Source organism: Azovibrio restrictus DSM 23866 (genome assembly GCF_000429665.1).
Lineage (GTDB): Bacteria > Pseudomonadota > Gammaproteobacteria > Burkholderiales > Rhodocyclaceae > Azovibrio > Azovibrio restrictus.
Genome location: NZ_AUCH01000003.1, coordinates 54186 through 108377, shown reverse-complemented (window position 1 = coordinate 108377; position 54192 = coordinate 54186). Strand labels below are relative to the sequence as shown.

Sequence of the window (54192 nt, the reverse complement as noted above, 5' to 3'; positions counted from 1 at the left end):
CAGATCCAGGCGCCAGCACGCAGGTAGCCCTTGATCAGCGGCGGCAGCTCGGCGGGCACATCCTGGCGCAGGGCTTCCAGGGGCAGGGGGCAGCGGGGAAAGACCCGGTACTCCAGGGGGCTGAGGCAGGACTTCTCGCCCCGGGCCAGGCGGTGGTAGAGGCTGGCGGCGCCGTGGCCCCCGTCGGCCATGCTGATGGACGCGCAGCCCATCAGGTAGTCGTAGCCGTTGTCGCGCATGTACTGGGACAGACCCTGCCAGAGCAGCGCAATGGTGGCGCCGGTGCGGTAGTCGGGATGAACGCAGGAGCGGCCGATTTCCACCAGACGGGGACGCAGGTGCTGCAGGCGGGTCAGGTCGAATTCCCCTTCCGAGTAGTAGCCCACCCGGCGGGCATTGACCGGGGAAAGGATGCGGTAGGTGCCCACCACCTCGCCGCTGTTGTCGTCCCGGACCAGCAGGTGGTCGCACCAGCGGTCGAAGATATCCTCATCCACGCCGGGAATGCGGCTGGGCAGCTTGGCACCCATCTCGCCGGCAAAAACCCGGTAGCGCAGGCGCTGGGCTTCGAGTATCGCTTCCTTGTCCTGGGCTAGGCCCACGGAGAGCTTGGGGCGGGCCGGCTTGATGGGGTGTTGCAGCAGTTTGTTCAGGGCATCCATGGTCATTCCTCGTCTCGCGGAGTGTGGAATGAACTGTAGGGAGCCGCCGTTACCGCCGTGTTGCAGCTTGATGATGGGGAAATGAAAAACCGCCCCGAGGGGCGGTTCGCAAGGGGTGCGGCAGATGGGTCAGTGGCTGACCCGGGTTTCTCCCTGGCCGCTCAGGATGCGCACCCGCTCGCCCCGCTGAAAGCGTTCATTGCCGGCCTGGACGATGCTGATCAGGTGGCCGCCATCCAGGCGCACGGTGATTTCCTGGGCGGCTTCCCGGGTGGCCGACTCCTCGATGGCGTGGCCGGCGATGCCGCCCGCCACGGCGCCGATGATGGCCCCGGCGATGGCGCCGCGGCCATGGCCGATGTTGCTGCCGGCCAGTCCTCCGAGGGCGCCGCCGGTGAAGGTGCCGACCCCGGACTTGCGGCCTTCCAGCAGCACGTCGCGGACTTGCTCCACGACCCCGAACTGGACGCTCATCTGCCGCATGGCCTGGTCCTGGGTATAGACATTGCCGGAGGGGCTGGAGCAGCCCCCCAGGATCAGGATCAACAGGGCGAACAGGGCGGTGAGGGATCGGGCCGGCATGGGAGCCTCCTGGGTGTGTTTACCAAAGTGCTTCGTTGAACTCCCTCTGATAGCGGGCCGCGATTTCTGCCCGGCTGGGAGCGTGGTTCTGGGGGCCCCGGCTGGCAATCTTGTAGGCGCCCATCAGGGCGGCCAGGCGGCCGGTGCGTTCCATGTTCCAGCCGGCGATTATGCCATATAGGAGGCCGGCGCGATAAGCGTCGCCGCAACCGGTGGGGTCCACGACGGCCTCGGCCTGGACACAGGGGATTTCCAGACGCTGTCCGCCGCAGTAGATGTCCGAGCCCTGGCCCCCCTTGGTGACGATCAGGGCCTGCACCAGCTCCGCCAGCTGTTCGAGGCTGCGCCCGGTACGTTCGCAGGCCAGTTTGGCCTCGTAGTCGTTGAAGCAGGCGTAATCGGCCAGGCCCAGGAAGTCCAGCAGCTCGTCACCGGTGAACATGGGCAGGCCCTGGCCCGGGTCAAAGATGAAGGGGATGCCGGCGGCGGCGAAATCCCGGGCGTGCTGGAGCATGCCTTCCCGGCCGTCCGGGGCCACGATGCCCAGGCTGACGCCGCTGGCCTGTTCCACCTTGTTCAGATGGGAAAAGCTCATGGCGCCCGGGTGGAAGGCGGTGATCTGGTTGTCGTCCAGGTCGGTGGTGATGAAGGCCTGGGCGGTAAAACTGCCGGGCACCTGGCGTACGTGGGTGCGGGGCAGTTGCAGCTGGTCCAGGCGTTCCAGGTAAGGGGCGGCGTCGTCCCCCACGGTGGCCATGATCAGCGGGCTGCCGCCCAGCAGCTGCAGGTTGTAGGCGATGTTGCCGGCGCAGCCGCCGAACTCCCGACGCATCTCGGGCACCAGGAAGGCCACGTTGAGGATGTGGATCTGCTCGGGCAGGATGTGGTGCTTGAAGCGGTCCGGGAAGACCATGATGTTGTCGTAGGCCATGGAGCCGCAGATGAGGGCGTGCATAGTTGCTTCCGGAAAGATGGAGGAAAAATCAGGGATAGAACAGGTATAGCCGGTAGCCGGAGGGGCGCAGCTCGCCGCCTTCCAGGTTCAGGTGCACCGGGGTGTCACCCGGGGTGAAGGCAGCGGGCGCATCGCCAGGCAGGTATTCCTTGGGCGTGAAGACCTTGCGCACCAGCACCGCATCATAGGTGTCGGTGAGGGTCAGCTCCAGCTGCGGCCAGGCCTGGGGGTAGGGGGCCCGGTTCTGCAGGGTGGCCGCCAGCTGCAGCCGGCCCGGGGTGGTCTCCGAGTGCAGGTCGGAAGCCTCGATGCTGATCCACTCGGTTTCCCGGGCCAGGGGAATCTCCAGGCCCAGCTTCTCGAACAGGGGCTGGGTGGCGGGAAGCTTGCGGCTCAGCTCGCCCCGGTAGTGCAGGGCCGCCTGAGCGGCCAGGGTCAGCAGCAGGATCAGGCTGGCCAGGACGAACGGCCACAGGGCCCGGGGCGCAGGAGGGGCTGCCATGGCTTCCAGGGGGGCGGCGGCCCAGCGGGAGAAGCCGGGAATCTCGGTCAGGTCCCGGGGGGCCAGCAGTCCGGCTTCCAGGCCCTGCTGCTTGACCGAACCTGCCTGGGCCTCGCTGGCTTCCACGGCGGCATCGATGGGGTCCCGGGGCTTGGGGGCCGGCTCCAGGTCTGCCGGGGTGATCAGCGGGCGGGGGGCTTCCGGCTTGGCCTGGTGCTGACCCAGGGCCGGCCAGATTGTCAGGGCGCCGAGCTCATCGGGATGGAACTGGGGCTCCTGGGGCGCCGGCCGGGTGCGCGGTTTCTGGGCCGGAGCAGCGGAGGTTGCCACGGGGGCAGGGGCCGGCTGGGGTTCAGGTTCCGGCGCGGGGGGGAGCGTTGCCGCCTCCTGGGGCGTTTCCGGAGCGGCGACGGGAATTTCGATTTCCAGCTCGGGCTCGGGAACGCTGGTGGCCGGGGGCGGAGCAGCAGGGGGCTCCGCAGTGACAGGGCTTGCTGGCGCAGCAGGAGCAGCAGGAGCAGCAGGAGCAGCAGGAGCAGCAGGAGCAGCAGGAGCAGCAGGAGCAGCAGGAGCAGCAGGAGCCGGGCGGAGTTCTTCCGGTGCCGTTTCCTCCAGCAGATGTTCCATGGCGTTGAACACGTGCCGGCAGGCACCGCAACGGACTTTCCCGTCCCGGACCAGCAACTGCTCCCGGGTCATGCGGAAGGTGGTGTTGCAGGCCGGGCAGCGGGTCAGGAACAGCATGGCCGGATGCCGGAGAGGCAGACCCAGCCCTCACGGGTGTCTGCCACGGTGAGGGGGAGCCAGGGGGCGTAGACGCCGATGATTTCCTCTGCCTGCTCCGCCAGGATGCCGGACAGGGCCAGCCGGCCGCCGGGGCGGACGTGGGCGCAGATGGCCGGAGCCAGGACGCGCAGGGGGTTGGAGAGGATGTTGGCCACCACGAGATCATACTCGCCGGCCAGGGGGGCTGCCGAGTCCTCGAAGCGGGCGCTCACCCCGTTGCGTTCCGCGTTGGCCCGGGCGGCAGTGACTGCCTGGGGATCGATATCCACCCCGGCGACGCTGGCGGCACCCAGTTTTGCCGCGGCAATGGCCAGGATGCCCGAGCCGCAGCCGTAGTCCAGCAGGTCCTGGCCGGGCTGCACGGAGCGTTCCAGCCATTCCAGGCAGAGGCGGGTGGTGGGGTGGGAGCCGGTGCCGAAGGCCATGCCCGGATCCAGGATCAGGTTGATGGCGGCCGGGTCCGGACTCTCGTGCCAGGAAGGCACGATCCACAGGCGCGGGGAGACCTGGATGGGGTCGAACTGGGACTGGGTCAGCTGCACCCAGTTTTCCTCTTCCACCCGGGCCAGGGCAAAGTCGGGCACCCGGGCCATGCCCAGGGAGCCGGCGGCCGCAGCCATCATCTGCCCCACCGGGGCGTCTTCATCGAACAGGGCGACGATGCGGGAATGGTCCCAGGCCGTGGCCGGGGTTTCCATGCCCGGTTCGCCGAACTGGGGCTTTTCTTCCGGGGTCCCGGCGTCGGCATCCTCGATGCTGGCCGACAGGGCTCCCGCTTCCAGCAGGGCGTCGCAGAGGGGCTCGGCCTGGGCCGCATCCGTCAGGAAAGAGGCGCTGATCCAGGCCATGCTTATTTCTTGACCTCGCCCTTGTCCGCCAGCTTCTGCTCCAGGTAGTGGATGCTGGTGCCGCCTTCCACGAAGCGGGCGTCCTGCATCAGTTCCTGGTGCAGGGGGATGTTGGTCTTGATGCCTTCCACGCCCATTTCCGACAGGGCGATGCGCATGCGGCGGATGGCCTGCTCCCGGGTATCCCCGTAGGCGATGACCTTGGCCACCATGGAGTCGTAGTGGGGCGGCACCGTGTAGCCCTGGTAGATGTGGGAATCCACCCGGATGCCGGGCCCGCCGGGCGGGTGGTAAAAGCTGATCTTGCCGGGAAATGGCACGAAGGTGTAGGGATCTTCGGCGTTGATGCGGCATTCGATGGCGTGGCCGCGGAAGCTGATGTCGCGCTGCTTGAAGCGCAGCTTTTCACCTGCGGCGACGCGGATCTGCTCCTGCACGATGTCGATGCCGGTGATGGCCTCGGTGACCGGGTGTTCCACCTGGACCCGGGTGTTCATCTCGATGAAGTAGAACTCCCCGTTCTCGTAGAGGAACTCGAAGGTGCCGGCACCCCGGTAACCGATCTTGCGGCAGGCTTCAGCGCAGCGGTCGCCGATGCGGGCAATCAGGCGCGGCGGGATCAGCGGTGCCGGGGCTTCCTCGATGACTTTCTGGTGGCGGCGCTGCATGGAGCAGTCCCGCTCCCCCAGATACACGGCATTGCCGTGCTGGTCGGCGAGCACCTGGATTTCCACGTGGCGGGGATTTTCCAGGTACTTTTCCATGTACACGGTGGGATTGCCGAAGGCCACCTGGGCCTCCGACTTGGTCATGGTCACGGCGTTGAGCAGGGCGGCTTCCGTGTGCACCACCCGCATGCCGCGCCCGCCGCCGCCGCCGGACGCCTTGATGATCACCGGATAGCCCACCGTGCGGGCAATCTTGGTGATTTCCTTGGGATCGTCGGGAAGTGCCCCGTCCGAGCCCGGGACGCAGGGTACGCCGGCCGCCTTCATGGCGTCCTTGGCGGAAACCTTGTCCCCCATCAGGCGGATGGTGTCGGCCCGGGGGCCGATGAAGACGAAACCGGAGGACTCCACCCGTTCGGCGAAGTCGGCATTTTCGGAGAGGAAGCCGTAGCCCGGGTGGATGGCCTGGGCGTCGGTGACTTCCGCGGCGGAAATGATGGCCGGCACGTTCAGGTAGCTCTGGGCCGAGGGGGCCGGGCCGATGCAGACGGATTCATCCGCCAGCTTCACGTACTTGGCTTCCCGGTCGGCTTCGGAGTGCACGACCACGGTCTTGATGCCCAGCTCCCGGCAGGCGCGCTGCACCCGGAGGGCGATTTCGCCGCGGTTGGCGATCAGGATTTTTTCGAACATGATCGCAGCCGGTTAGCCGATGATGAACAGGGGTTCGCCGAATTCCACCGGCTGACCATTGTCCAGCAGGATGGCCTTGATGACCCCGGAAGCGTCGGCTTCGATCTCGTTCAGCAGTTTCATGGCCTCGATGATGCACAGGGTGTCGCCTTCCTTGACGCTCTGGCCCACTTCCACGAAAGCATTGGCGCCGGGGGAGGGGGAGCGGTAGAAGGTGCCCACCATGGGAGACTTGACCACATGGCCGTCGGGCAGGTCGTCATCGTCGTCGTCCAGGTTCACCGACGAGGTGCCGGCCGGAGCGGGAGCGCCCACCGGGGCGGCCATGGGCACCTGATAGTGCTGCATCGGGGCAGCGCCAGCGGGGGCGAACTTGGCGATACGCACCTTTTCTTCCCCTTCGGTCACTTCCAGTTCGGAAATGCCGGATTCTTGCACCAGATCAATCAGTTTCTTCAGTTTACGCAGGTCCATGAGGATCTCCCGGAGTCCGTGAACAGGAAAGGCTGGGCGGGGCCCGGCTCAGTCCGTATTGAGTTTGTTGAGAAGGTATTCGAGGGCGAGCAGGTAGCCCTGCTGGCCGAGGCCGCAGATCACGCCTATGGCCAGATCGGAAAAATAGGAATGCTGCCGGAAGGGTTCCCGGGCATGCACGTTGGAGAGATGCACTTCCACGAAGGGGATGGCCACGGCGGCCAGGGCGTCCCGGATGGCGACGCTGGTATGGGTCCAGGCGGCGGGGTTGATGATGATGTAACGCACATCCTGCTGCCGGGCGGCATGGATGCGTTCGATCAGGGCACCTTCGTGGTTGCTCTGGAAGGTTTCCAGGTCCACGTCCGCCGCTTCGGCCCGGCGGGCCAGGGTCAGGTTGATGTCGTCCAGGGTGACCGAGCCGTAGTGCTGGGGCTCGCGGGTCCCCAAAAGATTGAGATTGGGGCCGTTGAGGACCAGCAGACGGGGCCGGGGCACGGTCTTGGAAGCGGATTTTTGCTTCGTCATGGCGGCAAGTTTGCCGTAATTGGCGACAAATTGTCCAGTATTTCTACCGTTCGGCCTGGCCGCCCGCAGCGGCGGCCGTTCCCGGGGTCTGGCGCAGCAGGTCCTCCAGCTCGGCCTCGCCGATTCCCCCCAGTTTGCGCGCATGAATACGGCCCTGGGCGTCGATGATCAGGGTGAAGGGCAGTCCCATTTTCAGGTTGCCCAGGTCTCTGGCTCGGCTGAGGATCTCGTTGCCGCCCACGAGCAGGGGGTAGGAAACCGGGGTTTTAGCCGCAAAATCCTGTACGTTTTCCGGCGTATCCACGGCAATCCCCAGAAACTGCACGTTGCGGTTGCGGTATTGCTCCTGCAGCCGGGAAAAGGCCGGCATCTCCTTTCTGCAGGGGGGGCACCAGGTGGCCCAGAAGTTGATCACCAGGGTTCGTCCCCGCCACTGCTCCAGGGCATTCATGTGGCCGGAGGCGTCCGGCAGGCTGAGGCTGAGCAGCCCGTTGAGGGCGGCGGCTTCACCTTCCACGGCCGGTATTCCGGGGGGGGCGGAAGGATGCTGCTGGCGGGAAAACAGCATGCCGGCGGCCAGGGAGACCAGGGCCACGGTGACGATGGCCAGCAGTTTGGCGAGGGAGGTCTTCATGGGTGTTCCAGCATCTGCTGCAGGGCATCCAGGCGCATGCGCTCCTTGGGGCGGCCGTCCCGGTGCTTGAAGCTTTGCCGCTCCAGCTGGGGGGGGAAGATGATCAGCTTGATGTCGGCGGCCGGGGTGGACAGCTGCAACACGGCTTCGGCCTTGTCGTTGCGGGGTTCCAGGTGCTCGAAGTCCATGCCCCGGTCGAGCAGGAAGATTTCCACTTCCTTGGCGCTGTCCGCGAACAGCATCAGGTCTATGCTGGAAAAGCTGCTGGCCGTGCCTTCGAGCACCGATCCGGTGAGATAGGGGCGGAAATCCGCAAGAAATTCCATGATCCGGGCGGCTTCTGCGCGCAACTGCCGCAGCAGGGCGGGCTGGGTGTCGCTCTGATAGAGAGCCTGGTAGAGACGCAGCTCCGTTTCCACCTCGGCATTGTCCGGCAGGGGAGTATTGTCCGGCAGGCCCAGCTGCCGGGCCGCCTTCTTCTTGGCCTGGGCCATGTCGGTGATGCCGTCCTGGGCCATGAGCCGGGCGGCGGTGCTGGCGATCTGGGTACGGGAAACGCTGGGGCGGGGCGCTCGGGCGCGTTCGTGGCGGGCCATGGAAGCCTCGATAGTCATGGGATCAAGTAAAATTGCGCCCCGATTCTAACCTTTCTTCTTCCTCGGAAAAGCTTTCATGCACATTCACATCCTCGGTATTTGCGGCACCTTCATGGGGGGCGTGGCCCAGCTGGCCCGGGCTGCTGGCCATCGGGTCACCGGTTGCGACGCCAGTGTCTACCCGCCCATGAGCGATCAGCTGCGGGCCGCGGATATCGAGCTGACGGAGGGTTATGATCCGACCCAGCTGGCCCTGGCGCCGGACCTGTTCGTGGTCGGCAATGCCATTTCCCGGGGCAATCCCCTGCTGGAAGCCATTCTCGACCGGGGCTTGCCCTATGTGTCTGGCCCCCAGTGGCTGGCCGAGCATGTGCTCCAGGGGCGTTGGGTGCTGGGCGTGGCCGGGACCCACGGCAAGACCTCCACAGCCTCCATGCTGGCCTGGATCCTGGAGGATGCGGGCATGGCCCCGGGCTTCCTGATCGGGGGCGTGCCGCTGAATTTCTCCGTGTCCGCCCGTCTGGGGGATACCCCATTTTTCGTGATCGAGGCGGACGAATACGACACCGCCTTTTGTGACAAGCGTTCCAAGTTCGTCCATTACCGGCCCCGGACTCTGGTGATGAACAACCTGGAGTTCGATCATGCGGACATCTTTGCCGATCTTGCCGCGATCGAGACCCAGTTTCACCATCTGGTGCGTACCTTGCCGGCTTCCGGGCTGATCGTCAGCAATGCCCGGGAGGAAAGTCTGAACCGGGTTCTGGCCCGGGGATGCTGGACGGAAGTGCAGCGCTTCAATAGCCCGGAAGGTTACCGGGTGAGCGGGGATGACAGGGACGGCTCCCTGGTGCTGCACGGCCCCGGCGGAGAGCTGGCCCGCACTACCTGGTCCCTGGCCGGCGAGCACAACCGGGCCAATGCCTGCGCGGCCCTGCTGGCGGCCCGGCACGTGGGCGTGACCCTGGAGCAGGGGCTGGATTCCCTGTCCCGCTTCCAGAACGTCAAGCGCCGCCTGGAGGTGAGGGGGCAGGCGGCCGGTGTCACGGTTTACGACGACTTTGCCCATCACCCCACCGCCATTGCCACGACCCTGGCGGGTTTGCGGCGCAAGGTGGGGGACGCCCGGATTCTGGCGGTGCTGGAACCCCGCTCCAACACCATGAAGCTGGGGACCATGAAGGACAGGCTGGCCGCCAGCCTGGAGCTGGCCGACCGGGTTTATTGCTATGGTGCTCAGCTGGGCTGGGATGCGGCCGGAGCCCTGGCGGCCCTGGGGGACAGGGCCCGGGTGGAAGACGACCTGGAGCGGCTGGTGGCAGGGGTGGTGGCCGAAGCCCGGGCCGGGGATCAGATCCTGGTCATGAGCAACGGGGGGTTTGGCGGCATCCATGCCCGGCTGCTGGAAAAACTGGCGGCTGCCTGAACCCGGACGGGTCCGTATTTTCCCGTAGTAATTTGATTTTTATTTGATTTTTCTCTGGTTTTGTGGAGAATGTCGCCCTTCGAGTCGCCGGGCAAGCCCTCGGTGCGTGGGTTTATTTCTCCGAAGAGAATTTATCCGGGGCTTAAGTAACCGGTTTTTTGCGGCCGTGGCCTGTTGCCATTTTGGGTGCCGCTGTGTGAGGACCGCCGCAAGGGCGGTCATTGGGAGTGTGTGATGTCTGAAGAAGTTGAATCCTTTGCCCAGTTGGGCCTGTCCGAATCCGTATTGAAGGCGCTGGTGGATGTGGGTTACGAAACCCCCTCCCCGATCCAGGCCCAATGCATCCCTGTGCTGCTGGAAGGCAAGGACCTGCTGGGCATGGCCCAGACCGGTACCGGCAAGACCGCCGCCTTTGCCATCCCCATCCTGAACCAGCTGGACCTGGCTAACGCCACGCCCCAGGCCCTGGTGCTGACCCCCACCCGGGAACTGGCCATCCAGGTGGCCGAAGCCTTCGTGCGTTACGCCAAGCACATGCCCGGTTTCCACGTGCTGCCCATCTACGGCGGCCAGAGCTATGGCATCCAGCTGAAGCAGCTGGCCCGGGGCGCCCATGTGATCGTCGGCACGCCCGGTCGCATCATGGACCACCTGGAACGTAACAGCCTGTCCCTTGCCGGCCTCAAGACCATGGTGCTGGACGAAGCCGACGAAATGCTGCGCATGGGCTTCATCGACGACGTGGAGTGGATCCTCAAGCACACCCCCGCCGAGCGCCAGACCGCCCTGTTCTCCGCCACCATGCCGGAAGCCATCCGCCGGGTGGCCCAGAACTACCTGCTCGACCCCCAGGAAGTGAAGATCAAGTCTGCCACCCAGACCGTGGCCGCCATCCGCCAGTGCTACTGGCAGGTTTCCGGCATGCACAAGCTGGATGCCCTGACCCGCATCCTGGAAGTGGAAGACGACCTGGACGCCGCCATCATCTTCGTGCGCACCAAGCTGGCCACCGAAGAGCTGGCCCAGAAGCTGGAAGCCCGGGGCTATTCCGCCGCCGCCCTGAATGGCGACATGAACCAGCAGGCCCGGGAGCGCGCCATCGAGCAGTTGAAGGCAGGCACCCTGGACATCATCATCGCCACCGATGTGGCCGCCCGGGGCATCGACGTGCCCCGCATCAGCCACGTGATCAACTACGACATTCCCTACGATGCGGAAGCCTATGTGCACCGCATCGGCCGTACCGGCCGGGCCGGCCGCACCGGCACCGCCATCCTGTTCGTGGCGCCCCGGGAAATGCGCATGCTGCGGACCATCGAACGGGTCACCCGCCAGCCCATCGAACATCTGGCCCTGCCCACCCACCAGGCGGTCACCGACAAGCGGGTGGCCAATTTCAAGGAGCGGGTGGCCAAGGCCCTGACCTCCGAGGACCTGGACTTCTTCGAGAGCCTGGTGGCCGACCTGGCCAGCGAGCAGGAGTCCTCCCCCGAGCGGGTCGCCGCCGCCCTGGCCTTCATGGCCCAGAAGGATCGCCCCCTGAAGCTGGAAGAAAAGCCCCAGCGTCAGGTTCGGGAATTCACCGAGCGTCCTCCCCGGGCCGACCGTCCCGAGCGTGGTGAGCGCCCCGAGCGGCCCCGTCGGGAACGGGAAGATCGTTTCGGCAACGAAGAGCGTCCGCCCCGTCGCGAGCGTCCCGCCTTCGCCACCGAGGTGAATGAGGATGATCGCGGCAACGCCGTGGTGATGGTGCGTTACCGCATCGAAGTGGGGCGCAACCAGGGGGCATCTCCCAAGGATATCGTCGGCGCCATCGCCAACGAGGCCAACCTGCCCAGCCGCCTGATCGGCCGCATCGACCTGTTCGATGACTACAGCACCGTGGATCTGCCCGACGACCTGGATCGGGAAACCCTGCAGATCCTGCGCAGCGCCTGGGTGCGTCGGCGTCAGCTCAATATCGCCCGGGAAGACGGGAGTGCGCCGGCTGCCGATAGCCGTCCGCCCCGCAAGGGCCCGGGCAAGCCCCACAGCAAGCCCTACGGCGGCGAGCGTTTCTCCGACCGTCCTGCGGGTGACCGTCCCCACGGCGGCAAGCCGGCCTGGAAGGGGGATCGTCCCGCCGGCGGCGGCAAGCCCTTCAAGAAGCGCGAGCCCAGGGGCGAATGAGCCCTGGTCGGTGAGGTAAAACAACAAAGGGGCCCGCGGGCCCCTTTGTTCATGGGTAGTCTTCCGGAGGTTGTTTTCCTGTTCCTGGGGCGCTCGCCATGCTGGCGCCGAGTAGGGGGTGCGCCTTCAGCGTGACAACAGGAGTAGCAGGGCGATAGTGGCGGCCAGCCACTGCGCCGCACAGGCCAGACCCTGGCGGCGCAACAGCCGGCGGGTAGCGGCGACGCGCTGGGCCAGCGGCCGCCCGGCGTCGGCGACCGGCCAGCCGAGGCCGGTCAGCGCGGCGTCGAAGGCGGCGAGCGCGCTTGTCGCATCTTGGTCGGCCGCCTCGGCCCAGTGGGCGAAGAGCGGTCGGTCGAAAGCTAGGCGCAGCGCCCAATAGCCCTGCAGCAGGCCGAGCAGGACGCTGGCGGCGAGTGCCGCGGCACTCGCCGCCGTGACCTGGGGCAGCAGCAGGCCGGCCAGCGCGAGCAGCGCCAGTGGCCGGCTCCAGGCGTCGATGCGGCTGGCGGGGGCGCAGATGGCGCAGCCGATCGCGGCGAGCTGGCGGTCTGCCGGGCTCATGCGGGTTCGCTCCCGGCGGCATCGACTTGCGCCAGGCTTGCCCGCCAGCCGTCGTCGAGCACGATCTGCGGGCGCTGCTCGCGGATCAGGCGGATCGCCGCTTCGGTGTCGGCAGCCAGGCCGCTCAGTTGCAGCCAGGCGGCGACCGCCGCCGCGCTGCGCGAATAGCCGAGGGCGCAGGCGACCAGCACCGGGCCGTCGGCCACCCGCTGGGCAATCTCGCGGGCCGCCGCGCCCAGGACTTCCGGCGCCGCCGGCACCAGGTCGAGGCAGGGATGGACGTGATGCGGCGTGGCGAGGCGCGGTGCCGGCAACTCCGCGCTGAGATCGATCAGGGCGCCGAAGCCGCCGCTGGCATAGGCGGTCGCGTCGGGCATGCGGCCGAGCCAGACGGCGCCGGCGATATGCACCGGGGCGGGGTGGCGCCGCGTCCACCAGCGCGAATTGAGCCAGGCGGCGAACTGGTAGGGCGCGAACAGCCAGCGCGCGGCGAGGCTGTGGCCGCCGGCCTGCTTCTGGAAACCGGCGCTGCCCGCCCAGGCGTAGTTCCAGCCGACCAGCAGCAGCGACAGCGCCGGCCAGGCGAGGACCAGCGCCAGCCCGCCGAGGCTGATGGCGCTCGCCAGCAGGGCTGCCGCAGCGCCGGCATAGAGCGCTGCCAGCCGGAAGTGGCCGGCATCGGCGGCGCGCCGCAGCGGCGAGCGCAGGCCGGCTTCCGGCAGCAGCCAGAGGCAGAAGAGGCCGAGCGCGGCGCCGGTCGGGACGTCGATGAAATGGTGCTGCCAGGTGGTCAGCACGGAAATCCCGATGAGCAGCGCCCAGCCGTGCACCAGCAGGCGCCAGGGGCGGGCCAGCGGCAATTTCGCGAACTGGAACCAGATCAGGACGAGCAGGGCGATGTGCAGCGACGGCGCCTGGTTGTACGGCTGGTCGAAGGCGCTCAGGGCGGTGAACATGGCGCCCGCCAGGCCGTCGGTCGCCGGGCGGGCGAAGGCGAAACGCAGCGGGAAGGCGAGAAAGCAGGCGACGGCGATCACTTGCGCGGCGAGCAGGCGCTGGCCGTGCCGGTCGACGGCGCGGGCGTCGCGGCAGCAGAGGAAGGACAGCCCGTAGAGGAGGTCGATCGACCAGTAGGGAACGATGGTCCAGGGCAGGAAGGGCAGCTGCCGTTCCCAGGCGAAATACAGGCTGGCCACCGCCTCGCGGCTGGCCGCCAGCTGGTTCGCCTGGCCGTAGCTGAGAAAGAAGAAGGGGCCGAGGAAGAGCAGCCAGAGCAGGCTGCGCTTCCAGGGCAGTGGCGGCTTGCCGTTCATGCCGGCCGACGGCGGGCCAGCGAGACGGTGAAGATGCCCCAGGCGTCGATGCGCTGCTCGATCTTCTCGAAGCCGGCGTCGCTGACCAGTTGGTCCATTTCCGCCTGGGTGCGGCGGCGCATCACCCAGGCTTCGCCGTCGCGGTGGCTGGTCAGGGCGCGGGCGATCAGTTCGAGCTGCGGATGCCAGGGCTGGCCGGTGTAGATCAGGTAGCCGCCCGGCGCGATGGCGTCGGCCATGCCGGCGAGCGAGGCGGCGACGCGGTCGTTGTCGGGGAACAGCTCGTAGAGTCCGGAGACGATGCCGAGCGTCGGCGCCGGCGTCACCGCCGCCACCGAGGCGCGGTCGAAGGCGTCGCCGCGCTCGAAGCGGGCGATGTCGCTCAGGCCCTTGGCGGCGATCAGGGCGCTGCCCTGGTCCACGTTGAGCGGGCTGAAATCGCGCAGCAGGACGGATTCCGGGCGCGGCGCGTCGGCCAGCGCTTCCAGCACGTAGCGGCCGTGGCCGGCGGCGATGTCGAGGATGCGCAGCGGCTGGCCCTCCGCCTGCAGGCGGTTGAGCGCCGCGCGCAGCAGTTCCTCGATGTTGAGCTTGCGCTGGCGGATGCCGCGCCAGCCGATGGCGTCGAGGTAGTTGCGGTCGATCAGCCGGCCAAGCGCGCCGCGGCCGGTCGGCGTGTTGCGGTAGACGTAGTCGAGCGTGCTGCCGGAATCGAAGCCGGTGCGGTGACCGAGCGCGACGCCGGCGGAGAGCAGGCCGCCGAGCTTCATGCCGAGGCGGTAGAAGGCCCAGTACAGGCCGCGCGGGCTGAACAGGGAGAGCGGGCGGGCAAGTGCCTGCGCCTCGTCGAAGGTCGGCCCCTGGCGGTGCGCCTGGCGCAGGTCGGGGCGCGACCAGGGCAGCGAGAACTGGCGCAGGATGAAGCTGCGCGCCAGCGCGGTCGCGACGTGGCGGTCCTTCTCGCCGAAGGTGTCGTGGTAGAAGCCGTCGAGGACGTGCTTCTCCTTGGCGCTCGTTCCCAGGCGGTCGAAGAACTGGTGCTGCGGCGCGTGATGCACGACCCAGTCGGCGCCGGAGACAAGCAGTTGGGTCGGCACGGTGATCGCCTGGGCGTCGGCGACGACGCGGTCGGCCGCCTCGTAGAGGGCGAGCAGGATGTTCACCGAGATTGGCCGCGAGATCTGCGGGTCGCTGTCGTAGGACGCCTGGCGCGCCGGATCGTGGGTCAGGAACTTCGACTTGACGTAGCTGTTGACGAAGAAATTGCCGCGCAGCGCGCGCAGCAGGCGCAGACCGGGGCGGGCGAAGGGGACGTAGAGCTTGACCTTGAACGCCGGCGAGGCGAGCACCAGGCAGCGCACGCGCGGCGCGTAGTCGTGGGCCCAGGTGCTGATCAGCACGGCGCCGACGCTTTGCGCCAGCACCGCCATGTCGCACTCGGCCACGCCCCAGGTGTCGCGGATGTGTTCGATGAAGGTCTGCACGTCGCGCACCGATTGCCCGAAGCTCGGCGAATCGCCGCGCGGCCCCGGCGAGTTGCCGTGGCCGCGGGCATCCCAGGCGTAGAAGTCGAAATCGGGTAGATCGAGTTCGTCGACCAGGTGCGCCATGCGTCCGCCGTGTTCGTGGCCACGGTGGAAGAGGATGATGGCGCCGCGCCGTTGCGGCGCGACGGCGGGCCAGCGGCGGTAGAAGAGGTTGGTACCGTCGCTGCAGGGGAAGTGGTGGTTTTCGGCGATTCGGGTCATGGGGTGATGGCGGCGATGCCGCTGGGAATGCGGTTATCGGAACTGCAGTGCCGTCACGGCGACAGTCCTGGCCGTGCGTCAGAGCTCACGGAACTGTGCTGGGCGAGGGGATTGTACGCCAAAGGCATGACAGGGCAGCGCCAATTCGCTGGCCTTACGGGCCATCGTCTTGTCCTGCAAGGCGACTTGGGGCTGAGCCAGCAGTGCTGCTGGATGGGGGGAGCGGCTGCCGTCCTGCATGAGCAGCCGTGGGGGAGGCGACGCTGGGCGCCGTCGCCTGTCTGATCTGTGCCTGGCGGGATTCAGCCCCCGCTCTTGCCCCAGGAATCCTTGAGGGTCACGGCCCGGTTGAAGACCGGGGCGCCGGGGCGGGAATCCACCCGGTCGGCGACGAAATAGCCGTGCCGCTCGAATTGGAAGCGCTGTTCCGACCGGGCATCCTTGAGGCTGGGTTCCAGCTGGGCGGTGATGCTGCGGCAGGATTCCGGATTTAGGTCTTCCAGGAAGTCCCGCTCGCCCGCGCCGGGGCTGGCCTCCTTGAACAGGCGGTCATAGAGGCGCACCTGGGCTTCCTGGGCATGGGCGACGGCCACCCAGTGCAGGTTGCCCTTGACCTTGACGCTGTCGGCGCCGGGGGTGCCGGACTTGGTATCGGGCAGGTACTCGCAGAGAACGGCGGTGATCTTGCCGTTATCGTCCTTCTCGCAGCCGGTACAGGTCACCACATAACCATAACGCAGCCGGGCCATGTTGCCGGGGAACAGGCGGCGGAAGCCCTTTTCCGGCACCTCCTGGAAATCCTCGGCCTCGATCCACAGCTCCCGGCCGAAGGGCATGGTGCGTTCGCCCAGCTCCGGCTTCAGGGGGTGGTTGGGGGCGTGGCAGTCCTCGAACTGGCCTTCCGGGTAATTGGTGATGATCAGCTTCAGGGGATCGAGCACTGCAACACGGCGCTCGTCCATCTCGTTCATGGTCTCCCGCATGCAGTCTTCCAGCAGGCTGTAGTCGATCAGGGAATCGGACTTGGAGACGCCGACCCGGTCCATCAGCAGCTTGAAGCCTTCCGGGGTATAGCCCCGACGGCGGGCCCCGACGAGGGTGGGCATGCGCGGATCGTCCCAGCCGCTCACGTGTTGCTCTTCCACCAGCTGGATCAGCTTGCGCTTGGAGAGGACGACGTAGGTCAGGTTGAGGCGGGAGAATTCGTACTGGTGCGGCAGGGGGCGCTGCAGCAGGCCGCCCTCGGCCAGGCGCTCCAGCAGCCAGTCATAGAAGGGGCGCTGGTCCTCGAACTCCAGGGTGCAGATGGAGTGGGTGATATTCTCCAGGGCATCCTCAATGGGGTGAGCAAAGGTGTACATGGGGTACACGCAATACTTGTCCCCGGTGTTGTGGTGGGTGGCGTGGCGGATGCGGTAGATGGCCGGGTCGCGCAGGTTGATATTGGGCGAGGCCATGTCGATCTTGGCGCGCAGGATGTGGGCGCCGTCGGCAAACTCGCCGGCCTGCATGCGCTTGAACAGGTCCTGGTTCTCGGCAACGGTCCGGTTGCGGAAGGGGCTATCCTTGCCCTTCTCCGTCAGGGTGCCCCGGTTGGCGCGCATTTCCTCGGCACTCTGGCTATCTACGTAGGCGTGGCCGGCGGCGATCAGGTACTCGGCGCACTGGAGCATCCAGGGGAAATAGTTGGAGGCGTAGTAGAGATTGTTTTCCTGGGCGTCCTGCCAGTCGAAACCCAGCCACTTCACCGCGTCCACGATGGAATCCACGTACTCCTGCTCTTCCTTCTCCGGATTGGTGTCGTCGAAGCGCATGTGGCAGCGGCCGCCGAACTGCTTGGCCAGGCCGAAGTTGAGGCAGATGGACTTGGCGTGGCCGAAGTGCAGGTAGCCGTTGGGCTCGGGCGGGAAGCGGGTGCGGATTTTGGCCGGGTCCAGAGGGGCCTGGGCATGGCTTTCAGCCAGGCCGGGCTGGCCGGCCCAGCGGCGCTGGGCGTGCTTGCCGGCGGCCAGGTCGGCCTCGACGATGTTGCGGATGAAATTGGTGGCGGGGGGGAGGGGCGTACTGTTGGGTTTGCTCACGATTTACCTGGGGTTCGATGCTGTCGGCTGACATTTTAGCGGCAGGGAGGCCGTTGCGGGGCGCCGCGGCGCCGGGGGCGGCTAAAATGCCGGGAAAATCCGGAGTCTTGCCATGAACCTGAAAACCCTATCTGAAGCACGGCGGCACGCAGACACAGGGGAGAAACCAGCGCTTGAGCCGCCCGGCGGCAGCCCCCGGCGGCCGGGCAGGTGGGGCCGGTATCCGGCCTTGCTGCGTGTTCCTGTGCAGGAGAATCAGGGATGAACGGACTGAATTTCGCGGCAGTGGGGCTGGGAGCGGCCCTGGGAGCCTGGTGCCGCTGGTTGCTGGGCATGGCCCTCAATCCCCTGTTGCTGGGCATCCCCCTGGGGACCCTGGCGGCCAACCTGATCGGGGGATTCCTGGTGGGCGTGGCGGTGGGGCTCTTCCATCTGCACACGGGGCTGGCGCCGGCCCTGAAACTGCTGGTGATCACCGGCTTCCTGGGCGGGCTGACCACCTTCTCCAGCTTTTCCGCCGAGACCATGGAGCGCCTGCTGGCCGGTCAGCCCGGCTGGGCGCTGGCGATGGCCATGCTGCACCTGGGCGGCTCCCTGCTCATGACCTGGCTGGGGCTCCTGAGCGTGGGCGCCCATCGCATCTGGGGCTGATCCGGGGGGACTGTAGGCTTGTGCACAAGCCTACAGTTTTCAGTAGCGGCTAACCTTCTGCATCTGGCCCGGGCTCAGGGCGGTGGTGGTGGTGATGGAGCCTTCCGAGGTGGCCCACCAGATGGTTACCCAGGCATATCCATCACCATCCACCTTTTCCACTTCGCAGACGGAGCCCACCATTTCCAGGAACAGCTCCAGGTCTTCCTCGTCCATGTCCGGGTCGGGCGTGACGGCCAGGATGCGGATCTGATCACCGGGGCCGACGGGCTGGCCGGATTTGTCCAGGGTGGTGGTGGGCATGGTCTGTCCTCATGGGGGATGATCGTGCCGCCATCTTGCAAGTAACGGGCCAGCCTGGACGGGTTTCAGGCCCGCAGGCGGCTGTCCAGTTCGTCTATGGCTTCGGCCCAGTCGGCGTCATCGAGGATTTCCTCGCGCAGGAAGGCGGCCTGGGCGGTGCTCCAGAACGGGGCGGCCGCGAGGGGCAGGTCCGGGGAAAGCGGGGCGTGCTGGGCGATGAAGCGGTTCTGGCTGGCTGGGTCCGAGGCCAGCCCCAGTTGGGCGAACAGATTGCCCAGGTCGTGGCGGCAGAGTTCCATGGCGGCTTCCTTCGTGTGGTGAGCGACCCTGGTTCGGCAGATGCGGGCGGGGGGAAGTTCCCCCGTCCCGCGCTGCTGTGCCTATATCCGGAGAACCTATACCCGGAAGCGGGCGGTGGCCGAGTTCAGGGATTGGGCGATGCCGAGCAGGGACTGGGCCGCCTGGGCGGCCTGGCGCATGCTGTCGCTGGTCTGCTCCACCTGGTTGGCGATGCGTTCCACCTGCTGGGCCAGGGAGGTGCTGGCCTCGCTCTGTTCCCGGGTGGAGGCGGCGACTTCCTTGACCAGGGCCTGGGCCGAGCGGGAGCCCTCGGCGATCTGGTGCAGCAGGGTGGTGGTCTCGTCGGCCGAGGCCTTGGCCTTTTCCGCTTCGGGCAGGGCGGAATCCATGACCGTGGCCGCCTTCTGGGTGTCGGCCTGGATGCTGCTGACGATCTGGGCGATTTCCACCGTGGCCTTTTCCGTCCGCTCCGCCAGCACCCGCACCTCGTCGGCCACCACGGCGAAGCCCCGGCCCTGCTCCCCGGCCCGGGCGGCCTCGATGGCGGCGTTGAGGGCCAGCAGGTTGGTCTGGCCGGCGATGTCCTTGATCACTGAAGCCACCCGGGCCACTTCCTGGGCATTTTCGGACAGGGCCCGCACGGTGCCGGCGGCGTTCCCCACCGTGCCGGCCATGGTGTTGAGGGTCCTGGCGGTATCCATGACCTTGGCTTCGCCCGTGCCGGCCAGTTCGGCTGCCGAGCAGGAGTGCTGTTCGGTTTCCAGGGCGTTGTCGGAAACGTGGGTGATGGACACGGTCAGCTCCTCCATGGCGGCGGCCATGGTCTGGGTGGCCTCGGTCTGGCCGGCGGCCGCGTCGGCCACCTGGGAGGCGATGGCGCTGATCTGGGTGGCGGAGCCCGACACCTGTTCGGCTCCCCGGGAGATATCCCCCATCATGGCGCGCAGGGCCTGGACCAGCCGGTTCAGTTCCCCGAGCACACTGTTTTCCCGGGTGTTGTGCAGGGCCACGGTGAGGTCGCCGGCGGCCACGGTGCGCATCGCCTGCACCGCTTCTGCCGGTTCTCCGCCGATCTGGGCCAGGATGGCCCGGGCCACGCCCAGGGCTACGGCGCCCACGGCCAGGATCACCAGTACTACCACCAGGGCGACGTTACGCAGCTCCCGGTAAAACACGACATCCAGGTCATCGATGTAAAGTCCGGTGCCGATCACCCAGTCCCAGGGCTGGAAGTGCTGCAGGTGCTGCAGCTTTTCCACCTGCACATCGCTGCCGGGTTTGGGGGTCAGGCTCCGGGTGTAGCCGCTCTTGTCCAGGGCGGCCCCCACCAGGGCCCGCACCGTGTAATTGCCCTGCTTGTCCTGCCGGTCCCAGTGGCTTTGTCCTTCGTATTCGGGGCGTACCGGGTGCATCACCCCCATGCCCTTGCTGTCGTACACATAGAAGTACTCGGTGCCCAGGTAACGCATGCTGCGCAGCACATCCTTGGCCAGTTTTTGGGCGGCTTCCCGGCTCAGCTCTCCCTTGGCCTCCTGAGCCTGGATATCCTTGGTCACGGCTACGGCGATATCCACGGCGGCCTGCAAGGTGGCTTTACGGTCTTCCAGCAGCTGGGTGCGCAGGTGCTGGATCTGGTAGGCCCCGAGCAGGACCAGACCGATGAGGGCAACCAGGACGGACAGGGTCAGTCGTCCTTTCAGGCTGGAGGTGCGGAACATGGTGTGTCTCCTGTAATTATTGGCTGGGCGCAAGGCTTGGCTGGAATCACTTTATATCACCAGTTTTACATTTTCTAACATTGCTGTTTCCGGGGGGCGCCCTTTTGACAGAAGGCCCTCCGGGCGTGACCATGGGCAATGCAGAATTCCCATGGCCTGCATGACGGGCCTGGGCATGACGATTTGGCGCGGGAGGGTTCGATGTTTTCCATTTATGGCATGTCCGGCCCCCTGTTCCGGGGAACCCTGGAACAGCTGGCCCAGGTACGGGAGGCGGCGCGTCTGCGCCAGGCTCCGGCGTTGGCGGGGAGGGAAGACGAGCTGGGGCCGGAGCTTCCTGCTTCGACCCCGGGGCGTGCGGCCCTGGAGGCCTATCGGCGGGTGCTGCATCAGGACTTGGAGCGGGGGCCCCTGTATCACGCCCATCAGTTAATGCAGCGGCGTCTGCTGTGTGTGCAGGCGGCCGATCCGGTGGAGCGGGCCTGGCGCAGCCTGGTCCAGGGGTCGGTGCATCAGGCGCCGGTGCTGGAGCAGGGACATCTGGTGGGGGTGGTGGGAGAGCGCAACCTGCTCACCGCCCTGAACGTGGATCAGGGCAGTGTCCGGGACGTGCTGGAGCGGCGGGTGGCGGACGTGATGAGCTCCCCGGTGGTCACTGCCGATCCGGTCACGGATATCCGCCGGGTGGCCCAGGTGATGCTGGAGTTCGATGTGGACGGCGTGCCGGTGGTGGATGCCCAGGGGCTGCTGGTGGGTTTCATTTCCCGGGGGGACATCCTGCGTGCCGTGCTGATGGACCCGCCTCTCAGCCTCTGGCGCTGAGGCTGTTCTCCTTCAGCCCGTCTCGTCAGCGTCCGGCGCTGTACCTTGGCCGTTCCCGGCGGCCAGCCAGTGCAGCATGCCCCGGGCCGCCTGGTGGCCGGTGGCAAAGCAGGCGCTGAGCAGGTAACCGCCGGTGGGGGCCTCCCAGTCCAGCATTTCGCCGGCGCAGAAGACGCCGGGCAGGGCCTTGAGCATGAACTGCCCGTCCAGGGCCTGCAGTTCCAGGCCGCCGGCGCTGCTGATGGCCTCCTCCAGGGGGCGGGGCGCGGTGACCGGTAGCGGCAGGGCTTTCAGGGCCGTGGCGAGGCGTTTGGCATCTTCCAGCAGCTCCCGGGGCAGGCATTCCCGCACCAGGCCGGCCTTGACCCCCTCGATGCCGGCCCGACGGCGCAGGTGGTTGGCCAGGGAATCCCGGCCCCGGGGGCGGGCGAGCTCGGCCGCCAGCTTTTCCAGGGGGCGGTCGGGAACCAGGTCCAGGGTGATGGCCGCCTGACCATCCCGGGCCAGGGCATCCCGCAGGGGGGCGGAGAGGGCGTAGATCAGGCTGCCTTCCACCCCCTGGGCGCTGATCACGAACTCGCCCCGGCGTGGGGAAAAGCCGGGACAGGCAGCGCTGACCGCCTTTACCGGCTGACCCGCGTAGCGTTCCCGGAAGCTGGGGCTCCAGGCCACGTCGAAACCACAGTTGGCCGGCCGGAACGGGGCGACGGGAATCTGCCGGGCCGTCAGCAGCGTCGCCCAGGCCCCGTCGGACCCCAGCCGCGACCAGCTGGCGCCGCCCAGGGCCAGCAGCAGGGCCTCGTAGTCGTAGCATTGTTCCCCGGCTGGGGTCTGGAAGCGCAGCGCCCCGTCCTGCCAGCCCAGCCAGCGATGCCGCATGTGGAAGTGCACGCCCAGCTGGCGCAGCCGCTGCAACCAGGCGCGCAGCAGGGGCGCGGCCTTCATGCCTTCCGGGAAGACCCGGCCCGAGGAGCCCGTGAAGGTGCTGATGCCCAGCCCATGGGCCCAGGCGCGCAGCTCGTCGGGGGAAAAGCCTTCGAGGGCGGGCTCCAGCCAGGGGCGGGCGCTGCCGTAGCGGGTCAGGAAATTCTGCCGGGGTTCCGCGTGGGTCAGGTTGAGGCCGCTCTTGCCGGCCATGAGGAACTTGCGCCCGGCCGTGGCCATGGCGTCGAAACAGTGCACCTGGTGCCCGGCCCGGGCCAGCACCTCCGCTCCCATCAGGCCCGCAGGGCCGCAGCCGATCACCGCAAGCCGGGCCATGCTCAGGCCGGCCGCGCCAGTTTTCGGGCCAGGCGACCCAGGGGCTGTCGGCGGGACGCCAGGGGGGGCTCTCCCGTGTGCATGGGATTAGTCCAGGAGGATCAGGTTGTCCCGGTGGATCATTTCCGGTTCGGCCACGTAGCCCAGCTGGGCTTCGATGTCCTGGGAGGCGCAGCGGGCGATGCGGCGGGCGTCGGAGCTGCCGTAGTTGGCCAGGCCCCGGGCCACTTCCCGGCCGTCGGGGGCGATGCAGGCCACGGCGGCACCCCGCTCGAAGTCGCCGATCACCGAAATGATGCCGATGGGCAGCAGGCTCCGGCCATCCTCCAGGGCCTTCCAGGCCCCTTCGTCCAGGTACAGCTGGCCGGCGGTCTGCAGGTGGTCGGCCAGCCACTGTTTCTTGGCGGCCAGGGGTTCGGTCTGGGAGGCCAGCAGGGTGCCGATGGATTCGCCGGCGGCTAGGCGCTGGATCACCAACCGTTCCCGGCCGCTGGCGATTACCGTGTGGGCGCCGCTCCGGGCCGCCCGTTTGGCGGCCAGCACCTTGGTGATCATGCCGCCGGTGCCGACCCGGGTACCGGCGCCGCCGGCCATGGTTTCCAGGCGGCTGTCGCCGGCCACGGCCGCGCTGATCAGGGTGGCGGCCGGGTCCTTGCGCGGATCGGCGGTGTACAGGCCGGGCTGGTCGGTGAGGATGATCAGGGCGTCGGCTTCCACGGCGTTGGCCACCAGGGCGCCCAGGGTGTCGTTGTCACCGAACTTGATCTCGTCGGTGACCACCGTGTCGTTCTCGTTGATGATGGGCACCACGCCCAGCTCCAGCAGGGTGTTGAGGGTGGTGCGGGCGTTCAGGTAGCGCTTCCTGTCGGCCAGATCGTCATGGGTGAGCAGGATCTGGGCGGTGTGGAGCTGGTGCTGACCGAAGGCTTCCTGGTAGATCTGGGCCAGGCCCATCTGGCCCACGGCGGCGCAGGCCTGCAGTTCGTGGACTTCCCGGGGGCGGCTGGTCCAGCCCAGGCGCTGCATGCCGCAGGCGATGGCGCCGGAGGACACCAGCAGGACCTGGCGGCCGTCGGCGCGCAGGGCGGCGATCTGGCGGGCCCAGTCGCGGATGGCTTCGAGATCGATGCCGGTGCCGTTGGCTGTGATCAGGGCGGAGCCCACCTTGACCACGAGGCGGCGGGCTTGGGCGAGTGTGGTCGTCATTCCTGTACGGGAGCGGGGCTGTCCGTTTCGTCGTCGTCATCGCCCAGGGGGAGCGGCGGTTCCATGTGCTCCAGGGCTTCCATCAGGGCGTAGGTGATGGTCTTGCAGCCTTCGCCGGAAATGGCGGCGATGGCGAAGTGGGGGCCGTCGAAGCCGGAAAGCTGGCGGTAGGCGGCGACGAAGTCATCCACCCGCTGCTGCCGTTCCTCCTCGGGAATCAGGTCCAGCTTGTTGAGCAGCAGCCAGCGGGGTTTGGCCGCCAGGCTGGGGTCGTACTTTTCCAGTTCCTGGACGATGGCGTGGGCGTCGCGCACCGGATCGGCTTCCGGGTCGAAGGGAGCCAGATCCACTAGGTGCAGCAGCACCCGGGTGCGTTGCAAATGCTTCAGGAAGCGGATGCCCAGACCGGCGCCGTCGGCGGCCCCCTCGATCAGGCCCGGGACATCGGCAATCACGAAGGAGCGGTTGTCATCGACACGCACCACGCCCAGATTGGGGTGCATGGTGGTGAAGGGATAGTCGGCCACCTTGGGGCGGGCGGCGGAAACGGCACGGATGAAAGTGCTCTTGCCCGCGTTGGGCAGGCCCAGCAGGCCCACGTCGGCGAGCACCCGCAGTTCCATGCGCAGTTCGAATTCCTCGCCCTCTTCGCCCTTGGTGCACTTGCGCGGCGAACGATTGACGCTGGACTTGAAGTGGATGTTGCCCAGGCCGCCCTTGCCGCCCCGGGCCAGCAGAACTTTCATGCCGTCCTGGGGCAGATCGGCCAGGAGTTCCTCGGTGTTCAGGTCGTAGACCACGGTGCCCACCGGGACCCGCATGACGATGTCTTCGCCGGCGGCGCCGTAGCAGTCCGAGCCGCGGCCGTTCTCGCCGCGCTGGGCCAGGAACTTGCGGGTGTAGCGGTAATCCACCAGGGTGTTCAGGTTGCGGTCCGCCAGCATGTAGATGCTGCCGCCCCGGCCGCCGTCGCCGCCGTCCGGACCGCCCATGGGAATGTATTTTTCCCGGCGGAACGAAGCAACGCCATTGCCGCCGTCGCCGGCCTTGATGTAAACCTTTGCTTCGTCGATGAATTTCATGGGGCTTTCCTACAAACTAAAAAAGCCCTATCCGGGGATAGGGCTTTGCAATCCCGGGGGCCGGTTATTCGGCGGCGGGGACGATGCTGACGAAGCGGCGGTTCTTGGCGCCCTTGATGGCGAACTGAACGGTGCCGTCGGTCAGGGCGAACAGGGTGTGGTCCTTGCCGCAACCCACGCCTTCACCGGGGTGGAACTCGGTGCCGCGCTGACGCACGATGATGTTGCCGGCCAGCACGAACTGACCGCCGTAGCGCTTGACGCCAAGCCGTTTGGATTCTGAGTCGCGGCCGTTACGGGAACTACCGCCAGCTTTTTTGTGTGCCATGTCTTACTCCTTCAGTTCCGATCAGGCAGCGATGCTGTCGATGCGCAGTTCGGTGTAGTTCTGACGATGCCCCTGGTGCTTCTGGTAGTGCTTGCGGCGGCGCATCTTGAAAATCTTGATCTTGTCGTGACGACCGTGGGATACCACGGTGCACTTGACGGCTGCCCCGGCAACCAGGGGGGCGCCGACCTTCACGCTCTCGCCTTCGCCTACCATGAGGACCTGGTCAAGGGTGATTTCTGCGCCAACGTCTGCCGGTATCTGTTCTACTTTAAGTTTTTGGCCGGCGCTCACACGATACTGCTTGCCACCGGTTTTTACGACCGCGTACATGTTGGACTCCAAAGAGCTGCATAAAAGGACCCGTGATTATACATATTTCGACTGTTGCGTCAAAGGTTTGGGTGCTTTTTTTCCCTGGGCCGGAAATTTGCGGTAGATCAAGGTTCGGCCGGCAGGAGGGTGAAAGACTCGGGCCCGCGTCAGCAAGCGTTGGCGCGCCCCACAATACCGACAAGGAACAGCCCCATGGAATGGCAGGACCGTTATAAGCTGGGCCACGAGCCCATGGATGCAACTCACCGGGAGTTCGTGGACCTGGTCAACACCCTGGCCCAGGCCGGGGACGGGGAGGCCATTGCCGCCCTGGAAGCCCTGATCGACCATACCGACGCCCATTTCGCCCAGGAGAACCGCTGGATGGAAGAAAGCGGTTTCCCGCCCCTCCATTGCCATGTGGGCGAGCATCAGCGGGTGCTCGCTTCCCTGCGCAGCGTCCTGTCCATGGCCCGCAAGGGAAACCCGGGCCTGGGGCGGGTGGTGGCGGGGGAAATGCCGGCCTGGTTCGACAATCACGCCGCCACCATGGACGCCGCCCTGGCCTGGCACATGCGCCAGGTGAACTACGTTCCGGAAGGGATTGCTGCCTGATCCCCGGGAAAAGTGCTTGCCGGGTTTGACAGGACAAGCGGATAGTCCCGAGAATTGACCCTCATTTGCGTGAGGGTGGAACGAGCATGAAGCTTGGCAGCAACGGGCCTGCGGGTCGGCGGAACCTGGTGTGAGTACCCCCGCCCGTCGCTTGGGTAGCCTGCTGATCAGCGGGGTCGTGCTGGCCGGCGCGGGGTTCGGCTTCTATCAGCTGTGGACCGACCGGGTGGAGCAGACCCTGGCCCAGTCCCGCCAGAGCCTGCAGACCATGGCGGCCGGGGTGGATGCCACGGCCCACGGGGCCCTGACCAGCCTGCGCATCCTGCGCACCGGGGCGGAGCGGGAGCTGCAACGCAGTGACAGTGCGCCGCCGGTGAGCGCCATGGCGATTCTGGAAGCGCGCCCGGGCGGTTTCGTCACCACCGGGCTGCCCCCCGAGCATCCGGCCCGCCTGGGCGCCTATCTGTTCGGCAAGGGCGGACTGCCCGAAGCGGGCACCGACCGGGCTCGGGAAATGGCGGCCGCCCTGGCCCTGACGCCCCTGATGGCCGATGTGCGCGAGAGTGTGGCCGAGGCCAGCTGGATCTACTACACCTCGGCCCAGGGCTTCACCAGCCTCTACCCCTACAAGGGCGCGGAGATGGCGGAGCGTCTGAAGTGGAGCGACACTTTCCTCACCCATCCCCTGTTTGCCTCCATGGGGCCCCAGCGGAATCCAGGGCACCAGATCCGCTGGCAGGACGCCTACCCGGACCAGGCTGGCCAGGGGCTGATGACCTCCCTGGTGGCGCCGGTCTATGACGAGCTGGGGCGTTTCCGCGGCATCGTCGCCCTGGACTTCACCCTGACCACCCTGGAGCGCTACCTGCGGGGGCAGCGGACCTCCCAGGGCACCCTGTACATTGTGAACCGCAGTGGTCAGGTGCTGGCTTCCTCCGGCGGCATCTCCGGCCGTCGGGTGCAGATGCTCTCGGAACTGCTGCCCCCGGAGTTTGCGGGGCAGGCCGAGGCCCTGCTCAGTCATCCGTCCGGGGAGTGCCTGAAACGCGAGGGCTGGCTGGCCTGCGGCCGGGACCTGCAGGAGGCCCCCTGGCGGGTGCTGTGCATAGCCGATGGGCGGGAGCTGGGGCTGCAGGTGCTGGGCGAAATGCGGGTGGAAGCTGCCGGCTTGGTGCTGCTGCTGCTCCTGCTCGTGGCCGTGGAGCGCCGCCGGCGTCTGGCGGAAGCCATGCGTGACGGGGATGCCCGCTACCGGCGCATCATCGAGGGCTCGGACCAGGGATTCTGGGAGTGGAACATCCCGGCCCGGCAGTTTTCCGCCAGTTCCCGTTTCGATGCCATCCTTGGCTACAGTCCCGACGACTCCCCCCTGCGCCAGCGCCAGTGGCCCCAGCACATCCATCCGGACGACCTGCCCCGCATGCGCGCCTCCATGCGCCGCCACCTGAAGGGCAAGATTCCTTTCCACCGGCTGGAGTTCCGGGCCAAGTCCCGGGCCGGCAAGTGGCGCTGGCTGCTGACCCAGGGGCGGGTGGTGGAGCGGGATGCCCGGGGGCGGGCAATCATGATGTCCGGTACCCTGACCGACATCACCGAACGGCGCCAGGCAGAATCGGACCTGCTCGCCGCCAAACAGGCTGCGGAAGCTGCCAACGTGGCCAAATCCCGCTTTCTGGCCGCTGCCAGTCACGACCTGCGCCAGCCGCTCCAGGCCAGCAACCTGTTCATTTCGGCCCTGGGGCGCACCCCCCTGAACGAGGATCAGAAGAAAATCGCCCATAACCTGGGTCTGGCCACCAAGGCCCTGGGGGAACTGCTCGACGCCTTGCTGGACATTTCCAAGCTGGACGCGGGGGTGGTGACGCCGCAGCTGGCACCGGTGGAAATCTACGAGATCTTCCAGCGCATCGAGAGCGAGTTCGCCTCCCTCGCCCTGGAAAAGGACCTGCGTTTCAAGCTTTTCTTCCCCTCCCGGCCGCTGATCTTCGAGACCGACCTGGGGCTGCTCATGGGATTGCTGCGCAATCTGGTGGGTAACGCCATCCGCTACACCGAGTGGGGTGGGGTGCTGGTGGGGACCCGGATGCGCCGGGGGCAGTTGGTGATCCAGGTGTGGGATACGGGGATAGGTATCCGCGAGGACCAGTTGCCCCGCATCTACGATGAGTTCTATCAGGTGGACAATCCCCAGCGGGACCGGGGCCGGGGGCTGGGCCTGGGGCTCTCCATCGTGCGCCGCATGGCGGACCTGCTCGGGTACGGCCTGAGCTGCCAGTCCCGCTATGGTCGGGGCACCGCCTTCGAGATCAGCATTCCCCTGGTGAGCGGGCAGCGGCTGGAGCCGGCCCGGCTGGAAGCGGCCGCCCCCCGGCAGGAGGATTTCGGCGTGCTCAAGGGCTGCCTGTGCGTGCTGGTGGAGGATGATCCCCTGGTGGCCGGCGCTCTGGAAGCCTGGCTGGGCAGTCACGACATCAGCCTGCGCTATTTCCCCGATGGCGAAAGCGCCCTGGCGGATCCGGTCATTGCCCGGGCGGATTTCTTCGTCACCGACTTCCGCATGCCCGGGGAGCTGAACGGCATCGAGCTGCTCAATACCGTGCGCCGCCAGCTGGGCCGCCCGATCCGGGCCGTGATCGTCACCGGCGACACTTCCCGGGAGCAGATCGACGCTTTTGCGGCTGCCGGCTGGCCGGTGCTGCACAAGCCCATACCTCCGCACCGCTTGCTGGAAATCATGGTGCGCCTGTGGCGGGAGATTCCCCCCGTCTGAGGGGAGTGCTCAGTCCGGCGCGGCCAGGCTCTCCCGGATGGCCTGCAGCTCCGCTTCGGTATTGAGGTTGAGGAAAGCCTCCGGTCGGTCGTCGAAGGGGACTTCCGCCACCCGCAGGGTCCCGTGCCAGAGGCTGACCTTGCGCTCGCCCCGCAGCAGAAAATCCTCCAGGCCGGGGAGCAGTTCCCGACGGCAGAGGCAGAACACCGGGTGGCTGCGTTCCCCGCAACGGGCCACGGCCAGGTCGCTGCCCTCCTGCTGGAGGGCCAGGAACAGACGGGAGACCAGGTCCGGGGGCAGGAAGGGGGAATCGCAAGGCACGCTGACCAGGAGCGGCGTCCGGATCTGGCTCAGGGCTGCGTGCAGGCCTGCCAGGGGGCCCGGGTGGTCGGGGAGCCGGTCAGGAAGTACCGGGGCGGCATAGGGGCTTCCCAGGGTGGCGTAACGGTCCTGGTTCTGGTTGGCGCTGATGCAAAGCTGGTCCACCTGGGGCGCCAGACGCTCCAGCACCCATTGGGCCATGGGCTTGCCGCCCAGGAGCTGCAGTCCCTTGTCCTGGTGTCCCATGCGCCGGCTCTGGCCGCCGGCCAGGAGCAGGCCGGTGATGGGCGGGCGGGGTTCGGGCGGGGTGCCGCAAGGCTGTGGCTGTCTGGTGTCAGAGAGCGGGATGGGCATTGGGAGCTTTTCTAGGCCTGGGGGGCCGACAGTTCCAGGGCGCCGTCGCCCAGGGCCACCTGCCCGGCCCCGTGGTCGCCGACCACCTTGTAATGGAGGCTGCCCAGGTACACTTCCACCCCCTCGTGCAGGGTTTCTTCGGCCAGTACCCGGGCGCCCTGGGCCAGGGCGATCTGGTCGGCCAGGGCTTTTTCCTCGTCCCGCAGGCGGGCGATTTCCGCCGACAGGTTGGCGGCGGTCTGACGGGCCTTGGCCACCATTTCCGGGCGCAGCCGTTCCGGGTGCTGGCGGGCGAATTCCAGCAGCTTGCTGATCTCCAGCAACTGGTTTTCCTGGGTGTCCCTTTGCCCCGCCAGTTCCCTGGCCTGTTTCTGCAGGCTGGGATTCACCCCGATGTGGCAGTGGGTGGCGATGCGGTTCGGGGCTCCCAGAACCCGGGCGGTGATGGAGAGCATGGCCTGGATGCGGCCGCCGATGATGTGGCCGCGCTTGGCCTTGCCCACCTTCACGTGCTGGCCGGCGGTGAGTTCGCACTGCATGGCCATGTCGTCGATGAAGATGCTGTCGCCCGCCTCGATCCGGGCCTTCTGAGCGTAGGCGGCATGGAAGTCGTGAGCGCAGCGGATGCTGTAGTCGGCCCCGCTCTTCTGGTCGATGGCGCCCAGCACCCCGCCCTTGACGTGGATGCTGCCGCCGGCTTCCAGGTGGGCGTTTTCCACCACCCCGCCTACCTCGATGTCGCCGCTGGCCTTGACGGTCATGCCCGCGCTCACGTCCCCCTTGATGACCACGCTGCCGTCGAAATTCACATTGCCGCTGGCCATGTTGACCGCGGGCAGGGAGAACACCGGTTCCACCATCATGCCGTCCTTGAGCTGCACCGGCTGGCCGGTCTGGCTGGCCAGCAGCAGGTCGGGATCGCCCTGGGCAATGCTGACGCCCTGGAGTTTGGTGGCGTACATCACGTCCTTGCCCGGCCTGGGGGGGATGGGATTACCCAGCACCGTGGTGCCGGGAGTGCCGGGTGTGGCCCGGTGCCGGCGCATCAGGGGATCGTCCGGGTGCACCACGAGGATGTCGCCCATGTCCCGGTAGTCGATCTGGCCGCTCTGGGTCAGCCTGGGCTTCCTGTCCCGGGCTGCGGGAATCAGGCTCTCGAAGTAACCGTCCTGGCCGTGCTCGGGGGGGCGGCCCCGGGCGATCACCAGGCCCCGGGCTTCGCCAGCGGCGATGGCCTGGTTGATTTCGTCGAGCAGGATGCCTTCGGTGATGCCCTTCTCGGCCAGGGCGGCGAGTACCTGAGTCTTGCTCACCGGGCTGCCCCCCTGGGCCGGGGTGATGTCCAGGGCGGCTTCCATGGCGTCCTTGGAAACCTGGATCTCCAGCTGGGCATCCACGGCTTCCGCCAGCCGCAGGGCCGCCACGGCCCGGCCGGCATTGTAGTGCCCCAGGAGCAGGGTGGCGGCTTCCGGCAGGTAGCGGAACTGGCCGTAACCCAGGGCCTCCACCTGCTGGCGCAGCCAGTCTTCATCGACACTGCCCGCATCGGCCACGGGTTCCACCGAGGCCAGCAGGGCGGTACCGCTCTCGTCTGCCTGCAGGGTCAGGCCGGCACCCCTGGTCTGTGTTGTTGTCAGCATGTCTCACTCCTCCCGGTGTGCGCCTCCGGCGCTTATGTGTTTCTTATCGGCAGAGAGTAGCAAGGTTTGTAGGGTCGCGCTTGTCCTCCCTGTAGTGCGGTCTGTGGCGCTGCCGCGCCACGGCAAGAGGCGGGGCTTGCAGACAATCCGGATTTTTCCGGGCGCTCTCCGGTAAACTGCGGCCTTTAACCCAAGACAGAGGAGCCCGGAAATGGCCGACAGCAAGGAATTGATCATTGAAGATCTGCGCGTGGGAGATGGGGAAGAGGCCAAGGCCGGTCAGTACGTGTCCGTGCACTACACGGGCTGGCTCACCGATGGCAGCAAGTTCGACTCCAGCCATGATCGCAACGAGCCTTTTGCCTTTCCGCTGGGTGGTCGCCGGGTCATCGCGGGGTGGGACCAGGGGGTGCAGGGCATGAAGGTGGGCGGGCTGCGCAAGCTCACCATCCCGCCGCACATGGGCTACGGCGCCATGGGGGCCGGCGGCGTCATTCCGCCCCACGCCACCCTGGTCTTTGAAGTGGAACTGCTGGAAATCCAGTGAGCGACACGCCCAAACCCCGGCGCGTCCGGGTCCCGGGGCCTGGCCGGGATGCACGCCCCAGCAGTCCTGGCGGCAGCACCAGCCGCAGCCGTTCCAGTGCGCCTGCCGCCGGCAAGCCCAGGAGCGAGCCTCCCGTCCGTTCTCCGGCCGCAGGGCAGCGTCCGCCGCCGGCCGAGAATCCGGCCGGGGTCCGGGTATCCAAGCTGCTGGCCGAGCGGGGACTCTGCTCCCGGCGGGAGGCGGATGCCTACATCGAGCGGGGCTTGGTGTTCGTGGATGGGGTGCGGGTCACCGAGCTGGGAACCCGGGCCCGTCCCGATGCCCAGGTTACCCTGGCCGCCGAAGCCAAGCGCCAGCAGGCTCGTCAGGCCACCATCCTGCTCAACAAGCCCGTCGGATTTGTGTCCGGTCAGCCGGAACCCGGCTATGAGCCGGCGGTGGTGCTGATCCGCCGGGAAAACCAGTGGCTCCAGGAAGGCGAGCCGGAGTTCGACCCCCGGCACCTGAAGGGGCTGGCGCCGGCCGGGCGGCTGGATATCGATTCCACCGGGCTCCTGGTGCTGACTCAGGACGGCCGCATTGCCCGCCAGTTGATCGGCGAGGATTCCGGGGTGGAAAAGGAATACCTGGTGCGGGTGGAAGGCGAACTGCGTCCCGGGGGGCTGGAACTGCTGCAGCATGGTCTTGCCCTGGACGGCAAGCCCCTGAAGCCGGCCCAGGTGAGCTGGCAGAACGCGGACCAGCTGCGCTTCGTCCTGCGCGAAGGCAAGAAACGCCAGATCCGCCGCATGTGTGAACTGGTGGGGCTCCAGGTAGTGGGGCTGAAGCGGGTGCGCATGGGCCGGGTCCGCCTGGGGGATCTCCCCGCCGGCCGCTGGCGTTACCTGCGCGAAGGCGAAGTCTTCTGAGCCCGTCTTCGGCACCTGTCTGATGCCAGCAAAAATGCCACCCGCGGGTGGCATTTTTGCTGGGGTGGGGCCGGGTTCAGGCGGCGGTCAGCAGGCCGCGCATCTTCTGTAGGGCCTTCACCTCGATCTGGCGGATGCGTTCGGCGGAGACCTGGAACTCGGCAGCCAGCTCGTGCAGGGTGGCGCTTTCGTCCTCGGCCAGCCAGCGGGCCTCGATGATGCGGCGGCTGCGGGGGTCCAGGCCTTCCAGGGCGGTGCGCAGGCCCTCGTCCTGGAGGCGGGCGTATTCCTTGCCCTCGATCACCCGGGTCGGCTCGTAATGGGAGTCGGCCAGGTAGTCGATGGGGGCGTAGGCCTCCTCACCGTCGTCGGGGCTACCTTCCAGGGCCAGGTCATGGCCGGTCATGCGGGTTTCCATCTCGGCCACTTCCTCGGCCTTGACCCCCAGCTTGCCGGCGATTTCTTCGGTCTGTTCCGGGGTCAGGCTGTGGCTGCCCTCGAAACCGTTCTTGAGACTGCGCAGATTGAAGAACAGCTTACGCTGGGCCTTGGTGGTGGCTACCTTGACCAGACGCCAGTTCTTCAGGATGTATTCGTGGATTTCCGCCTTGATCCAGTGGATGGCGAAAGAGACCAGGCGTACTCCCCGGTCCGGATCGAAGCGCTTGACGGCCTTCATCAGGCCCACATTGCCTTCCTGGATCAGGTCCGCGTGGGGCAGGCCGTAGCCCAGGTAGCCCCGGGCAATGGAGATCACCAGGCGCAGATGGGAAAGGACCAGCTGCCGGGCGGCTTCCAGGTCCCCTTCGTCATGGAAGCGGCGGGCCAGCTGGTTTTCCTCCGCTTCCGAGAGCATGGGCACCCGGTTCGCTGCCTGGATGTAGGCATCGATGTTGCCAGCGGTCGAAGGTACGGGAAAAGCCAGGGCTTGAGTCATGGTGCTTGTTCCTCCAAATCATGTCGCGCGTAGTTTAGCACTCGCTGCATGGGAGTGCTAAGAGCTAAGAAAGTTCGCTCCCGGGGAATTAATGGCGGTCGGATTAGAACGCTGCGGCGCTACCTGACTGAACAGGCCATGGGCAGCCGGGTTAATCGCCCCAACGTTCGGCGGGCTTGGTCAAATCGGCAACTCCGCATACATTGCGCCCTTCGTTTGCGACATACTTGCGGCAGAAGCGGTGGGATATCCATTGGGTTCAGGTGTTGCCGGGCCACAGGGATGTCCTGCCCCCCATGATTGATACCCACGTTTTGAACCTGGGCAGCTGGGCGTTGCCAGCCCCTCGATAGTTGATTCCATGCAATCCAGTCATTCCAGAAACCAGGGCCGGCGTGCTGCCGGGCTGGAAATCCTTTGCCGTACGGCGGACATGCGTCGCCTGCGGGGCATGCAGCGGGAGCTGCAGCGGGCCAGTGGCGAGCGGCGGGAGAAGCTGCAGGCCGACTTCGCCGCCTTGCTGGCCGCTTCTCAGGCGGCGGTGGAGGAGCGGCGCAGCCGCTTGCCCAGACCCGAGTTCCAGTCCGATCTGCCGGTCAATGAAAAACGGGCGGAAATTGCCGAGCTGATCCGCCTGCATCAGGTGGTGATCGTCTGTGGCGAGACCGGTTCCGGCAAGACCACCCAGCTGCCCAAGATCTGCCTGGAGCTGGGCCGGGGCGCGGCGGGGCTGATCGGCCATACCCAACCCCGGCGGCTGGCGGCCCGCTCGGTGGCTTCCCGCCTGGCCCAGGAACTGCAGACCCAGGTGGGGGCCGGGGTGGGGGTGAAGATCCGCTTCCAGGACCGGACCTCGCCGGAATCCTGGGTGAAGCTGATGACCGACGGCATCCTGCTGGCGGAAACCCAGACCGACCCGACCCTCTCCGCCTACGACACGATCATCATCGACGAGGCCCACGAACGCAGCCTCAACATCGACTTCCTGCTCGGCTACCTGAAGGAGGTGCTGCCCCGGCGGCCCGATCTCAAGCTCCTCATCACCTCCGCCACCATCGACGCGGAGCGCTTCTCCCGGCATTTCGACGGCGCCCCGGTGATCGAGGTGTCCGGCCGCCTGTATCCGGTGGAGCAGCGTTATCGGCCCGTGCAGACGGAGGATGACGACGACGAGCGGGACCTGTTCGATGCCATCGTGGATGCCTGCGACGAACTGGCCCGTTCCGGCCCCGGCGACATCCTGGTGTTCCTGCCCGGGGAGCGGGAAATCCGCGACGCGGCCGAGGCCCTGCGCAAACACCATCCCCAGCACACGGAAATCCTGCCCCTCTTCTCCCGGCTTTCCGCCGCCGAGCAGGACCGCATCTTCAAGCCCTCCGGCGCCCGGCGCATCGTGCTGGCCACCAACGTGGCGGAAACCTCCCTCACCGTGCCCGGCATCCGCTACGTGGTGGATACGGGCCTGGCCCGGGTCAAGCGCTACTCCTACCGCAACAAGGTGGAGCAGCTGCAGGTGGAGAAGGTCAGCCAGGCGGCGGCCCGGCAGCGGGCCGGCCGTTGCGGCCGGGTGGCGGCCGGGGTGTGCATCCGCCTCTACGACGAGGCCGATTTCAACGCCCGCCCCCCCTTCACCGACCCGGAAATCCTGCGCTCGTCCCTGGCCGGGGTGATCCTGAGGATGAAGTCCCTCAAGCTCACCGAGGTGGAGCGCTTCCCCTTCCTGGAGGCGCCGCCGGACAAGGCCATCGGCGACGGCTACACCCTGCTCCAGGAACTGGGCGCCCTGGATGACGAGCGCCGCCTCACCGAGGTGGGCCGCACCCTGGCCCGGCTGCCCCTGGACCCCCGCATCGCCCGCATGATCGTGGCGGCCAAGGAGCGGGGCTGCCTGCGGGAAGTGCTGGTGATCGCCGCGGCGCTGTCCACCCAGGACCCCCGGGAGCGGCCCCAGGACAAGCAGCAGGCGGCGGACGAGAAGCACCGGCGCATCATGTTCCCGGGGGCCGGCGCCCAGGCGAGCGAGAAAAGCTTGGAGGACAAGTCCGAATTCCTGGGCTGGCTCAAGCTCTGGGACTGGTTTGTGCACGAGGTGGAGCACAAGAAATCCAACAAGAAACTGGTGGAGGTCTGCCACGCCAACTTCCTCTCCCACCTGCGTATGCGCGAGTGGCGCGAGGTCCATGGCCAGCTGCATGCCCTGGTGGCGGAATTGGGCTGGAAGGAAAACGAGATTCCCGGCCACTACGAGGCCATCCACAAGGCCCTGCTCACGGGCCTGCTCGGCAACCTGGGCTGCAAGTCCGACGAGACCGGCCACTACCTGGGGGCCCGGGGCATCCGCTACCTGATCCACCCGGCCTCGCCCCTGCAGAAGAAGGCGGGCAAGTGGATCCTCGCCGCCGAGATCACCGAAACCACCCGCCTCTACGGCCGCTGCGTGGCCCGCATCGAACCTGAATGGCTGGAGGAAGTGGGCGCTCACCTTATCAAGCGCAGCTACTTCGATCCTCACTGGGAAAAGAAATCCATGCAGGTGGCGGCCTGGGAGCGCACCACCCTGTACGGGGTGGTCATCACCCCCAAGCGGCGGGTCCATTACGGCCCCATGGCTCCGGCCGAGGGGCGGGAAATCTTCATCCGCCAGGCCCTGGTGGGCGGCGAGGTGGAAGAAAGCTACGCCCGGCGCTGGCCTTTCTGGCAGCACAACCAGAAGCTGATCCGGGAAATCGAGAACCTGGAGCACAAGCAGCGCCGCCAGGATGTGCTGGTGGACGACGAGCTGATCTACGCCTTCTACGACCACCTGATTCCCGAGGGCATCCATAACGGCGCCACCTTCGACCACTGGCGCAAGGAGGCGGAGCGGGAGCAGCCCAAGCTGCTGCACCTCTCCAAGGACGACCTGATGCGCCACTCGGCGGCGGGCATCACCACCGAGGCCTTTCCCCATCACCTCAAGGTGGGCGGGGTCGAGTACCCGCTTGCCTACCACTTTGAGCCCGGCAATGCCCGGGACGGGGTGACCCTGACCGCGCCCCTGGCCCAGTTGAACCAGTTGCCTGCCCTGCGGCTGGAGTGGCTGGTGCCGGGCTTGCTGAAGGAAAAACTGATGCAGCTGATCAAGACCCTGCCCCAGAAGATCCGCGCCAAGCTGGTGCCGGTGCCCGAGTTCGTGGAGGAATTCATCGCCTGGGTCCAGGGCGACCCGAACACCGCCGAACGGCGCATGGGCCAGGGCATCATCCCGCCCCTGATCGAGTTCATCCTAACCGCCCGGGGCCTCAATGCCCGGGGCTGGGCCGTGACCCCGGATGCCTTCCGCCCCGATACCCTGCCGGCCCATTTCTCCATGAACATCCTGCTGGTGGATGAGCACGGCCGGCAGCTGGACATGGGGCGCAACCTGGCCCAGCTGAAAGCCCAATGGGGCAAGGAGGCGCGCCAGGAATTCGCCGAGCTGCACGAGACCCCTTCCGGCTTCACCGGGCTGACGGACTGGACCTTCGGCGCACTGCCGGAGTTGATGGAAGTCCCGGTAGCTGGACAAACGGTGCTCGGCTACCCGGCCTTGCACGACGACGGGGAGACGGTGAGCCTCAAGGTCTACGACGACCAGGAGGAAGCCCAGCGAGTCCATAGCTGGGGCCTGCTGCGCCTCTTCATGCTGCAGTTCCGGGAGCAGGTGAAGTATTTCGAGAAGAACCTGCCGGGCCTCACCCAGATGGCCATGCAATACATGAACCTGGGCTCCAGCGAGGAGCTGAAGCGCCAGCTCATCGACCTGACCTTCGAGCGGGCCTGCCTCACCGAGCCCTGGCCCACGGACGCGGAAAGCTTCAAGGCCCGCTGTGCCGAAGCCAAGCAGCGCCTGGGCCTGCTGATGCAGGAAATCGCCCGCCTGGTGGGGCAGGTGCTCAGCGAGTGGCAGGCCCTGCTGAAGAAGCTGCCCGCCTTCAAGGCCCACGGGGCGGCCCTGGCGGACATCGATGCCCAGGTGAAACGCTTGATGGGCAAACACTTCATTGCCGAGACCCCCTTCGAGCGCTTGCAGCATTTCCCCCGTTACCTGAAGGCGGCCCAGGTGCGGCTCGACAAGCTCAAGGCCGACCCGGCCCGGGACGCCCGGGCCCTGGCCGACTACCAGCCCCTGTGGACCCAGTATGAGCGGCGGGCCCTGGTGCTGGCCAAGCAGGGCCGCTTTGATCCCCAGCTGGAGCAGTTCCGCTGGCTGCTGGAGGAGTTGCGGGTTAACCTCTTCGCTCAGGAACTGAAGACCCCGGTGCCGGTATCGGTCAAACGTTTGCAGAAGATGTGGGAGGGAATCCAGTATGGCTAAGGTGTTGTCGGCCTTGATGAGGAGCTTTGCCAGCCTGGCCCGGCCGGGTCTGTGGCGCTACCTGCTGGCCCCGGCCGGCTTTTCCCTGCTGCTCTGGCTGGGCTTGGCCTGGTTCGGCCTGGGGGAGCTGGTGGCCTGGCTGCTGCAGAACCCGCCCATGACCCTGCTGGCCTCCTGGGGGCTGGTATGGCTGGCCACCTTCCTGGCCTATCTGGGCGGCTGGATGCTGATCTTCGCCCTGGCCTACCTGACCACGGCCATGATCGCGGCGATCTTCGTCCTGCCCTGGCTGCTGGAAAAGGTGGCGGCCCGGGAATACCCGGAGCTGGCGGCCCTGGGCAAGGACAGTTTCGTGGCGGCGGCCTGGAACAGTGTCGTGGCCACCGGCCTGTTCATCCTGGGCTGGTTCGCCAGCCTGCCCCTGTGGCTGATCCCCGGCCTGGGCCTGATCCTGCCCCTGCTGCTCCTGGCCTGGTTCAACCGCAAGACCTTCGCCTTTGACTGCCTGGCAGTTCATGCCACCGAGGCCGAATGGCAGGAAATCCGCCGGGCCCACGCCTGGCCCTTGTTCGTCCTTGGGCTGGTGCTTTCCCTCATGGCCCACGTGCCGCTCCTGGGGCTGCTGGTGCCGGCCCTGTCGGCCCTGGCCTACATCCACTATTGTCTCGAAGCCCTGCGCCAGCTGCGCGGCGGGGCTCTGGTCAGCATCACCCCTCAGCAAATTCAGGAGAGCAGCACGTGAGTCAGCAGAGCAAGGTTTTCGGTCTCGTGGTCATCGGTGACGAGATCATTTCCGGCAAGCGCCAGGACAAGCACTTTGCCGCCGTGGCCGGAATGATGGCGGCCAGGGGGCTGCGCCTGTCCTGGGTCCAGTACCACAGTGACGACCAGGCCCGGCTGGCGGAGGTGTTCCGGCGCAGCATGGCGGCCGGCGAGGTGGTGTTTTCCTGTGGCGGCATCGGCAACACCCCGGATGACTACACTCGCCAGGCGGCCGCCGCCGCCCTGGGGGTGGGGCTTGCCCTGAGCCCGGAGGCCGAGGCCGAACTGCGGCTGCGTTTCGGCGATGAACTGACGGATGTGCGGCGCCTGCTGGGGACTTTCCCCCTGGGTTCCGAGATCATCCCCAACCCCTTCAACCGCATTCCCGGCTTCATGGTGAAGGAACACTACTTCGTGCCCGGCTTTCCTCAGATGGCCCACCCCATGATCGAATGGGCCCTGGATACCTTCTATCGCGATTTGTTCAACCAGCATCCCATGGTGGAGAAGGCTTTCCTGCTCACCGGGGAGATGGCCTACGAGTCGGCCCTGCTGGATTTGATGCAGCACATCGTGGCGGCCTACCCGGAGCTGCGCCTGTTCTCCCTGCCCTCCCTGATCGGTAAGGAGCGCCGGCACCTGGAGCTGGGGGTGGAAGGTGAGGCCAGCCGGGTGGACATGGCCATGGAAGAAATCCGCCAGGAGGTGGAGCGGCGCGGCATCCATTGGGTCTGGCGCGACTGATCCCTGCGACGGCCAGAAGGACGCGTAAACGCACAAAGCCCCGGCATCGACCGGGGCTTTTTGCTGGCCGGGAAGTGGCTTACTTCTTGGCGGCGGCAGCGGCTTTGGAGGCGGCGCTGGTGGCAGCGGCGGCAGCCTGGGTGGTGGTGTTGGCGGCCACCTGCAGGTTGGCTTCGGCGATGTCGGCAGCCTGACGGGCCATGGCGTTCATCTGGTCGAAGGCGCGGCCAGAGGCGTCCAGCATGGACTTCATGGTGGCGGCCAGGATGTCACCGCCGGGAGCGGACTTGGTCTTGTCCAGGTTGGCAGCGGCGGTCTTGGAGAACTGGGCGTACTGGCCTTCGACCACGGAACCTACTTCCTTCTGGACGGAGCTCACCAGGTCATAGACGCTGCGGGTGTAATCCATCCACTTTTCCAGGGCAGGCTGGGCCAGGTTGGCGTTCAGCTTGGACAGCTCGCTGGGGTCCTTGACGGAGAGCAGCTGCTGGGTGTTGCTCACGGCGGTATTGAAGAATTCGCGGGAGGCGGCCATGTTCAGGGCAGCCAGGCGTTCCATGCCGTTGAAGGCGGCGCGCATCAGGGTGGTCATCACTTCGGCGTTGGCCTTCTGGGCGGCGGCCAGTTGTTCGATGTTCGGGGTGCTCATGGTTTCCTCCGGATTGTGGATGGTAAAACCCCCGCCGTAGCGGGGGTTGTGCGGCTATGCCAGAACTTAGGCAGTCTTTTTCTTGGCGGCAGCGGCGGTGGCGCCCACGGCCTTGACAGTGGCGTTGGTGGCGGCGGCCACGTTGGCTTCGGCCATTTCGGAAACCTGCTTGGCAGCCTTGTTCATGCTGTCAAAAGCGGAGTTGGCGGCGGCGATGGCGGACTTGACGGCAGCCACGGCCACATCGGAACCGGCGGGAGAGCTCTTGGAGGCCTGGTCCAGCAGGGAGGCGACTTGCTTCTGGAAGTCGGCGAACTGGGCTTCGACCATCTTGGACAGCTCTTCCTTGGTCTGGGCGGAGATTTCGTACACGCTGCGGGTGTAGGCCACGGCCTTTTCCACATTGGGCTGGGCCAGGGAGGCTTGCAGGGACATGGCTTCCTGCACGTCCTTGGCACCCATCAGGGCCTTGGTGTTGGCGACGGAATCTTCCAGCAGGGAGCGGGCGGTGTTCAGGTTGAGGGCAGCAATGCGCTCGGCGGAAGCCAGGGCGGTGTTGGCCAGGGACAGCATGGAATCAACGGCAGCCTTGTTGGCGACAGCGAATTGCTCGGGAGTGGTGATCATGGTGATGCTCCTATCAAAGGACTAAGGTGGGAAACGCTGGGCCGCAAATGTTGCGTTGCAGCATGAGCCCAATTATAGGAACGAAAATCCGGATGTCAACATATTTTTGTGCGCCGCACAAAGAAGTTTTCCGCTTTGCTTACAAGAGCTTGTAAGGCTCGTGTAAGGGCTTTGTGGCGGTGCTTCAGGGGTGTTCCGGCGGGGTCAGTCCGCCCGTGCTTTTGAGCTGCAGGCCGCTGGGGCCGGAGCTGCCTTCGGCTGCCGGGGCCCCCTTGGTCTTGGGATGGATGGTGGCCTGTACCCGGATGGGCTTTTTCTGGGGGCCTTCCCCGGCGGAAGCCAGGTAGCGTTCGGAAATGGCGTCGTACCAGATGTAGTCGCCCTTCAACCGGTCTTCGCCGCTCTTGATCCAGGCCCGGCGGAAAAATTCCGCCACTTCGGTGCGGGTGTCGTACTCGATGCGTTCCGCTTCCCCTTCGATCCATTCCTCGCTGCCTTCCCGCTTCTGCTTGAAACGGGCCAGCCCCTTGGGGCCGCCGAAGGCGGTGCCGCGCTGGAAGCCGTAGGCATCCTCGCTCACCACGATCTTGTCGGAATGAATGATCAGGGTGCCCTGGGTGAGGATCACGTTGCCTTCCAGCACCTGGACCCGCTTGATGTCGTCGATGGTGACCTTGTCGGCCTCCAGGGCGATGGGTTTTTCCCGGTCGGCCCGTTCGGCCAGGGCGGGGAGGCTGGAGCTCAGGGCGAGGCCGAGCAGCAGGGCCCGGAAAAAGGGAGCGTGGATCATGGTCTGGTCTCGGTCTGGGGCTGACGTTTGCGGAAATACTCGCCGGTGACGCTGGATTGCAGGGAAAAGGTGCCCAGGTTGTTATCCACCTGGACTCCGGTGCCGCGCATCCAGCTTTCGCCCTGGGTGATCTGCACGGGGTGCTGGTTGTAGGCCTTGCCTTCTTCGGGCAGGACGGTCAGTTCCGGTGTCCGGGCCACCATTTCGGCCCGGCCGGCAAAAGCGGCCCGGGTCACCACCACCTCGTCCCGCACCAGCACGTGCTTGCCTTCCTGGGTGACCAGGGCGGTCTTGCCGGTAAGCACCACTTCGGGGGCGTCGGGGCGGTAGCTGGTCAGGCGGGGGGCGACCACCAGGCTGCTTTCGTCATCGGGATAGTGTTCCATGTGGCTGGCCACCAGCTTGTACTTGAGCTGGCCGTCCGGGCCGTGGCGGAACACGGTGAGCTGATCCACCAGAGTGTCCGGGTCGTGGCGGGCCTTGCCGGTGTCGCTGACCAGGGGGACCTCCGTAGCCTGTTCGAGCCAGAAGGACAGCCCGGCCAGGATGCTCAGCACCAGCAGGGGAAAGAGGGTGGAGGCGCCCGGTCTCACGGCTGTGGGGCGGCGGGAGCCTGGAGATAGGGGGCTAGGGCGGCATCCAGCTGCCCCTGGGCCGCCAGGATGAAGTCGCAGATTTCCCGCACGGCACCTTCGCCGCCCCGGCGCTGGCTCACCTGGTGGGCCCGCTGCAGGACGGCGGCGTGACTGTTGGCGGGGGCGGCGCAGAAGCCGCAGGCCAGCATCACCGGTAGATCCACCACGTCGTCCCCCATGTAGCCGGCGGCTTCCCAGGGGAGCTGCAGGGTTTGCAGCAGACGCTCCAGGCATTCCCGCTTGTTTTCCACGCCCTGGTACAGGTGGGGGATGCCCAGGTTGGCGGCCCGGGCTGCCACGGCGCCGGAGCTGCGGCCGGTGATGATGGCCAGGGTGATGCCGGCCTTCTGCAGCTGTTTCAGGCCGTGGCCGTCCAGGGTGTTGAAGGCCTTGAACTCCTTGCCGTCTTCGGTGAAATAGAGGCGCCCGTCGGTCATCACCCCGTCGATGTCGAAGGCCATGAGCTTGAGACGGGCGGCGCGTGCTTCTGCTTGCATCAGATCACCTTGGCACGGAACAGGTCGTGCATGTTGAGGGCGCCCAGGAGCCGGCCATCAGCATCGGCGACCAGGAGCTGGTTGATACGGTGGCGCTCCATCAGGTCCACGGCCTCCACCGCCAGCCGTTCCGGGGCGATGCAGTGGGGGTTGGGGTGCATCAGGCTGCCGATGATGGCGCGTCCCAGGTCCAGGCCCTGGGCGAAGGCCCGGCGCAGATCCCCGTCGGTGAAGATGCCGAGGATGCGGGATTCCGGGTCGGTGATGGCGGTCATGCCCAGGCCCCCCTGGCTCATGGCCAGGATGGCGTCGGTGAGGGGGGCATCGGGATGCACGGTGGGGACCGTGTCGGCCGCGTGCATCACGTCGCGCACGTGGGTGAGCAGGCGCCGGCCCAGGGTGCCGCCCGGGTGGGACAGGGCGAAGTCCTCGGGGCCGAAGCCGCGGGCGTCGAGCAGGGCCACGGCCAGGGCATCTCCCAGGGCCAGGGCGGCGGTGGTGCTGGCGGTGGGGGCCAGGTTCAGGGGGCAGGCTTCCTGGGCGACGCTGGCATCCAGGTGGGCGTCCGCCTCCCGGGCCAGGCTGGAGGCCGGGTTGCCGGTCATGGCGATGAGCTTGGCGCCCTGGCGCTTGATGGCGGGCAGGATGCGCAGCACCTCTTCGGTTTCCCCGGAGTTGGACAGGGCCAGGAACACATCGGAGCCCTGGACCATGCCCAGGTCCCCGTGGCTGGCTTCGCCGGGATGGACGAAATAGGCGGGGGTGCCGGTGCTGGCCAGGGTGGCGGCGATCTTGCGCGCCACGTGCCCGGACTTGCCCATGCCGCTGACGATGACCCGGCCACTGCTGGCCAGGATCAGTTCCACGCTGCGGCTGAAATCCCCGTTCAGGCGGGGAATCAGCGCCAGCAGGGCATCGGCTTCGATGCGCAGGGTCCGGGCGGCCAGGTCCACGGCCCGGCTCGGCGAGGCGGGGGGGCGGGACGGGGTGGAGGCTGCGGAAGGGCTTGGGGCCATGGGATGCGAGCGTTTATGATTACTCTGGATTATAACAACACCGCCCCGGCTCCCCATGAATACGCTGCAATTGACCCTCGTCCTCCTGGGAGCCTCGGTGCTGGCGGTGGTCCTGTTCCGCCGCATCAACCTGCCACCGGTGCTGGGCTACCTGCTGGTGGGTACCCTGATCGGCCCCCATGCCTTCAACCTCATGAAGGATGTTTCCGGGGCCCAACATCTGGCCGAGTTCGGCGTGGTGTTCCTGATGTTCTCCATCGGCCTGGAATTCTCCCTGCCCAAGCTGCATACCATGCGGCGTACGGTATTCGGCCTGGGGCTGGCCCAGGTGGCGGTGACCATGGGGGCGGTCACCGCCCTGTCCCTGGTGTTCGGCCACTCCTGGCAGCTGGGCCTGGCCCTGGGGGGCATCCTCTCCATGTCTTCCACCGCCGTGCTCTCCAAGCTGCTGGCGGAGCGCATGGAGCTGGACGCGCCCCATGGCCGCGACGTGATCGGGGTGCTGCTGTTCCAGGACCTGGCCGTGGTGCCCCTGCTGATCCTGCTGCCCTCCCTGTCCAAGCCCCCCGAACAGATGGCGATGCTGATGGGCATCGCCCTGGTCAAGGCGGTCGTGGTGCTGTCCCTGATCCTGTTCTTCGGCCAGCGGCTGATGCGCAAGTGGTTCCATTTCGTGGCCCGGGCCCGGTCCTCGGAAATCTTCGCCCTGAACGTGCTCCTGATCACCCTGTCCCTGGCCTATGTCACCGAACTGGCCGGCCTGTCCCTGGCCCTGGGGGCCTTCGTGGCCGGGATGCTGATTTCCGAGACCGAGTACAAGCTGCAGGTGGAGGAGGACATCAAGCCCTTCCGGGATGTGCTCATGGGCCTGTTCTTCGTCACCATCGGCATGAAGCTGGACATGCCCATCCTGTTGCGCAACTGGTGGGCGGTGCTCGGGGTCCTGGCCGGGCTGCTGCTGCTCAAGGGGGTGATTGTCGGCCTGGTGGCCCGACGCATGGGCTCCTCCCCCGGCAACTCGATCCGCGCCGCCCTATGGCTGTGCGCCGGGGGCGAGTTCGGCTTCGTGCTGCTCGGCGAAGCCGGGCGCATTCCCCGGCACGTGGAGCAGGTGGTGCTCTCGGCCCTGGTCCTGTCCATGCTCGTGGCCCCCTTCATCGTCCATTACTGCGAGCGCATCGTGACCCGTTTCGCGGGCAGTGAATGGCTGCTCAAGTCCATGCAGCTGACCCAGCTGGCGGCCAGCAGCATGGCCACGGAAAAGCACGCCATCATCTGCGGCTTTGGCCGCAGCGGCCAGTTCCTGGCCCGTTTCCTGGCCCAGGAAGGGGTGGATTACGTGGCCCTGGACCTGGACCCGGAGCGGGTGCGTGCAGCGGCGGCGGCCGGTGAGAGTGTGGTCTTTGCCGATGCGACCCGGCGGGAGTCCCTGCTGGCGGCGGGGCTGCAGCGGGCCAGCGTGGTGATCGTCTCGGTGGACGACACCCGGGGGGCGGAGAAAATCCTTCAGCATGTGCGTGATTACCGGCCCGAACTGCCGGTGGTGGTGCGTACCCTGGACGAGCGGGATTTCGAGCGGCTCTCCAAGGCCGGGGCCACCGAGGTGGTGCCCGAATCCCTGGAAGCCAGCCTGACCCTGGCCTCCCATGCCCTGGTGCTGGTGGGGGTGCCCCTGAACCGGGTGCTGCGCCGGGTGCGCGACACCCGCAGTGCCCGTTATCAGCTGCTGCGGGGCTTCTTCCACGGGGTGAGCGACCGGGAGGATGAGGAGGAGCAGCCCCGGCTACGCTCGGTCTGGCTGGGGCCGGGCTCGGGCAGCATCGGCCTGTCCCTGGAAGAAATGGACCTGGGGGCCCTGGGCTGCGAGGTGAGCGCCATCCGCCGCCGGGGCATCAAGGCCGTGGAGCCCACCCCGGAAACCCGGCTCAAGGCAGGGGATGTGGTGGTGCTCCTGGGGCTCCCCGCCGGCCTGACGGCTGCCGAGGAGCGTCTGCTACGCGGCGCCCGGGCCCGGGTCTGAGCCGGCCGGCCCCGGGGGCCGGCCATCTTCCTAGATGGATTTGCAGATGATGTAGATCTGGTTGCCGTCATCCACGTAAGTACTGTCGGCGGCGGGCACGGCGCCACCGGCGGCCGGATTCAGGGCGGCCTGGGCCTGGCCGCGGATGGTGCCGGTGGCCGGTGAGCCATCGTCCATCTGGGCGTCGATGGAGCTGGCGATCTTGGCTGGCAGGTTGCTGCTGCAGATCACGTGGCCCTGCATGCCGAAGGCCCCGGCCTGGATGCCGGTGAAGCCGCCCACGGCATTCTGGGGCGCATCGGCGCTGCTGCCGGCGCCGGTAACCAGGCCGGCGGAGCGCAGGTGCTGCCAGAGCAGGGAGGATTCATTCTCGCCGCTGCAGGCGCTGCCGCTGCCGGCGCCCACCGCCGCGGTGCCGTTGTAGGTGCCGCAGATCACCCCGTTGCCGTCGCCGCCCTTGAGGCCGGTCCAGCGGGCTTCGACGATGCTGCTCTTTTCGTCTCCTGGCAGGGCCCGATAGCGGTCCTGGTAGGCATAGACGGCGGCGGAGACGCCGTTCAGGTCGTTGATGACGTTCTTGATCTTGGCCTGGGTGATCAGTTCCTGGCCCTTGAGCACACCGCCCAGCAAAAGGCCGATAATGACCAGCACGATGGCGATCTCCACCAGGGTGAAACCGGATTGGTGACGGGGTTTCATGATGAGCTCCTCCAGTAGGGTCTGACGCTGGTTGTCCTGCATGAACCATGCCTGGGAGATCAAGGGGGTTTCGCCCGGTTTTTGCTGCCAGGTGTCCGGATTTCGACAGGGGGTGTGCAAGCGATGGACAAACAGGCCTATCCCGGCCCGGCCCGCTGGCTCCTGCAGCGGCCCCAGCTGCTGCTGGCCGGGCATCTGATCATCGTGCATGTGCTGGTGTTCGGGCTCCAGGCGTCCCTGGAGGCCCGGCTCATCCTCTGGCCCATGGCCATGGGCCTGTTCCTGCTCTGGCAGCCGCTGGTGGCGGGGGGGCAGCGGCTCGGGCTGTTCCAGACCCTGGCCCTGGTGCTCCTGGTCTGCCTCTGGGCCCTGGTGCTCAACCCCTGGCTGCTGCTGCTCTGGTGCGCCACCCTGGCGGCCCTGATCGCCGGGCGGGGGCTGCGTCTGGGCGGGGGGCGGCACCGCCTGGGCCTGCTGCTCGCCTTTGCCTACCTGCTCTGCCTGATGATGCTGGGCCTGATTCCCCTGCTGCCCCGGGATCCCGCCCTGCTCGGCGCCCTGCCCCGGGAGGCCTTTGCCTGGTGGCTGCCCCTGCTGCCCGGCTGCCTGCTCCTGCTGCCCGGCAGCCGGGAGGACTGCGAGCAGCCGGTGGACTTCATCCACAGTCTGCTGATCTTCCTGCTCCTGGCCGTCTTCATGCTCGGCAGTCTGGCGGTCACCTTCCTGGATGGACAGGGGTATGGCTGGTCCCTGTTCATCACCTCCCTGAGCCTGGGTGGCGGCCTGTTGCTGCTGGCCTGGGCCTGGAATCCCCGGGCCGGTTTTGCCGGAATCGGGGCGGCCCTGGGGCGTTACCTGCTGTCCCTGGGCATGCCCATGGAAGCGTGGGTGCGCTGGTTGAGTGAGGCGAGCGAGCGCAGCGACGATCCGGAGGCCTTCCTGGAAGCCGCCCTGGGGCGTCTGCAGCAGCTGCCCTGGATCACCGGCGTCAGCTGGCAGGGGCCGGACGGGGCGGGCAGCCAGGGGGCAAAGGGGCTGGGCCGGCAGCGCTGCTGTGCGGCCGGGCTGTGCCTGGAGCTCCATTTTCGCCAGCCCCCGGGGGCGGTCCTGCGCTGGCATTGCGACTGGCTGCTGCGGCTCCTGCTGGCTTTCTACCAGGTCAAACGCCAGGCCCGGGAGCTGCAGCTGCTCAACTACGAGAAGGCCATCCATGAGACCGGGGCCCGGGTTACCCATGACGTGAAGAACATCCTCCAGGCCCTGCAGAACCTTTGTTATGCGGCCGGTCAGGGGGGCGACAGCGCCGCCCTGGGGCGGCTGATCCAGCGCCAGCTGCCGGCCCTGGCCGAGCGCCTGCAGGGAACCCTGGGACGCCTGCAGCAGCCTCGGGCGCAGCCGCCGGGCGGCTGGCTGCCGGTGCGTGCCTGGTGGCAGGCCCGTCAGGCGGCGCAGGGTGAGACGGGCATCAGTTGCCAGGCCCCGGCCGAGGCGCTGGAACAGGCGGGCGCCATGCCGGTGCCCGGGGAGCTCTTCGACAGTGTGCTGGAAAACCTGCTCGACAACGCCCGGGCCAAGAGCCGCCGGGAGCCGGGGCTGCACATCCGGCTCCGCCTGGTGCACCGGGAGGGCTGGGGCCTGGAGGTGGAGGATGACGGCAGCCCCGTGCCCGCAGCCCTGGCCCGGAAGCTCATGCTGGCCCCGGTGCCGTCCGAGGATGGCCTGGGCATTGGCCTGTATCAGGGAGGGCGGCAGGCCGCCCTGGGGGGCTACCGACTGGAACTGCAGTGCAATGAACCGGGGCGGGTGGTGTTTGCCCTGGTGCCGGCAGCGGGGCCGGGGACATCTCCGGCCTGAGTGCTGCTCAGGAAGCCTGATCCGGCTCCAGGTCTCCGGCCAGGCGGTACACGGTGGTGTTGCCCTTGCCCTTCAGGTACAGCACCTGGGGCTCGTGGAAGCGGTAATGGTCGCGCAGGCGGCGGTAGGTGGTTTCATCCACCTGGATCATGCCGGGCACCCCTTCGGCGGTGATGCGGCTGGCGAGGTTTACCGTGTCGCCCCAGAGGTCGTAGATGAACTTCTTCTTGCCCACCACCCCGGCCACCACGGGGCCGGTGCCGATGCCGATCCGGATTTCCACGTGGCGTTCGTTGGTCGGCCCGTTGACGGCCAGAAGCTGGCGCATCTCCAGGGCCATGCGGGCCATGGCCAGGGTGTAGTCCTCTTCTTCCGTGTTCAGGCCCCCGGCCACCATGTAGGCATCCCCTATGGTCTTGATCTTCTCCAGGCCGTTTCTTTCCGCCAGCTCGTCGAAGCAGGAAAAGATGCGGTTCAGCATGGAGAACACCTGGCGGGGGGAGAGTCCTTCCGCCACGTGGGTGAAATTGACGATGTCTACGAACATTACCGTCACATCGGCGAAGCCGTCGGCGATGGTCTGGTCCTCGTGCTTGAGGCGCTCCGCGATGGGGGCGGGCAGGATGTTGAGGAGCAGGCGCTCGGAGCGGGCCTGTTCCTCCTGCAGGCGGGCGTGGGCCTCTTCCAGTCGGGCCCGGGCCTTGAGTTTTTCCTGGGTGGCGTAACGCAGGAGCAGGTAGGCGATGCTGGAGACGGCGGCGAAGTTGAGGGCGAAGAAGAACAGGCTGGTATGCACGGGCACGGCCAGGGGGGGCTGGGCCGCGGCCAGGTAGATGTCGATGGCTCCGGTGAGGCCGGTGAGGAACAGGAAGGCCACGAACCAGGCCAGGGATTCCCTGGGGCTGCAGATCAGCACCGCCCCCACCGGGGCCAGCAGGCCCCAGAGACTGATGCCGCTGGCGTTGATGAAGTTGCCCATGCTCCATTGCAGGGCGAAGGGGGCAAACAGCAGCAGGCCCAGCTGGGTGTGGCGGAACAGGCCGAAATGGCGGTGCTTCAGGAACAGCAGCAGGTTGCCCACCAGGAGCAGCTGGAAGCTGAGGGCCGGGGTGCTGGAAAAGCGGGGCCCCAGCTGCCAGTACAGCAGCAGCCATACCATGGAGGCCAGGGAAACCAGCCCGGTGGCGAAGATGAGCAGGGACTTCTGCAGGCGCAGGCTGTCCGTATCTTCCGGGTTCAGGCCCAGCCAGGTCAGGCGGGGGGAAGGGGGCTGGGGCTCGGTGGTCATGGTCAGAGCTGGCGTCCGGCGGCAATCAGGCGGCTGATCAGGATGGGGCGTGCGAGCCACTGTAGCAGATCATCGAAGCCGGGCGTCGGCGTACCCGCCTGGTAGCGCCCGTTGCTGGCCTCGTAACTCAGGTTTTCCCCGTCCGCCCGACCATTGGGGCCGAGGCTGTAGAACAGGGCCACCGGCCGTTCGAGGCTGGTGGTCAGTGATTCCCCCGCGTGGTTCTGCACCAGCAGGGCATCGCTGCCGGTGAAGCCCGTGCCCAGGTTGATGGGGGCGGCGCCGTTGGCGAACAGGGCGTTCACCCGGTAGCGCCAGCGCTGTTCCCAGGGGTCGGTCTCCAACAGGCCCAGGGATTTGAAGGGCAGGTAACCCTCCTGGGCGGTGCTGGTGCAACTGGTTTCGGCCACCCCGTAGCCGGCAGCGGTACGGTCCGTGTCCGTGTCCGGGCAGGGCAGGGAGCCGTGGATGGCGGCGTAGCCCAGCAGGGCTTCGCGGATGTCGTGCAGGCTGGATTCGGCCTGGCGCAGCTTCTGGACTTCCCGCTGGGCCGAGAGGGGAAACACCAGTCCTCCCACCAGCAGGGCCAGGATGATCATCACCACCGCCAGTTCGGTGAGGGTGAAGCCGCGTGGCACGGGTTTCATGCACATCCTTTCAGGGCCAGGATGGCCGCCTGGCAGGCGGCGGGGTTGAGGGAGCCCAGGCAGGGCTGGGCCAGGAAGGCATCGGCTGCCCCCCGGCAGGCGCAGCCGGCCAGCTGCTGCCGGGCCATCTGGCATGTGGGGGCGATGTCCGGGCCGTTCCGGCAGAGGTTCTGCTGGCCGCTGACCCGGGCCAGCAGCTTGTCGGCTTCCGCCTGGCAGTTCAGGTTGCCACAGTTGCTGACCAACTTGAAGCCCGGGGCCGCGGCCGTGGGGCCCTGGATGCAGACGATCTGGTCATTGCCGGCTAGTTCCAGCTGCTGGCCGCCCAGTTGCAGGGTGGTGGCGTTCTGGCCTTCCAGGTAGTTGGCCGGGTCCATGCGCTCGCTGCTCTGGTGGCGCTGCTGCCCGGCCAGGGGCGCGCCGGCGTAGATCAGGGCTGCCGCATAGGGCTGGCCATTAACCTGCAGGCACTGCTCCGGGTTCAGGTCGCAATCCACGGCGGGCAGGGCGGCCGGGGCGAAACCCGGGGCTACCAGATAGAACAGGTGGTCCTTCCACTTGTCCCACCAGCCGTCGCTGCTATTGACGTACCCGGCTCCGTCGCTGGGGGTGGGGTAGCCGGCGGCGGGCAGCAGTTCCGGGCAGTTGTCGCTGCGCAGCAGGCGGCAGGCGGAGTGGGTCGGGTCCGCTGGCAGACAGCCGGGCAGGGTGCCCAGGGTGCTTTGCAGCACCTGCTGGGAGCGGCCCACCGAAAACGGGGGACGGCCTTCCTGGCGCAGGGCCTGGTCGGCCAGCTTGTCGTTGCGGAAGGTGTCCGGTGCCGGGGCGTTCAGGCTCAGGGGCGCGGCCCAGGGCAGGCGCTGCCAGCTGTTGTGTTCCCCGAAACGGATCAGGCAGGCGGCCAGCCGCTGGGTCAGGGCGATGCCGCTGCCCGGGTAGCTGGCATCGAACAGGGGCCGGGGGAGCGGTGGGCGGCGGGCGATACGGCCCTCGAACAGCTCGCTGGGGCTGATCCAGACCAGGCGGTCGTTGAAGAACTCGCCCGGGGTGCCGGCGATCAGCCGGGTCAGGCCTTCGGCGCTGCTGTCGGGGGTGCTGTTGTCTATGCCCTGGAGCACATCCAGGAACTGCTTGGGGTCGTAGTCGAGGCGGCACTCGCCGCCCTGATGCTGGCGGACCTGTCCGGCCAGGGGCGGTCCCGGGGCGAACAGCACTGCCACCGGTCGCTCCCCGGGCTGGGCGCCGGCGATGATCTGGCTGCCGTCCGGCCCGAGGATCTGGAACTGGCCGGGAATGTCCGGGTTGAGCAGGTCAGCCTTGGGATTGGCCTTGTAGTTGCCGGACACCGCGTACCACAGGCATTCGCCGCTGCCGTCCCGGGGCGGGGGGATGCCCAGGCTGCGCCAGGGGAAGTGGCCCACCACGGTGACCCCCTTGGCGCCGCAGCTGCCGGCCTCGGTGCCCTCGTGGCCCAGGGGGCTGCCGGTGTCCGGGCAGGGCAGGTGGCCGGGCACGAAGGCGGCCCGGGGCGGACTGCCCTTCAGGTGATATTCCGGGTAGGCCGCGCCGTAACCCAGCAGGGCTTCCTTGGCCTGGGCCAGGGCCTGGTCGGTGGCCCGGTCCCGGGCCGGGAAGGCGCTGCTGCGGCTGGCGGGCTGCTGCAGCAGCCAGGTGAGCCCCCCCAGGGCCAGGGCCAGCAGCAGGATCAGCAGGGCGGCACCGGACTGGCGCGGGGCGGGCATGGGGAAATCCTTCAGGGGCGCGGGGCGGAGCGGGGGGGATTGACGGTGATCCGGCCGCCCCGCAGCAGATCCTCGCCGCTTCCTTCCGGGCCGGGGAGGTGTTCGCCGACCCGCGGCCCGGCCGGGGGGGTGCCGGTCTGGGGCGCCCCGTCCAGCCACAGGGTGGCCGGGCCCTGGCTGGGCTGCACCAGGCCCTGGTAGTGGCGGCCCCGGTCCTGGCCGGGCGCCGGGTTCCGGTGTTTCTCCACTTCCAGCCGGGCCCGTTCCTCCGGGGTGTGAAACAGCCGCCCGGCGGGCTGGGCCGCCAGGGGGGGGCTGCCGACCAACAGGAGCAGCAGGGGTAGCAGGGGCCGGAAGCGCAGGAGCTTCATGGGGGATTGCCTCCAGGCAGCTGGCCGGTGATCCAGTCCAGCTTGCAGCGGGCCAGGATGTTGGGGCCCGGTTGGGGCGGCTGGGGGCGGCCGGGGTTGCGCTGCAGCTCGCATTCCCGGGCCAGCACCAGGGCCCGGCTGCGGCTGGAGAGGGCCTGCAGGAAGGGTTGCAGCTCCAGTTCATGGTTGAGGCCCAGCTGCAGCTGCATGGGGCTGGCCAGGAAACGCCCCTGGCCGTCTTCCAGGGCGCGTTGGGGCTGGAACTCGTATTGCATGGCAGGGATCGCCAGGCGGTTCCTGGTCTGGCGCAGCAGCTCCACCCATTCCAGGCGGTTTTCCCGGGCAAAGAAGCCCTGGGCCTGGAGGGCCTGCAGCCGCTGGCCGGCCTGCTGCAGTTCTGCGGCCTCGGCCCGGGCCTGGTCCAGCCGCTGGCGGATCTGCTGCAGTTTTTCCCGGCTCTGGTCCCGGGCCTGGGCGGCGCGGCTGGCTTCCTGCCAGCCCCAGTAGGCGGGGGCGATGCCCAGGGCGGCCAGCGCCAGGGCCAGCAGCAGGGTGGGCCAGAGCTGTCGGAGCTGTGCCTGCAGGGGGCTCATGGCTGCTGCTCCCAGTAGAGGCGCAGGCGGAAGCCGGGGGCGGGGGCGCCGTCCGCATCCTGATCGCCGCCGCGCAGGGGCTTGTCCGGCGCCATGTCCACCGGATGGCTCAGGACCTCGCTGCGGATGCCCCGGTTGTCCAGGGCCAGCAGCAGGCGTTCGAAGTGCTGCACCTGCTGCCGGGGATCGCCGGGGGGCAGACTGCCTTCCACGGTCAGGCTGCTCTGCCGGCCTTCCCATTGCCAGAACAGCCGCTCCAGGCGGGCTTCCGGCACCCCGTCCAGGGCGTGGCTCAGAACTACCATGGCCTGGCTGGGGGCCTGGCGTTGCCGCATCCGGTCATACTGGTCCAGCAGGCGGCGCAATTGTTCCTGGTCCAGGCTGAGGCCGGGGATGCCGGCCAGCAATTGCCCGTACTCGGTCTGCAGCTTGCCGGCGGCGGCTTCCATGCGGGCCTGTTCGCCCTGCATGAGGCGGATGCTGTTCAGCTCCCGTCCCAGGAGCAGCAGGCCGCCGGCCAGGATGATCAGGCCCAGCCCCAGCAGCCCCCGGCGCAGCCGGGCCAGCTGGTAATCCTGGCGCAGCAGGGCCGGGGCAAACTGGTGCCGGGGGGGATGGCTGGCGAGCAGGTGCAGGAACAGGGGGTCCGCCAGACTGTCTTCCGGCACCCAGTGGCAGCCCAGGCGGCTGGCGGCCTGTCCCAGCTCCAGGGGCTGGAACACCAGGGGGCCCTGGCTCAGGCAGGTCCGGCCCACGGCTTCCAGGGCCCGTTGCTGTACCAGGGGGCAGACGGTGAGCTGTTCATCCCGGCCAATCAGGCGCTGGCTGGTCAGGTACTGGTGCAGCTTGTGGGCTTCCGCAGCGATGCTGCCGGCCATGCCGGCGATGCTGCTGTCGGCCAGGGGGGTGAGCCGGGAGAATACGGTCTCCCCGCCCATCACCAGGCTTTGCCGCAGCCCATGGGGGTGCACGGTGAGCACCAGGCAACGTTCCAGGGGAAGGTCGAGCAGGCGGCACAGGGTGCCGGTGAGCTGCGGCAGGCTGTAGAGCCCGGCGAAGGGAATGTGTCCCTGTTGCAGCAGTTGCAGCCAGGGCTCCAGCAGGGCCGGCTGGGTCAGGGCGGCCAGCAGCACCCGTTCTTCCTTGCGGTGGGTCTGCAGATGCCCCAGGGAGGTTTCCAGGACGTAGGGGGTGCCGAAGAAATGCTGGGCCTGCCGCCGTTCCAGCACGGCCCGCCGGTCCTTGCCGCGCAGGTAGGGCAGGGTTTCCACCTGAAAGCCCTCTTCGGCCAGGTTCGCCAGCAGCCGCAGCTGGGTGTCCCGGTGGGCTTCCAGCCAGCGGGCCAGGGCTGCCTGGCCGGCACTGCCCAGGGGGTGGCGGGCCTGTTCCTGGAGTTCGCCCTGGTGCCAGCGGTAGAGACCGAGCTGGTGGCTGTCCAGGAGCAGGAGGTGTTGGGCGCCCATGATCTAGAGCTTCAACTGGCTGATCACGTCGTAGATGGGCCCGATCACCGAAAGCATGATCCAGCCCAGCAGGGTGCCGAGGATCAGGGTGAGCAGGGGTTCGATCAGGGCCTGGGCCCGGCTCACGGATTCCTGCACGTCCCGGTTGTAGAA

The 54192-nt window shown here is 67.4% G+C and carries 53 protein-coding genes (2 of these 53 running past the window's edge); 14 read left to right on the top strand and 39 right to left on the bottom strand.

What is annotated here, in order from left to right; genetic code table 11:
- From G474_RS0104185 to G474_RS0104135, 10 genes are all read right to left on the bottom strand, one after another.
- Nucleotides 1-662 carry the 5' portion of a GNAT family N-acetyltransferase gene (locus G474_RS0104185; RefSeq protein ID WP_084513559.1) on the bottom strand. The gene continues 112 nt to the left of window position 1, outside the view, so 662 of the gene's 774 nt are visible here — the first part of the coding sequence; the start codon lies at nucleotides 660-662; its stop codon lies off the left edge, out of view.
- 129 nt (nucleotides 663-791) lie between these two features.
- A complete protein-coding gene (locus G474_RS0104180) occupies nucleotides 792-1244 on the bottom strand; it encodes an outer membrane lipoprotein (RefSeq protein ID WP_026685883.1) in 453 nt (150 codons plus the stop codon).
- Between the two features lie 19 nt (nucleotides 1245-1263).
- The gene (locus tag G474_RS0104175; protein WP_026685882.1) at nucleotides 1264-2199 is read right to left on the bottom strand and encodes a carbohydrate kinase family protein; all 936 of its coding nucleotides are present in this window, start codon (nucleotides 2197-2199) and stop codon (nucleotides 1264-1266) included.
- A 28-nt stretch (nucleotides 2200-2227) separates the two neighbouring features.
- A complete protein-coding gene (locus G474_RS19465; protein ID WP_043463185.1) occupies nucleotides 2228-3445 on the bottom strand; it encodes a zinc-ribbon and DUF3426 domain-containing protein in 1218 nt (405 codons plus the stop codon).
- On the bottom strand, nucleotides 3433-4335 hold the full coding sequence (gene prmA / locus G474_RS0104160; RefSeq protein WP_026685880.1) for a 50S ribosomal protein L11 methyltransferase: 903 nt from the start codon (nucleotides 4333-4335) through the stop codon (nucleotides 3433-3435). The genes G474_RS19465 and prmA overlap by 13 nt, the downstream gene beginning before the upstream one ends.
- A gap of 2 nt (nucleotides 4336-4337) precedes the next feature.
- A complete protein-coding gene (accC, locus tag G474_RS0104155; RefSeq protein WP_026685879.1) occupies nucleotides 4338-5696 on the bottom strand; it encodes an acetyl-CoA carboxylase biotin carboxylase subunit in 1359 nt (452 codons plus the stop codon).
- A gap of 12 nt (nucleotides 5697-5708) precedes the next feature.
- Nucleotides 5709-6170, bottom strand: coding sequence for an acetyl-CoA carboxylase biotin carboxyl carrier protein (accB, locus tag G474_RS0104150; RefSeq protein ID WP_026685878.1), 462 nt, complete (start codon nucleotides 6168-6170; stop codon nucleotides 5709-5711).
- Between the two features lie 48 nt (nucleotides 6171-6218).
- A complete protein-coding gene (gene aroQ, locus G474_RS0104145; RefSeq protein ID WP_026685877.1) occupies nucleotides 6219-6698 on the bottom strand; it encodes a type II 3-dehydroquinate dehydratase in 480 nt (159 codons plus the stop codon).
- Nucleotides 6699-6741: 43 nt separating this feature from the next.
- Nucleotides 6742-7332, bottom strand: coding sequence for a TlpA family protein disulfide reductase (locus G474_RS19460; protein ID WP_051281830.1), 591 nt, complete (start codon nucleotides 7330-7332; stop codon nucleotides 6742-6744).
- Nucleotides 7329-7928: a hypothetical protein gene (locus tag G474_RS0104135; RefSeq protein ID WP_026685876.1), complete on the bottom strand. Its 600-nt coding sequence runs from the start codon at nucleotides 7926-7928 to the stop codon at nucleotides 7329-7331. Before G474_RS0104135 ends, G474_RS19460 begins: the two co-directional genes overlap by 4 nt.
- A gap of 76 nt (nucleotides 7929-8004) precedes the next feature.
- Between G474_RS0104135 and mpl the strand changes: the two genes are divergently transcribed.
- Nucleotides 8005-9354 (top strand): UDP-N-acetylmuramate:L-alanyl-gamma-D-glutamyl-meso-diaminopimelate ligase, encoded by a 1350-nt coding sequence (gene mpl, locus G474_RS0104130; RefSeq protein WP_026685875.1) that lies wholly within the window; start codon nucleotides 8005-8007, stop codon nucleotides 9352-9354.
- 234 nt (nucleotides 9355-9588) lie between these two features.
- Nucleotides 9589-11523, top strand: a complete 1935-nt coding sequence (locus G474_RS0104125; RefSeq protein WP_026685874.1) for a DEAD/DEAH box helicase — start codon at nucleotides 9589-9591, stop codon at nucleotides 11521-11523.
- A 126-nt stretch (nucleotides 11524-11649) separates the two neighbouring features.
- Here the strand turns inward: G474_RS0104125 and G474_RS0104120 are convergent, their stop codons facing one another.
- The 4 genes from G474_RS0104120 to G474_RS0104105 form a co-directional block, all read right to left on the bottom strand.
- Nucleotides 11650-12087, bottom strand: a complete 438-nt coding sequence (locus tag G474_RS0104120; RefSeq protein WP_084513558.1) for a hypothetical protein — start codon at nucleotides 12085-12087, stop codon at nucleotides 11650-11652.
- The gene (locus G474_RS0104115; RefSeq protein ID WP_026685872.1) at nucleotides 12084-13400 is read right to left on the bottom strand and encodes a phosphatase PAP2/dual specificity phosphatase family protein; all 1317 of its coding nucleotides are present in this window, start codon (nucleotides 13398-13400) and stop codon (nucleotides 12084-12086) included. Before G474_RS0104115 ends, G474_RS0104120 begins: the two co-directional genes overlap by 4 nt.
- Entirely contained in the window at nucleotides 13397-15148 is a 1752-nt protein-coding gene (locus G474_RS0104110; protein ID WP_051281828.1) for a bifunctional alpha/beta hydrolase/class I SAM-dependent methyltransferase, read from the bottom strand. Before G474_RS0104110 ends, G474_RS0104115 begins: the two co-directional genes overlap by 4 nt.
- A gap of 302 nt (nucleotides 15149-15450) precedes the next feature.
- Complete coding sequence (locus G474_RS0104105) at nucleotides 15451-17229, bottom strand: glutamine--tRNA ligase/YqeY domain fusion protein (protein WP_026685870.1); 1779 nt, start codon at nucleotides 17227-17229, stop codon at nucleotides 15451-15453.
- A gap of 261 nt (nucleotides 17230-17490) precedes the next feature.
- Here G474_RS0104105 and crcB point away from each other — a divergent pair, with 261 nt between their 5' ends.
- The gene (crcB, locus tag G474_RS0104100; protein ID WP_026685869.1) at nucleotides 17491-17880 is read left to right on the top strand and encodes a fluoride efflux transporter CrcB; all 390 of its coding nucleotides are present in this window, start codon (nucleotides 17491-17493) and stop codon (nucleotides 17878-17880) included.
- A gap of 39 nt (nucleotides 17881-17919) precedes the next feature.
- Here crcB and G474_RS0104095 read toward each other — a convergent pair whose 3' ends face one another.
- The 3 genes from G474_RS0104095 to G474_RS0104085 form a co-directional block, all read right to left on the bottom strand.
- Nucleotides 17920-18183, bottom strand: coding sequence for a hypothetical protein (locus G474_RS0104095; protein WP_026685868.1), 264 nt, complete (start codon nucleotides 18181-18183; stop codon nucleotides 17920-17922).
- A gap of 65 nt (nucleotides 18184-18248) precedes the next feature.
- Complete coding sequence (locus G474_RS0104090) at nucleotides 18249-18482, bottom strand: DUF2789 domain-containing protein (protein WP_026685867.1); 234 nt, start codon at nucleotides 18480-18482, stop codon at nucleotides 18249-18251.
- Nucleotides 18483-18578: 96 nt separating this feature from the next.
- Complete coding sequence (locus G474_RS0104085) at nucleotides 18579-20201, bottom strand: methyl-accepting chemotaxis protein (protein ID WP_026685866.1); 1623 nt, start codon at nucleotides 20199-20201, stop codon at nucleotides 18579-18581.
- Between the two features lie 201 nt (nucleotides 20202-20402).
- Here G474_RS0104085 and G474_RS0104080 point away from each other — a divergent pair, with 201 nt between their 5' ends.
- Nucleotides 20403-21023 carry a CBS domain-containing protein gene (locus G474_RS0104080; protein ID WP_026685865.1) on the top strand — a complete coding sequence of 207 codons (621 nt, stop codon included), beginning with the start codon at nucleotides 20403-20405 and terminating at the stop codon, nucleotides 21021-21023.
- 12 nt (nucleotides 21024-21035) lie between these two features.
- Here the strand turns inward: G474_RS0104080 and G474_RS19455 are convergent, their stop codons facing one another.
- The 5 genes from G474_RS19455 to rplU form a co-directional block, all read right to left on the bottom strand.
- The gene (locus G474_RS19455; RefSeq protein WP_043463182.1) at nucleotides 21036-22283 is read right to left on the bottom strand and encodes a TIGR03862 family flavoprotein; all 1248 of its coding nucleotides are present in this window, start codon (nucleotides 22281-22283) and stop codon (nucleotides 21036-21038) included.
- A gap of 87 nt (nucleotides 22284-22370) precedes the next feature.
- Nucleotides 22371-23489 carry a glutamate 5-kinase gene (gene proB / locus G474_RS0104070; RefSeq protein WP_026685864.1) on the bottom strand — a complete coding sequence of 373 codons (1119 nt, stop codon included), beginning with the start codon at nucleotides 23487-23489 and terminating at the stop codon, nucleotides 22371-22373.
- Nucleotides 23486-24571: an Obg family GTPase CgtA gene (gene cgtA, locus G474_RS0104065; protein WP_026685863.1), complete on the bottom strand. Its 1086-nt coding sequence runs from the start codon at nucleotides 24569-24571 to the stop codon at nucleotides 23486-23488. The genes proB and cgtA overlap by 4 nt, the downstream gene beginning before the upstream one ends.
- Nucleotides 24572-24635: 64 nt before the next feature.
- A complete protein-coding gene (gene rpmA, locus G474_RS0104060) occupies nucleotides 24636-24899 on the bottom strand; it encodes a 50S ribosomal protein L27 (protein ID WP_026685862.1) in 264 nt (87 codons plus the stop codon).
- A 21-nt stretch (nucleotides 24900-24920) separates the two neighbouring features.
- Nucleotides 24921-25232, bottom strand: a complete 312-nt coding sequence (gene rplU / locus G474_RS0104055) for a 50S ribosomal protein L21 (RefSeq protein WP_026685861.1) — start codon at nucleotides 25230-25232, stop codon at nucleotides 24921-24923.
- A 195-nt stretch (nucleotides 25233-25427) separates the two neighbouring features.
- Between rplU and G474_RS0104050 the strand changes: the two genes are divergently transcribed.
- Nucleotides 25428-25829: a hemerythrin domain-containing protein gene (locus G474_RS0104050; RefSeq protein ID WP_026685860.1), complete on the top strand. Its 402-nt coding sequence runs from the start codon at nucleotides 25428-25430 to the stop codon at nucleotides 25827-25829.
- Nucleotides 25830-25959: 130 nt separating this feature from the next.
- On the top strand, nucleotides 25960-28599 hold the full coding sequence (locus tag G474_RS21845) for an ATP-binding protein (RefSeq protein ID WP_156919144.1): 2640 nt from the start codon (nucleotides 25960-25962) through the stop codon (nucleotides 28597-28599).
- A gap of 9 nt (nucleotides 28600-28608) precedes the next feature.
- Here G474_RS21845 and mobA read toward each other — a convergent pair whose 3' ends face one another.
- Nucleotides 28609-29274, bottom strand: coding sequence for a molybdenum cofactor guanylyltransferase MobA (mobA, locus tag G474_RS19445; protein ID WP_084513557.1), 666 nt, complete (start codon nucleotides 29272-29274; stop codon nucleotides 28609-28611).
- Between the two features lie 11 nt (nucleotides 29275-29285).
- On the bottom strand, nucleotides 29286-30914 hold the full coding sequence (locus G474_RS0104035) for a FapA family protein (protein WP_043463179.1): 1629 nt from the start codon (nucleotides 30912-30914) through the stop codon (nucleotides 29286-29288).
- A gap of 211 nt (nucleotides 30915-31125) precedes the next feature.
- Here G474_RS0104035 and G474_RS0104030 point away from each other — a divergent pair, with 211 nt between their 5' ends.
- Both G474_RS0104030 and G474_RS0104025 read left to right on the top strand, forming a co-directional pair.
- Nucleotides 31126-31461: an FKBP-type peptidyl-prolyl cis-trans isomerase gene (locus G474_RS0104030; RefSeq protein ID WP_026685858.1), complete on the top strand. Its 336-nt coding sequence runs from the start codon at nucleotides 31126-31128 to the stop codon at nucleotides 31459-31461.
- Nucleotides 31458-32369 carry a pseudouridine synthase gene (locus tag G474_RS0104025; RefSeq protein WP_084513556.1) on the top strand — a complete coding sequence of 304 codons (912 nt, stop codon included), beginning with the start codon at nucleotides 31458-31460 and terminating at the stop codon, nucleotides 32367-32369. Before G474_RS0104030 ends, G474_RS0104025 begins: the two co-directional genes overlap by 4 nt.
- Nucleotides 32370-32445: 76 nt before the next feature.
- On the opposite strand, the gene rpoH is transcribed toward G474_RS0104025, so the two are convergent.
- Nucleotides 32446-33306: an RNA polymerase sigma factor RpoH gene (rpoH, locus tag G474_RS0104020; RefSeq protein ID WP_026685856.1), complete on the bottom strand. Its 861-nt coding sequence runs from the start codon at nucleotides 33304-33306 to the stop codon at nucleotides 32446-32448.
- Nucleotides 33307-33482: 176 nt separating this feature from the next.
- On the opposite strand from rpoH, the gene G474_RS22395 reads away from it, so the two are divergent.
- From G474_RS22395 to G474_RS0104005, 4 genes are read left to right on the top strand one after another with little or no spacing between them, the layout of a single operon-like run.
- Nucleotides 33483-33659, top strand: coding sequence for a tyrosine-type recombinase/integrase (locus G474_RS22395; RefSeq protein WP_084513555.1), 177 nt, complete (start codon nucleotides 33483-33485; stop codon nucleotides 33657-33659).
- Nucleotides 33660-33667: 8 nt separating this feature from the next.
- Nucleotides 33668-37642, top strand: a complete 3975-nt coding sequence (hrpA, locus tag G474_RS0104015; protein ID WP_169729489.1) for an ATP-dependent RNA helicase HrpA — start codon at nucleotides 33668-33670, stop codon at nucleotides 37640-37642.
- Nucleotides 37635-38384: an EI24 domain-containing protein gene (locus tag G474_RS0104010; RefSeq protein ID WP_026685854.1), complete on the top strand. Its 750-nt coding sequence runs from the start codon at nucleotides 37635-37637 to the stop codon at nucleotides 38382-38384. Before hrpA ends, G474_RS0104010 begins: the two co-directional genes overlap by 8 nt.
- Nucleotides 38381-39148: a competence/damage-inducible protein A gene (locus tag G474_RS0104005; protein ID WP_026685853.1), complete on the top strand. Its 768-nt coding sequence runs from the start codon at nucleotides 38381-38383 to the stop codon at nucleotides 39146-39148. The genes G474_RS0104010 and G474_RS0104005 overlap by 4 nt, the downstream gene beginning before the upstream one ends.
- Before the next feature lie 79 nt (nucleotides 39149-39227).
- On the opposite strand, the gene G474_RS0104000 is transcribed toward G474_RS0104005, so the two are convergent.
- The 6 genes from G474_RS0104000 to G474_RS0103975 all read right to left on the bottom strand — a co-directional run bounded on the left by G474_RS0104000 (nucleotide 39228) and on the right by G474_RS0103975 (nucleotide 43362).
- Nucleotides 39228-39797 (bottom strand): phasin family protein, encoded by a 570-nt coding sequence (locus tag G474_RS0104000; RefSeq protein WP_026685852.1) that lies wholly within the window; start codon nucleotides 39795-39797, stop codon nucleotides 39228-39230.
- A 66-nt stretch (nucleotides 39798-39863) separates the two neighbouring features.
- Nucleotides 39864-40424, bottom strand: a complete 561-nt coding sequence (locus G474_RS0103995; protein ID WP_026685851.1) for a phasin family protein — start codon at nucleotides 40422-40424, stop codon at nucleotides 39864-39866.
- A gap of 184 nt (nucleotides 40425-40608) precedes the next feature.
- Nucleotides 40609-41214, bottom strand: a complete 606-nt coding sequence (gene lptA / locus G474_RS19440) for a lipopolysaccharide transport periplasmic protein LptA (RefSeq protein ID WP_043463177.1) — start codon at nucleotides 41212-41214, stop codon at nucleotides 40609-40611.
- Entirely contained in the window at nucleotides 41211-41807 is a 597-nt protein-coding gene (gene lptC, locus G474_RS0103985; protein WP_026685850.1) for an LPS export ABC transporter periplasmic protein LptC, read from the bottom strand. The genes lptA and lptC overlap by 4 nt, the downstream gene beginning before the upstream one ends.
- Complete coding sequence (locus G474_RS0103980; protein WP_026685849.1) at nucleotides 41804-42346, bottom strand: KdsC family phosphatase; 543 nt, start codon at nucleotides 42344-42346, stop codon at nucleotides 41804-41806. Before G474_RS0103980 ends, lptC begins: the two co-directional genes overlap by 4 nt.
- A complete protein-coding gene (locus G474_RS0103975; RefSeq protein ID WP_026685848.1) occupies nucleotides 42346-43362 on the bottom strand; it encodes a KpsF/GutQ family sugar-phosphate isomerase in 1017 nt (338 codons plus the stop codon). Before G474_RS0103975 ends, G474_RS0103980 begins: the two co-directional genes overlap by 1 nt.
- 55 nt (nucleotides 43363-43417) lie before the next feature.
- Here G474_RS0103975 and G474_RS0103970 point away from each other — a divergent pair, with 55 nt between their 5' ends.
- Nucleotides 43418-45382 carry a monovalent cation:proton antiporter family protein gene (locus G474_RS0103970; RefSeq protein WP_026685847.1) on the top strand — a complete coding sequence of 655 codons (1965 nt, stop codon included), beginning with the start codon at nucleotides 43418-43420 and terminating at the stop codon, nucleotides 45380-45382.
- A 30-nt stretch (nucleotides 45383-45412) separates the two neighbouring features.
- Here the strand turns inward: G474_RS0103970 and G474_RS0103965 are convergent, their stop codons facing one another.
- A complete protein-coding gene (locus G474_RS0103965) occupies nucleotides 45413-46081 on the bottom strand; it encodes a prepilin-type N-terminal cleavage/methylation domain-containing protein (RefSeq protein ID WP_026685846.1) in 669 nt (222 codons plus the stop codon).
- A gap of 123 nt (nucleotides 46082-46204) precedes the next feature.
- Between G474_RS0103965 and G474_RS19435 the strand changes: the two genes are divergently transcribed.
- A complete protein-coding gene (locus tag G474_RS19435; RefSeq protein WP_043463168.1) occupies nucleotides 46205-47935 on the top strand; it encodes a histidine kinase in 1731 nt (576 codons plus the stop codon).
- Between the two features lie 7 nt (nucleotides 47936-47942).
- On the opposite strand, the gene G474_RS0103955 is transcribed toward G474_RS19435, so the two are convergent.
- The 7 genes in view from G474_RS0103955 to G474_RS0103925 are tightly spaced (at most 11 nt apart) and all read right to left on the bottom strand, a layout consistent with a single transcriptional unit that may run on beyond the window.
- Nucleotides 47943-49223: an adenylate/guanylate cyclase domain-containing protein gene (locus G474_RS0103955; RefSeq protein ID WP_043463166.1), complete on the bottom strand. Its 1281-nt coding sequence runs from the start codon at nucleotides 49221-49223 to the stop codon at nucleotides 47943-47945.
- 2 nt (nucleotides 49224-49225) lie between these two features.
- Nucleotides 49226-49870, bottom strand: a complete 645-nt coding sequence (locus G474_RS0103950; RefSeq protein WP_051281822.1) for a type II secretion system protein — start codon at nucleotides 49868-49870, stop codon at nucleotides 49226-49228.
- Nucleotides 49867-51612 carry a hypothetical protein gene (locus tag G474_RS23745; protein WP_051281820.1) on the bottom strand — a complete coding sequence of 582 codons (1746 nt, stop codon included), beginning with the start codon at nucleotides 51610-51612 and terminating at the stop codon, nucleotides 49867-49869. Before G474_RS23745 ends, G474_RS0103950 begins: the two co-directional genes overlap by 4 nt.
- A gap of 11 nt (nucleotides 51613-51623) precedes the next feature.
- Complete coding sequence (locus tag G474_RS19425; RefSeq protein ID WP_051281818.1) at nucleotides 51624-51983, bottom strand: hypothetical protein; 360 nt, start codon at nucleotides 51981-51983, stop codon at nucleotides 51624-51626.
- Nucleotides 51980-52576, bottom strand: a complete 597-nt coding sequence (locus tag G474_RS0103935; protein ID WP_026685843.1) for an HlyD family secretion protein — start codon at nucleotides 52574-52576, stop codon at nucleotides 51980-51982. Before G474_RS0103935 ends, G474_RS19425 begins: the two co-directional genes overlap by 4 nt.
- Nucleotides 52573-54039, bottom strand: coding sequence for a hypothetical protein (locus G474_RS0103930; RefSeq protein ID WP_026685842.1), 1467 nt, complete (start codon nucleotides 54037-54039; stop codon nucleotides 52573-52575). Before G474_RS0103930 ends, G474_RS0103935 begins: the two co-directional genes overlap by 4 nt.
- Nucleotides 54040-54042: 3 nt before the next feature.
- Nucleotides 54043-54192: the end of a type II secretion system F family protein gene (locus G474_RS0103925; RefSeq protein WP_026685841.1), read on the bottom strand. 1050 nt of this gene lie beyond the right edge of the window; only the last 150 of its 1200 coding nucleotides appear in the window; its start codon lies off the right edge, out of view — the gene reads right to left on this strand; it ends in the stop codon at nucleotides 54043-54045.

Bases quoted from the DNA above. Each gene is read 5' to 3' on its own strand.
- G474_RS0104180 (WP_026685883.1), bottom strand. From the start codon at position 1,244: ATGCCGGCCCGATCCCTCACCGCCCTGTTCGCCCTGTTGATCCTGATC.
- G474_RS0104175 (WP_026685882.1), bottom strand. From the start codon at position 2,199: ATGCACGCCCTCATCTGCGGCTCCATGGCCTACGACAACATCATGGTC.
- G474_RS19465 (WP_043463185.1), bottom strand. From the start codon at position 3,445: ATGCTGTTCCTGACCCGCTGCCCGGCCTGCAACACCACCTTCCGCATG.
- prmA (WP_026685880.1), bottom strand. From the start codon at position 4,335: ATGGCCTGGATCAGCGCCTCTTTCCTGACGGATGCGGCCCAGGCCGAG.
- accC (WP_026685879.1), bottom strand. From the start codon at position 5,696: ATGTTCGAAAAAATCCTGATCGCCAACCGCGGCGAAATCGCCCTCCGG.
- accB (WP_026685878.1), bottom strand. From the start codon at position 6,170: ATGGACCTGCGTAAACTGAAGAAACTGATTGATCTGGTGCAAGAATCC.
- aroQ (WP_026685877.1), bottom strand. From the start codon at position 6,698: ATGACGAAGCAAAAATCCGCTTCCAAGACCGTGCCCCGGCCCCGTCTG.
- G474_RS19460 (WP_051281830.1), bottom strand. From the start codon at position 7,332: ATGAAGACCTCCCTCGCCAAACTGCTGGCCATCGTCACCGTGGCCCTG.
- G474_RS0104135 (WP_026685876.1), bottom strand. From the start codon at position 7,928: ATGGCCCGCCACGAACGCGCCCGAGCGCCCCGCCCCAGCGTTTCCCGT.
- mpl (WP_026685875.1), top strand. From the start codon at position 8,005: ATGCACATTCACATCCTCGGTATTTGCGGCACCTTCATGGGGGGCGTG.
- G474_RS0104125 (WP_026685874.1), top strand. From the start codon at position 9,589: ATGTCTGAAGAAGTTGAATCCTTTGCCCAGTTGGGCCTGTCCGAATCC.
- G474_RS0104120 (WP_084513558.1), bottom strand. From the start codon at position 12,087: ATGAGCCCGGCAGACCGCCAGCTCGCCGCGATCGGCTGCGCCATCTGC.
- G474_RS0104115 (WP_026685872.1), bottom strand. From the start codon at position 13,400: ATGAACGGCAAGCCGCCACTGCCCTGGAAGCGCAGCCTGCTCTGGCTG.
- G474_RS0104110 (WP_051281828.1), bottom strand. From the start codon at position 15,148: ATGACCCGAATCGCCGAAAACCACCACTTCCCCTGCAGCGACGGTACC.
- crcB (WP_026685869.1), top strand. From the start codon at position 17,491: ATGAACGGACTGAATTTCGCGGCAGTGGGGCTGGGAGCGGCCCTGGGA.
- G474_RS0104095 (WP_026685868.1), bottom strand. From the start codon at position 18,183: ATGCCCACCACCACCCTGGACAAATCCGGCCAGCCCGTCGGCCCCGGT.
- G474_RS0104090 (WP_026685867.1), bottom strand. From the start codon at position 18,482: ATGGAACTCTGCCGCCACGACCTGGGCAATCTGTTCGCCCAACTGGGG.
- G474_RS0104085 (WP_026685866.1), bottom strand. From the start codon at position 20,201: ATGTTCCGCACCTCCAGCCTGAAAGGACGACTGACCCTGTCCGTCCTG.
- G474_RS0104080 (WP_026685865.1), top strand. From the start codon at position 20,403: ATGTTTTCCATTTATGGCATGTCCGGCCCCCTGTTCCGGGGAACCCTG.
- G474_RS19455 (WP_043463182.1), bottom strand. From the start codon at position 22,283: ATGGCCCGGCTTGCGGTGATCGGCTGCGGCCCTGCGGGCCTGATGGGA.
- proB (WP_026685864.1), bottom strand. From the start codon at position 23,489: ATGACGACCACACTCGCCCAAGCCCGCCGCCTCGTGGTCAAGGTGGGC.
- cgtA (WP_026685863.1), bottom strand. From the start codon at position 24,571: ATGAAATTCATCGACGAAGCAAAGGTTTACATCAAGGCCGGCGACGGC.
- rpmA (WP_026685862.1), bottom strand. From the start codon at position 24,899: ATGGCACACAAAAAAGCTGGCGGTAGTTCCCGTAACGGCCGCGACTCA.
- rplU (WP_026685861.1), bottom strand. From the start codon at position 25,232: ATGTACGCGGTCGTAAAAACCGGTGGCAAGCAGTATCGTGTGAGCGCC.
- G474_RS0104050 (WP_026685860.1), top strand. From the start codon at position 25,428: ATGGAATGGCAGGACCGTTATAAGCTGGGCCACGAGCCCATGGATGCA.
- mobA (WP_084513557.1), bottom strand. From the start codon at position 29,274: ATGCCCATCCCGCTCTCTGACACCAGACAGCCACAGCCTTGCGGCACC.
- G474_RS0104035 (WP_043463179.1), bottom strand. From the start codon at position 30,914: ATGCTGACAACAACACAGACCAGGGGTGCCGGCCTGACCCTGCAGGCA.
- G474_RS0104030 (WP_026685858.1), top strand. From the start codon at position 31,126: ATGGCCGACAGCAAGGAATTGATCATTGAAGATCTGCGCGTGGGAGAT.
- rpoH (WP_026685856.1), bottom strand. From the start codon at position 33,306: ATGACTCAAGCCCTGGCTTTTCCCGTACCTTCGACCGCTGGCAACATC.
- hrpA (WP_169729489.1), top strand. From the start codon at position 33,668: ATGCAATCCAGTCATTCCAGAAACCAGGGCCGGCGTGCTGCCGGGCTG.
- G474_RS0104010 (WP_026685854.1), top strand. From the start codon at position 37,635: ATGGCTAAGGTGTTGTCGGCCTTGATGAGGAGCTTTGCCAGCCTGGCC.
- G474_RS0104000 (WP_026685852.1), bottom strand. From the start codon at position 39,797: ATGAGCACCCCGAACATCGAACAACTGGCCGCCGCCCAGAAGGCCAAC.
- G474_RS0103995 (WP_026685851.1), bottom strand. From the start codon at position 40,424: ATGATCACCACTCCCGAGCAATTCGCTGTCGCCAACAAGGCTGCCGTT.
- lptA (WP_043463177.1), bottom strand. From the start codon at position 41,214: ATGATCCACGCTCCCTTTTTCCGGGCCCTGCTGCTCGGCCTCGCCCTG.
- G474_RS0103980 (WP_026685849.1), bottom strand. From the start codon at position 42,346: ATGCAAGCAGAAGCACGCGCCGCCCGTCTCAAGCTCATGGCCTTCGAC.
- G474_RS0103975 (WP_026685848.1), bottom strand. From the start codon at position 43,362: ATGGCCCCAAGCCCTTCCGCAGCCTCCACCCCGTCCCGCCCCCCCGCC.
- G474_RS0103970 (WP_026685847.1), top strand. From the start codon at position 43,418: ATGAATACGCTGCAATTGACCCTCGTCCTCCTGGGAGCCTCGGTGCTG.
- G474_RS0103965 (WP_026685846.1), bottom strand. From the start codon at position 46,081: ATGAAACCCCGTCACCAATCCGGTTTCACCCTGGTGGAGATCGCCATC.
- G474_RS19435 (WP_043463168.1), top strand. From the start codon at position 46,205: ATGGACAAACAGGCCTATCCCGGCCCGGCCCGCTGGCTCCTGCAGCGG.
- G474_RS0103955 (WP_043463166.1), bottom strand. From the start codon at position 49,223: ATGACCACCGAGCCCCAGCCCCCTTCCCCCCGCCTGACCTGGCTGGGC.
- G474_RS0103950 (WP_051281822.1), bottom strand. From the start codon at position 49,870: ATGAAACCCGTGCCACGCGGCTTCACCCTCACCGAACTGGCGGTGGTG.
- G474_RS23745 (WP_051281820.1), bottom strand. From the start codon at position 51,612: ATGCCCGCCCCGCGCCAGTCCGGTGCCGCCCTGCTGATCCTGCTGCTG.
- G474_RS19425 (WP_051281818.1), bottom strand. From the start codon at position 51,983: ATGAAGCTCCTGCGCTTCCGGCCCCTGCTACCCCTGCTGCTCCTGTTG.
- G474_RS0103935 (WP_026685843.1), bottom strand. From the start codon at position 52,576: ATGAGCCCCCTGCAGGCACAGCTCCGACAGCTCTGGCCCACCCTGCTG.
- G474_RS0103930 (WP_026685842.1), bottom strand. From the start codon at position 54,039: ATGGGCGCCCAACACCTCCTGCTCCTGGACAGCCACCAGCTCGGTCTC.